The 57,671-nt window shown below is 62.2% G+C and carries 51 protein-coding genes and 4 pseudogenes (1 of these 55 running past the window's edge); 31 read left to right on the top strand and 24 right to left on the bottom strand.

All coding sequences use genetic code 11. From position 1 onward, the window contains the following. Positions 1-262, bottom strand: partial view of a YihY/virulence factor BrkB family protein gene (locus AC1DUB_RS09885; RefSeq protein WP_477717455.1) — the start only. Its footprint begins 638 nt before the window's first position; the window shows 262 of its 900 coding nt (coding positions 1-262); the start codon lies at positions 260-262; its stop codon lies off the left edge, out of view. Between the two features lie 129 nt (positions 263-391). On the opposite strand from AC1DUB_RS09885, the pseudogene AC1DUB_RS09880 reads away from it, so the two are divergent. Further along, positions 392-622: pseudogene (locus AC1DUB_RS09880) on the top strand (CHC2 zinc finger domain-containing protein); the annotation flags it as partial. 190 nt (positions 623-812) lie between these two features. Then, positions 813-2,795 (top strand): DNA primase, encoded by a 1,983-nt coding sequence (gene dnaG, locus AC1DUB_RS09875; RefSeq protein ID WP_477717456.1) that lies wholly within the window; start codon positions 813-815, stop codon positions 2,793-2,795. Positions 2,796-2,904: 109 nt separating this feature from the next. Here the strand turns inward: dnaG and AC1DUB_RS09870 are convergent, their stop codons facing one another. Continuing rightward, a complete protein-coding gene (locus tag AC1DUB_RS09870) occupies positions 2,905-3,432 on the bottom strand; it encodes a hypothetical protein (protein ID WP_477717457.1) in 528 nt (175 codons plus the stop codon). On the opposite strand from AC1DUB_RS09870, the gene rpoD reads away from it, so the two are divergent. Further along, positions 3,344-5,569, top strand: coding sequence for an RNA polymerase sigma factor RpoD (rpoD, locus tag AC1DUB_RS09865; RefSeq protein ID WP_477729478.1), 2,226 nt, complete (start codon positions 3,344-3,346; stop codon positions 5,567-5,569). The genes AC1DUB_RS09870 and rpoD overlap by 89 nt on opposite strands. Before the next feature lie 155 nt (positions 5,570-5,724). Here rpoD and AC1DUB_RS09860 read toward each other — a convergent pair whose 3' ends face one another. The 5 genes from AC1DUB_RS09860 to AC1DUB_RS09840 all read right to left on the bottom strand — a co-directional run bounded on the left by AC1DUB_RS09860 (position 5,725) and on the right by AC1DUB_RS09840 (position 10,148). Further along, entirely contained in the window at positions 5,725-6,633 is a 909-nt protein-coding gene (locus AC1DUB_RS09860) for an amidohydrolase family protein (protein WP_477717459.1), read from the bottom strand. 6 nt (positions 6,634-6,639) lie between these two features. Next, the gene (locus AC1DUB_RS09855; RefSeq protein ID WP_477729393.1) at positions 6,640-7,629 is read right to left on the bottom strand and encodes a tripartite tricarboxylate transporter substrate binding protein; all 990 of its coding nucleotides are present in this window, start codon (positions 7,627-7,629) and stop codon (positions 6,640-6,642) included. Between the two features lie 94 nt (positions 7,630-7,723). Further along, a complete protein-coding gene (gene ligK / locus AC1DUB_RS09850; protein ID WP_477717461.1) occupies positions 7,724-8,407 on the bottom strand; it encodes a 4-carboxy-4-hydroxy-2-oxoadipate aldolase/oxaloacetate decarboxylase in 684 nt (227 codons plus the stop codon). Between the two features lie 8 nt (positions 8,408-8,415). Beyond that, the gene (locus AC1DUB_RS09845; protein WP_477717529.1) at positions 8,416-9,444 is read right to left on the bottom strand and encodes an amidohydrolase family protein; all 1,029 of its coding nucleotides are present in this window, start codon (positions 9,442-9,444) and stop codon (positions 8,416-8,418) included. A 35-nt stretch (positions 9,445-9,479) separates the two neighbouring features. Next, positions 9,480-10,148 carry a substrate-binding domain-containing protein gene (locus AC1DUB_RS09840; RefSeq protein WP_477717462.1) on the bottom strand — a complete coding sequence of 223 codons (669 nt, stop codon included), beginning with the start codon at positions 10,146-10,148 and terminating at the stop codon, positions 9,480-9,482. A 181-nt stretch (positions 10,149-10,329) separates the two neighbouring features. Between AC1DUB_RS09840 and AC1DUB_RS09835 the strand changes: the two genes are divergently transcribed. The 3 genes from AC1DUB_RS09835 (at position 10,330) to AC1DUB_RS09825 (ending at position 13,962) form a co-directional block, all read left to right on the top strand. After that, positions 10,330-11,232 (top strand): LysR substrate-binding domain-containing protein, encoded by a 903-nt coding sequence (locus AC1DUB_RS09835; RefSeq protein ID WP_477717463.1) that lies wholly within the window; start codon positions 10,330-10,332, stop codon positions 11,230-11,232. Between the two features lie 333 nt (positions 11,233-11,565). After that, entirely contained in the window at positions 11,566-12,543 is a 978-nt protein-coding gene (locus AC1DUB_RS09830) for a Bug family tripartite tricarboxylate transporter substrate binding protein (protein WP_477717464.1), read from the top strand. 63 nt (positions 12,544-12,606) lie between these two features. After that, a complete protein-coding gene (locus AC1DUB_RS09825) occupies positions 12,607-13,962 on the top strand; it encodes a gallate dioxygenase (RefSeq protein ID WP_477717465.1) in 1,356 nt (451 codons plus the stop codon). 156 nt (positions 13,963-14,118) lie between these two features. On the opposite strand, the gene AC1DUB_RS09820 is transcribed toward AC1DUB_RS09825, so the two are convergent. Genes AC1DUB_RS09820 through AC1DUB_RS09805 form a run of 4 tightly spaced genes read right to left on the bottom strand, consistent with a single transcriptional unit; the run spans position 14,119 to position 17,956 of the window. After that, entirely contained in the window at positions 14,119-15,285 is a 1,167-nt protein-coding gene (locus tag AC1DUB_RS09820; RefSeq protein ID WP_477717466.1) for a mandelate racemase/muconate lactonizing enzyme family protein, read from the bottom strand. A gap of 12 nt (positions 15,286-15,297) precedes the next feature. Continuing rightward, positions 15,298-16,023, bottom strand: a complete 726-nt coding sequence (locus tag AC1DUB_RS09815) for an SDR family NAD(P)-dependent oxidoreductase (protein WP_477717467.1) — start codon at positions 16,021-16,023, stop codon at positions 15,298-15,300. A gap of 1 nt (position 16,024) precedes the next feature. After that, complete coding sequence (locus tag AC1DUB_RS09810; RefSeq protein WP_477717468.1) at positions 16,025-16,990, bottom strand: Bug family tripartite tricarboxylate transporter substrate binding protein; 966 nt, start codon at positions 16,988-16,990, stop codon at positions 16,025-16,027. 33 nt (positions 16,991-17,023) lie between these two features. Further along, a complete protein-coding gene (locus tag AC1DUB_RS09805) occupies positions 17,024-17,956 on the bottom strand; it encodes a dihydrodipicolinate synthase family protein (protein ID WP_477717469.1) in 933 nt (310 codons plus the stop codon). Between the two features lie 96 nt (positions 17,957-18,052). Between AC1DUB_RS09805 and AC1DUB_RS09800 the strand changes: the two genes are divergently transcribed. Beyond that, positions 18,053-18,973: a LysR family transcriptional regulator gene (locus tag AC1DUB_RS09800; protein ID WP_477717470.1), complete on the top strand. Its 921-nt coding sequence runs from the start codon at positions 18,053-18,055 to the stop codon at positions 18,971-18,973. Positions 18,974-19,053: 80 nt separating this feature from the next. Here AC1DUB_RS09800 and AC1DUB_RS09795 read toward each other — a convergent pair whose 3' ends face one another. The 10 genes from AC1DUB_RS09795 to AC1DUB_RS09750 form a co-directional block, all read right to left on the bottom strand. Then, complete coding sequence (locus tag AC1DUB_RS09795; protein ID WP_477717471.1) at positions 19,054-20,214, bottom strand: aldose epimerase family protein; 1,161 nt, start codon at positions 20,212-20,214, stop codon at positions 19,054-19,056. Between the two features lie 40 nt (positions 20,215-20,254). Next, complete coding sequence (locus tag AC1DUB_RS09790; protein ID WP_477717472.1) at positions 20,255-21,238, bottom strand: Bug family tripartite tricarboxylate transporter substrate binding protein; 984 nt, start codon at positions 21,236-21,238, stop codon at positions 20,255-20,257. Positions 21,239-21,306: 68 nt separating this feature from the next. Beyond that, positions 21,307-22,188: a 2-hydroxy-3-oxopropionate reductase gene (gene glxR / locus AC1DUB_RS09785; protein ID WP_477717473.1), complete on the bottom strand. Its 882-nt coding sequence runs from the start codon at positions 22,186-22,188 to the stop codon at positions 21,307-21,309. A 38-nt stretch (positions 22,189-22,226) separates the two neighbouring features. Beyond that, a complete protein-coding gene (gene garL / locus AC1DUB_RS09780) occupies positions 22,227-23,009 on the bottom strand; it encodes a 2-dehydro-3-deoxyglucarate aldolase (RefSeq protein ID WP_477717474.1) in 783 nt (260 codons plus the stop codon). Positions 23,010-23,066: 57 nt separating this feature from the next. Further along, positions 23,067-24,617, bottom strand: a complete 1,551-nt coding sequence (gene garD, locus AC1DUB_RS09775; RefSeq protein ID WP_477717530.1) for a galactarate dehydratase — start codon at positions 24,615-24,617, stop codon at positions 23,067-23,069. Between the two features lie 141 nt (positions 24,618-24,758). Continuing rightward, a complete protein-coding gene (locus tag AC1DUB_RS09770) occupies positions 24,759-26,048 on the bottom strand; it encodes a TRAP transporter large permease (RefSeq protein ID WP_477717475.1) in 1,290 nt (429 codons plus the stop codon). Further along, complete coding sequence (locus AC1DUB_RS09765) at positions 26,039-26,527, bottom strand: TRAP transporter small permease (RefSeq protein ID WP_477717476.1); 489 nt, start codon at positions 26,525-26,527, stop codon at positions 26,039-26,041. Before AC1DUB_RS09765 ends, AC1DUB_RS09770 begins: the two co-directional genes overlap by 10 nt. Positions 26,528-26,628: 101 nt before the next feature. Next, positions 26,629-27,621 carry a TRAP transporter substrate-binding protein gene (locus tag AC1DUB_RS09760; protein ID WP_477717477.1) on the bottom strand — a complete coding sequence of 331 codons (993 nt, stop codon included), beginning with the start codon at positions 27,619-27,621 and terminating at the stop codon, positions 26,629-26,631. Between the two features lie 45 nt (positions 27,622-27,666). After that, positions 27,667-28,587, bottom strand: coding sequence for an SMP-30/gluconolactonase/LRE family protein (locus tag AC1DUB_RS09755; RefSeq protein ID WP_477729392.1), 921 nt, complete (start codon positions 28,585-28,587; stop codon positions 27,667-27,669). A gap of 4 nt (positions 28,588-28,591) precedes the next feature. Continuing rightward, the gene (locus AC1DUB_RS09750) at positions 28,592-29,401 is read right to left on the bottom strand and encodes an NAD-dependent epimerase/dehydratase family protein (RefSeq protein ID WP_477717479.1); all 810 of its coding nucleotides are present in this window, start codon (positions 29,399-29,401) and stop codon (positions 28,592-28,594) included. Between the two features lie 182 nt (positions 29,402-29,583). Between AC1DUB_RS09750 and AC1DUB_RS09745 the strand changes: the two genes are divergently transcribed. From AC1DUB_RS09745 to AC1DUB_RS09690, 12 genes are all read left to right on the top strand, one after another. Beyond that, positions 29,584-30,354 (top strand): FadR/GntR family transcriptional regulator, encoded by a 771-nt coding sequence (locus AC1DUB_RS09745; RefSeq protein ID WP_477717480.1) that lies wholly within the window; start codon positions 29,584-29,586, stop codon positions 30,352-30,354. Between the two features lie 578 nt (positions 30,355-30,932). Next, positions 30,933-31,727, top strand: coding sequence for a crotonase/enoyl-CoA hydratase family protein (locus AC1DUB_RS09740; RefSeq protein ID WP_477729391.1), 795 nt, complete (start codon positions 30,933-30,935; stop codon positions 31,725-31,727). A gap of 84 nt (positions 31,728-31,811) precedes the next feature. Continuing rightward, positions 31,812-33,668, top strand: a complete 1,857-nt coding sequence (locus AC1DUB_RS09735; protein ID WP_477729390.1) for a feruloyl-CoA synthase — start codon at positions 31,812-31,814, stop codon at positions 33,666-33,668. A gap of 18 nt (positions 33,669-33,686) precedes the next feature. Beyond that, positions 33,687-34,937 (top strand): thiolase family protein, encoded by a 1,251-nt coding sequence (locus AC1DUB_RS09730; RefSeq protein WP_477717483.1) that lies wholly within the window; start codon positions 33,687-33,689, stop codon positions 34,935-34,937. A 94-nt stretch (positions 34,938-35,031) separates the two neighbouring features. Next, positions 35,032-35,817: an SDR family NAD(P)-dependent oxidoreductase gene (locus tag AC1DUB_RS09725; protein WP_477729389.1), complete on the top strand. Its 786-nt coding sequence runs from the start codon at positions 35,032-35,034 to the stop codon at positions 35,815-35,817. A gap of 14 nt (positions 35,818-35,831) precedes the next feature. After that, positions 35,832-36,254: an acyl-CoA thioesterase gene (locus AC1DUB_RS09720; RefSeq protein WP_477729388.1), complete on the top strand. Its 423-nt coding sequence runs from the start codon at positions 35,832-35,834 to the stop codon at positions 36,252-36,254. A 53-nt stretch (positions 36,255-36,307) separates the two neighbouring features. Next, a complete protein-coding gene (locus tag AC1DUB_RS09715) occupies positions 36,308-36,442 on the top strand; it encodes a hypothetical protein (protein WP_477729387.1) in 135 nt (44 codons plus the stop codon). 71 nt (positions 36,443-36,513) lie between these two features. Beyond that, positions 36,514-37,509, top strand: coding sequence for a Bug family tripartite tricarboxylate transporter substrate binding protein (locus tag AC1DUB_RS09710; RefSeq protein WP_477729386.1), 996 nt, complete (start codon positions 36,514-36,516; stop codon positions 37,507-37,509). A 228-nt stretch (positions 37,510-37,737) separates the two neighbouring features. Further along, entirely contained in the window at positions 37,738-38,865 is a 1,128-nt protein-coding gene (locus AC1DUB_RS09705) for a porin (RefSeq protein ID WP_477729385.1), read from the top strand. A gap of 18 nt (positions 38,866-38,883) precedes the next feature. Beyond that, positions 38,884-40,599 (top strand): acyl-CoA dehydrogenase family protein, encoded by a 1,716-nt coding sequence (locus tag AC1DUB_RS09700; protein WP_477729384.1) that lies wholly within the window; start codon positions 38,884-38,886, stop codon positions 40,597-40,599. A 43-nt stretch (positions 40,600-40,642) separates the two neighbouring features. Continuing rightward, entirely contained in the window at positions 40,643-41,098 is a 456-nt protein-coding gene (locus AC1DUB_RS09695) for a MarR family winged helix-turn-helix transcriptional regulator (RefSeq protein ID WP_477729383.1), read from the top strand. A 223-nt stretch (positions 41,099-41,321) separates the two neighbouring features. Continuing rightward, complete coding sequence (locus AC1DUB_RS09690) at positions 41,322-41,645, top strand: winged helix-turn-helix transcriptional regulator (protein WP_477729382.1); 324 nt, start codon at positions 41,322-41,324, stop codon at positions 41,643-41,645. A gap of 98 nt (positions 41,646-41,743) precedes the next feature. Here the strand turns inward: AC1DUB_RS09690 and AC1DUB_RS09685 are convergent, their stop codons facing one another. After that, entirely contained in the window at positions 41,744-42,931 is a 1,188-nt protein-coding gene (locus AC1DUB_RS09685; RefSeq protein ID WP_477729381.1) for a hypothetical protein, read from the bottom strand. 63 nt (positions 42,932-42,994) lie between these two features. Beyond that, entirely contained in the window at positions 42,995-44,014 is a 1,020-nt protein-coding gene (locus AC1DUB_RS09680) for a Bug family tripartite tricarboxylate transporter substrate binding protein (RefSeq protein ID WP_477729380.1), read from the bottom strand. 208 nt (positions 44,015-44,222) lie between these two features. Between AC1DUB_RS09680 and AC1DUB_RS09675 the strand changes: the two genes are divergently transcribed. From AC1DUB_RS09675 to AC1DUB_RS09620, 12 genes and pseudogenes are all read left to right on the top strand, one after another. Next, positions 44,223-44,924, top strand: a complete 702-nt coding sequence (locus AC1DUB_RS09675; protein ID WP_477729379.1) for a GntR family transcriptional regulator — start codon at positions 44,223-44,225, stop codon at positions 44,922-44,924. A gap of 281 nt (positions 44,925-45,205) precedes the next feature. Continuing rightward, positions 45,206-45,766: a nucleotide exchange factor GrpE gene (grpE, locus tag AC1DUB_RS09670; protein ID WP_477717495.1), complete on the top strand. Its 561-nt coding sequence runs from the start codon at positions 45,206-45,208 to the stop codon at positions 45,764-45,766. Positions 45,767-45,900: 134 nt separating this feature from the next. Then, positions 45,901-47,844: a molecular chaperone DnaK gene (gene dnaK, locus AC1DUB_RS09665; protein WP_477729378.1), complete on the top strand. Its 1,944-nt coding sequence runs from the start codon at positions 45,901-45,903 to the stop codon at positions 47,842-47,844. A gap of 249 nt (positions 47,845-48,093) precedes the next feature. Then, on the top strand, positions 48,094-49,233 hold the full coding sequence (gene dnaJ / locus AC1DUB_RS09660; RefSeq protein ID WP_477729377.1) for a molecular chaperone DnaJ: 1,140 nt from the start codon (positions 48,094-48,096) through the stop codon (positions 49,231-49,233). A gap of 208 nt (positions 49,234-49,441) precedes the next feature. Then, positions 49,442-50,662, top strand: a complete 1,221-nt coding sequence (locus AC1DUB_RS09655; protein ID WP_477729376.1) for a glycerophosphodiester phosphodiesterase — start codon at positions 49,442-49,444, stop codon at positions 50,660-50,662. Between the two features lie 226 nt (positions 50,663-50,888). Beyond that, positions 50,889-51,998 carry an S-(hydroxymethyl)glutathione dehydrogenase/class III alcohol dehydrogenase gene (locus AC1DUB_RS09650; protein ID WP_477729375.1) on the top strand — a complete coding sequence of 370 codons (1,110 nt, stop codon included), beginning with the start codon at positions 50,889-50,891 and terminating at the stop codon, positions 51,996-51,998. 171 nt (positions 51,999-52,169) lie between these two features. Beyond that, a complete protein-coding gene (locus tag AC1DUB_RS09645) occupies positions 52,170-52,910 on the top strand; it encodes an alpha/beta fold hydrolase (RefSeq protein WP_477729374.1) in 741 nt (246 codons plus the stop codon). Further along, positions 52,907-53,014 (top strand): annotated as a pseudogene (locus AC1DUB_RS09640) (S-formylglutathione hydrolase); the annotation flags it as partial. The gene AC1DUB_RS09645 and the pseudogene AC1DUB_RS09640, both read left to right, overlap by 4 nt. Positions 53,015-53,019: 5 nt before the next feature. After that, positions 53,020-53,142 (top strand): annotated as a pseudogene (locus AC1DUB_RS09635) (S-formylglutathione hydrolase); the annotation flags it as partial. A gap of 192 nt (positions 53,143-53,334) precedes the next feature. Beyond that, positions 53,335-55,029, top strand: coding sequence for a phosphoethanolamine transferase (locus AC1DUB_RS09630; RefSeq protein ID WP_477729373.1), 1,695 nt, complete (start codon positions 53,335-53,337; stop codon positions 55,027-55,029). A 131-nt stretch (positions 55,030-55,160) separates the two neighbouring features. Next, complete coding sequence (locus tag AC1DUB_RS09625) at positions 55,161-55,961, top strand: transporter substrate-binding domain-containing protein (RefSeq protein WP_477729372.1); 801 nt, start codon at positions 55,161-55,163, stop codon at positions 55,959-55,961. 123 nt (positions 55,962-56,084) lie between these two features. Next, positions 56,085-56,537 (top strand): annotated as a pseudogene (locus AC1DUB_RS09620) (amino acid ABC transporter permease); the annotation flags it as partial. Here the strand turns inward: AC1DUB_RS09620 and AC1DUB_RS09615 are convergent. Then, a complete protein-coding gene (locus tag AC1DUB_RS09615) occupies positions 56,538-57,593 on the bottom strand; it encodes an IS630 family transposase (protein WP_477729371.1) in 1,056 nt (351 codons plus the stop codon). Positions 57,594-57,671 lie beyond the last annotated feature (78 nt).

Below are 57,671 nucleotides of genomic sequence, written 5' to 3'. Positions count from 1 at the left end.
CGCCGACAATGAATTCGGACTGTCCCGGCGCGATCCAGCCGATGTAACGGCCCAGCGCTTCCAGCAGTGCCGACTGCTCAATCACATGCGACAGCGCAATCGCCATGAGGATGAGCAGCGGAACAATCGACAGCAGGGCGTAATAAGCCACGGCGCCGGCCAGCAGCAGACCCTGATTGGCACGAAAACCCTTGAGTGTCCGCAGCGCAAAGGCGCCGGGATGGCTGAGCACATAGGCGGCCTGCGGTCCAAGAGTCATCATGAGATGCCCCACAGTGCGCAGGGCGAATAAGTGGTTGAGTTCATTATGCGCGGCCGGCCTTACCCGCCGGCCTGTCGTGCATCGCATCCCCACACCTATGTTTAAATTGGTGTTCACTTTTTTCGACCCATGGCCATTCCCTCATCATTCATCCAGGAGCTGTTGGCTCGCGCCGACATCGTGTATATTGTTGGCCGCCATGTGCAGCTCAAGAAAGGCGGCGCCAATTTCATGGGGCTGTGCCCCTTTCACGGCGAAAAATCACCTTCGTTTTCAGTCAGCCCGACCAAATAGTTCTACCACTGCTTCGGCTACGGCGCGAGTGGCAATGCCATCAAATTCCTGACGGAACACGGCGGCCAGGCCCATGGCACGCCGGTGTGGCTGGGCGGCGCCGACCCGCGCCGCGAAGGCGTGGTGATGGGGGATTGAGCCTCGGGCGGCCCTGGGATCACTCTTCCGCCGGGCCGCCCCAAGGAAAAGACGGCCCCCTCGGGGGGCAGCGACCCGCGCAGCGGCGGAGCGTGGGGCCATTCCCTACAATCGTCCCATGGCCATTCCCCAATCATTCCTCCAGGAGCTGCTCGCGCGGGCTGACGTGGTGGACATTGTGGGTCGCCACGTCCAGCTGAAAAAGGGCGGCGCCAATTTCATGGGCCTGTGCCCGTTTCACGGGGAAAAGTCGCCCTCCTTCAGCGTCAGCCCGTCCAAGCAGTTCTACCACTGCTTCGGCTGCGGCAAAAACGGCAATGTCATCAGCTTCCTGATGGAGCATGCCGGCATGAGCTTCATCGAAGCCGTGAAGGACCTGGCCCAGCAATACGGCCTGCAGGTGCCCGAAGATGACGTGTCGCCCCAGGACAGGGCCAAGGCGGCACAGATGCGCGAACAGCAGGCCACCCTGACCAGCGTGCTGGAAAAAGCCGCCATGGCCTACATCAAGCACCTGCGCGGCTCCGAGCGGGCCATCGCGTACTTCAAGGGCCGCGGCCTGTCGGGCGAGATCGCCAGGACTTTTGGGCTCGGTTACGCACCGGAGGGCTGGCGCAGCCTGGCCAGCGTATTTCCCGACTACAACGACCCGCTGCTGGTGGAAAGCGGCCTGGTGATCACCGGCGAGGCGGGCGAGGCAAACGCGGGCGGTGAAGCCAAGCGCTATGACCGCTTCCGCGACCGGGTCATGTTTCCCATCCGCAACGTCAAGGGCGAATGCATTGGCTTTGGCGGCCGCGTGCTGGGTGACGAAAAGCCCAAATACCTGAACTCACCCGAAACCCCGGTGTTCAGCAAGGGGCGCGAGCTTTATGGTCTCTTTGAAGCCCGCACGGCCCTGCGCGAGCACGGTTACGCACTGGTCACCGAAGGTTACATGGACGTGGTCGCACTGGCCCAGCTGGGTTTTGCCAATGCCGTGGCCACCCTGGGCACGGCCTGTACCGCCGACCATGTGCAAAAGCTGTTTCGCTTCACCGACTCGGTCGTCTTCAGCTTCGATGGTGACGGCGCCGGTCGCCGCGCCGCGCGCAAGGCGCTGGACGCGGCCCTGCCCTTTGCCACTGACGTACGCACTGTCAAATTCCTGTTCCTGCCAACCGAGCACGACCCGGACAGCTACATCCGCGAACACGGCAAGGAAGGTTTTGCGGCTTACGTCAGCAAGGCCGTCCCGCTGAGCCGCTTCCTGCTCGAAGCCGCTGCCGACGGCTGCGACCTGGACACGGCGGAAGGCCGCGCCCACATGGCCAGCAACGCCCGCCCGCTGTGGAGCCTGTTGCCCGACGGCGCCCTGAAGCGCCAGCTGCTGGCCGAAATCGCCGACCAGGTGATGATTGACAGCCGCGAGTTGCTGCAGCTTTGGCAGCCCGCCTCCGCAGGTTACAAAAACAGCTATAAAAACAATAGCAGCAAGCGCCCGCCCAATAAAGACCATAGACCGGATTTGCCCTCGGATTCCGGCAAAAGCCACGACGTCCCCGACTATGCAGGCTACGTACCGGACCTGCGCGAGGAGGCCGACTATGCCTCTTCCGAGCCGTATTTCCCGCCGCCCGCCATGTCAGCGCAGCGCGCCGGGCGGTCGTCGGGCGGCGCCAGCCGGGCGCCACGCCGCGTAGCGGGCCGCATCCTGCCGGCCAGCCGTGAAGACCGCGTCCTGCGGCTGCTGCTGACCGAGCCGCAGAGCTGGGACCAGCTCAGCACCGAAGAGCATCACCTGCTGCTGGCGTTGCCGGCGCCGCACGGGCCGCTGTTTGTGTGGCTGGAAAGCCAGCTTCACGAGCACGGCCCGCAACCCTGGGCCGCGCTGCGCGAAGGCCTGCGTGACCACCCCCACGAAAAGCACGCCATCGCGCAAATCGCGCAAATACCGGAAGGTATCGAATGCGACTGGGATGAGGTCAGAAGCATCCTGGATCAGCTTGTCAGGCTCGAACGCCAGCGCGAAATGGACGAGCTGGTGCCGCTGGTCACGAAAGATCCTGCAGCCCGACAGCGCTACCAGGAACTGCTGGAAGCCAACCTCAAAAAAAGCTGAAAAAACAGGTTTTTATTGCCCAAAAAACAGGCATCAGGGTATAATCCGACTTTCGACGGCAAGCGCGACAGCAACACCTCCGGCACCGGCCCCCTTCAACCAAGGGAACTCAGACACGAGACGGCCACCTTCCCGCAAGGACTGCACACCAAATGTTCGCCCAAACAACTTGCCTGAAAACGCAACCAGCCGCGTGCTCCGGTCCCCGGCTGGCCTGTTTTTCAATCTTCTTTTTTTGACTCTGAATTTTTGCCACCTGTGCTTTGACTGCGGTCAGGCGCGCGGCGCATTTTTGTTGACTGGTAGCTGATAGATATTTCATAACAATCCCGCCATCTGGAGGTCTCATGCCTAGTGCCACGTCCGGCAAGTCCAAGAAGCCAAAAAAGCCGCAAACCACGCAGTCCAAAGCTGCCGTGATGCCGACAGCCAAAACGACAGCGAAACCCGCTGCCAAACCGGCCGCAAGGCATGCCCCCCAGAGCGTCAAGGTTGAAAAACCCGGAAAACCCGCCATATCTGCTAAAGCCAGTACCCCGAATGCCCCGGTGAGCAAAACGCCCCTGAAATCCGCGAAACCTGATACGTCCCTGAAGAAAGTCCCTGCCGTGCCGACAAAGTCCAGCCCCGAATCCAAGCCTGTTGCAGCCGTTGCCGACGTGCCCGTGAAGAAAAAGCCCGGTCGCCCGCCGAAAAACCCCGCAGCAGCCGATAGCGCACCTGCAAGCACCGGCGCCAAGCGCGGCCGCAAGCCCAAGAACGCGGGCGCAGCCAAGGTGGGAGAAGACCTCGACCTGTCCGACATTGAAGACGATCTGGTCGGCGAGCCCGTCGCGGAGACCACCGAAAAGGTCAAGCCGCTGCGCATGAAAATCAGCAAGGCCAAAGAACGTGCCTTGATGAAGGAATTCGGCCTGGACGAGACGGTGCTGTCGGAAGAAGACATGCTCAAGCGCCGCATGCGCCTGAAAACCCTGATCAAGCTCGGCAAGACCCGCGGCTACCTCACGCACGGCGAAATTTCCGACCACCTGCCTGACAAGCTGGTCGACGCCGAGACGCTGGAAGTCGTCGTCAACATGCTCAATGACATGGGCGTGGCCGTGTACGAGCAGGCGCCGGACGCCGAAACCCTGCTGCTGAACAACACCGGCCCGACCGTGGCCACGGAAGAAGAAGCCGAAGAAGAAGCCGAAGCCGCCCTGTCCACCGTGGACAGCGAATTCGGCCGCACGACCGACCCTGTGCGCATGTACATGCGTGAAATGGGCACGGTCGAGCTGCTGACCCGTGAAGGCGAGATCGAGATTGCCAAGCGCATCGAGGGCGGCCTCATGCGCATGATGGAAGCCATCTCGGAGAGCCCTGCCACCATCGCGGAAATCATGCGGCTGGGCGAGGAAATCCGCGAAGGCAAGATCGTGATCTCGACGGTGGTTGACGGTTTCTCCAACCCCAACGAAGCCGACGACTATGTGGCCGAAGAGGACTTTGACGAGTTCGACGAAGAAGACGACGACGATGGCAAGGGCGGCTCCAAGGCCCTGACCAAGAAACTCGAAGAGCTCAAAAAAGAAGCCCTCAGCCGCTTTGACAAAATCGCCAGCCTGTTCGAGAAGGTGCACAAGACCTACGACAAGGAAGGCTACGGCACGCCGGCTTATGTGAAGGCGCAAAAGGCCCTGAGCGACGAGCTGATGACCGTGCGTTTTACCGCCAAGACCATTGAAAAGCTCTGCGACATGCTGCGCGGCCAGGTGCTGGACGTACGCAAGAAAGAGCGCGAGCTGCGCCGCATCATCGTCGAGAAGTGCGGTATGCCGCAGGAAACCTTTATCAAGGATTTCCCGCCCAACCTGCTCAACCTCAAGTGGGTTGAAAAACAGGTCGCCTCGGGCAAACCTTGGTCTGTCGTGATGGCGCGCAATATTCCGCCGATTCAGGAACTGCAGACCAAGCTGGCCGAATTGCAGGCCCGCGTGGTGGTGCCCCTGGGCCAGCTCAAGGACATCAACAAGCGCATGAACGAAGGCGAGTCCAACTCGCGCGATGCGAAGAAAGAGATGATCGAGGCCAATTTGCGCCTGGTGATCTCGATTGCCAAAAAATACACCAACCGTGGCCTGCAGTTCCTGGATCTGATCCAGGAGGGCAACATCGGTTTGATGAAAGCCGTGGACAAGTTTGAGTACCGCCGCGGCTACAAATTCTCGACCTACGCCACCTGGTGGATTCGCCAGGCCATCACGCGCTCGATCGCGGACCAGGCCCGCACCATCCGCATCCCGGTGCACATGATCGAGACCATCAACAAGATGAACCGCCTGTCGCGCCAGCACCTGCAAGAGTTCGGCTTTGAGCCCGACGCCAGCATCCTGGCCGCGAAGATGGAGATTCCTGAAGACAAGATCCGCAAGATCATGAAGATCGCCAAGGAGCCGATCTCCATGGAAACGCCGATCGGTGACGATGACGATTCGCACCTGGGCGACTTCATCGAAGACAGCGCCAACACCGCACCGCTGGAAGCCGCGATGCAGGCCGGCCTGCGCGATGTGGTGAAAGACATCCTCGACAGCCTGACACCGCGCGAAGCCAAGGTGCTGCGCATGCGTTTCGGCATCGAGATGTCGACCGACCACACGCTGGAAGAAGTCGGCAAGCAATTTGACGTGACGCGCGAGCGCATCCGCCAGATCGAAGCCAAGGCCCTGCGCAAGCTCAAGCACCCGAGCCGCAGCGACAAGCTGCGCAGCTTTATCGACACGCTTTAAAACGCATCGAACGCGCCAAAACAAAAGCCGCACTCCGTTTTAACGGGCTGCGGCTTTTTTCATGGGGAATTACAAGCCTTCAGCCTCCAGCCCTTTCACGATGGGCGCAAGCGGCTATCAAAACCGTAGCAATCGCGGCGCGCCCACTTCCGCTCTCAGGACCAGTACAGCCGGGTCGGGTTGTCCACCAGCAGTTTTTTCTGCAGTTCCGGCGTGGGGGCAATGTGGGGAATGAAATCCACCAACAGGCCGTCGTCGGGCATGTGGTCCTTCAGGTTGGGGTGCGGCCAGTCGGTGCCCCAGAGCACACGGTCGGGGAAGGTCTCAACGATGCGGCGGGCGAACGGCACGACGTCGCTATAGGCGTGCTGCTCGCCGTTCAGCGCGGGCGGGCCGCCAACGCTGAGCCGCTCCGGACAGCTCACCTTGGACCAGACATGAGGGTGGTCGGTCATGAACTTCATGAACAGCCCGAACGCCGGGCCGTCGACTGGCTGGCTCACGTCAGGCCGGCCCATGTGGTCCACCACCACCGTGGTCGGCAGCGCCGTAAAAAAGTCCCACAGTTCGGGCAGATCCACCGCCTCGAAATAAATCACCACGTGCCAGCCCAGCGGCGCAATGCGCGCGGCGATCTCCATCAACTCGTCTTTGGGCGTGAAGTCCACCAGGCGCTTGACGAAATTGAAGCGCACGCCGCGCACGCCGGCCGTGTGCATGTTTAGCAGCTCCTCGTCGCTGATGCTGCGCTTGACCGTGACCACGCCGCGCGCGCGGCCCTCCGAATGCCTGAGCGCATCCAGCAGCGCACGGTTGTCGGCGCCGTGGCAGGTGGCTTGCACGATCACGTTTTTATCGAAGCCCAACTGGTCGCGCAGGGCAAACAGTTGCTGCCTGCCCGCATCACAAGGCGTGTACTTGCGCCCGGCTGCGAACGGAAATTCGCTGCCCGGGCCGAACACATGGCAATGCGCGTCCACACTGCCTGGCGGCAACTGGAAGTGTGGTTTGCTGGGGCCGGCGTACCAGTCCAGCCAGCCCGGCGTTTTGTCAAAAACCATCATCTGGCCTCAATCGGGTTTGATGCCGGCTTCACGCACCAGCTTGTCGTAACGCTGGCGCTCGCTGTGGATCAGGCCGGCAACCATGGCCATGCTGCCGGGAAGGACCTCGCCACCCACGGCCGTCATGCGCTGCTGCACTTCGGGGGTCTTGAGGGCTTTCTGCACCTCGGCGTGCAGCTGGGCCACGACAGCTTTCGGCGTGGCAGCCGGCGCCATCAGCGCATACCAGACGGAGGCTTCGAAACCGGGAAAGCCGGACTCGGCAATTGTTGGAACGTCGGGGAAAATCGACGAACGATTCGGACTGAGCACGGCCAGCACCTTGAGCTTGCCGCTGATCACATGCGGGCGCACTTCCAGCGCATTCATGGCCAGCAGCGGCACCTGGCCACCGATCACGTCGGTGATGGCCTGCGCCCCGCCCCGGTAAGGAATGTGCTGCAGCTGCAGGCCGGCCGCGCGCGCAAACAGCTCCGCCGCCATGTGCGGTGTGGAACCGTTGCCAGGGCTGGCAAACGCAATCGAACCCGGCTTGGCTTTGGCGGCGTCGATCAGCTTGCTGACCGAGGCATAAGCAACGCCGGTGTTGGCCGCAATCACCACAGGCACGCGGCCCACCAGCGAGATCGCCACCAGATCACGCTCGGCGTCAAACGGTGCGGGCTGGTACAAGGCCATGTTGGCCGCCAGCGCATTGGCCGCCAGCATCAGGGTGTAGCCGTCGGCCGGCGCATCGATGACCTGCTTCACCGCGATGTTGGTGCCCGCGCCCGGCTTGTTGTCTACGATGAAGGGCTGGCCCAGGCTGCCGGCCAGACTCTGGCCCAGGGTGCGCGCGACGATGTCCACCGCACCGCCGGCGGAATAACCGACGACGATTTTTACGGGCCGGGACGGAAAGGCTTGTGCCGATACCTGCAGTGGCAGCGCAGCCGTGGCAGCGGCCAGCAGGCCCATCAGGCCAATAAGGCCGGAGCGAAGAAATGTAATTTTCATGATGCTGATTTCCGGGTAAACAAGGAACGAGAGTGAACAACCGTCACGACGGCCAGGCCGCTGCGGCAGGAGAATTTTTGCCATGTCATGGTGTTCAATCGATGTACCGGAGACCGGCCTTTTCCAGCGGCTCGCGCATGTTGTACATGTCCAGACCCAACACGCCAGCGGCGAACTTCTCGCGTTTTTCGCCTTCGAAGCTTTCGCGCTTCTCCGCCGCATCCGCCACTTGCCGGGCCATGGCGGCAGGCACCACCACCACGCCATCGGTGTCGGCGATCACCACGTCACCCGGATTGACCAGGGCACCGGCGCACACCACCGGAATATTGACCGAGCCGAGCGTGGCCTTGATGGTGCCCTTGGCGTGAATGGCGCGGCTGAATACCGGGAAGCGCATTTTTTCGAGTTCGTCAATGTCGCGTACACCGCCATCAATGATCAGCCCCCTGGCACCGCGTGCCTGGAACGAGGTGGCCAGCAGATCGCCAAAAAAACCATCGAGATTGTCGGTGGTGCAGGCGGCCACGGCCACATCGCCGGGCTGCAACTGCTCGGCCGCCACATGCATCATCCAGTTGTCGCCGGGCTGCAGCAAAATCGTCACGGCCGTGCCGCAAAGGCGCGCGCCTGGGTAAACAGGACGCATGTAAGGCTTCATCAAACCGATGCGGCCCATGGCCTCGTGAAGGGTCGCCACACCAAAACGCGAAAGCTTTTCGACGGCAGCCTTGTCGGCGCGAACGATGTTGCGCTTGACAATGCCTAACTGGTACATGCTCATGATCATTTGCCTTTCAGTTTGAGAGCCGTGTCCAGACGCGTGAACACGCGGCGCGCGTTGCCTTCGTAAATCTGGTGACGGTCTTCGTTGCTCAGAATTTTTGACGCTTCAATGTAGCGCCTGGTATCGTCGTAATAGTGGCCGGTTTCGGGGTCGATGCCACGCACGGCGCCGATCATCTCGCTGGCAAACAACACGTTCCTGACCGGAATCACGGTGTTGAGCAGATCAATGCCCGGCTGGTGGTACACGCAGGTGTCAAAGTAGATGTTGCCCAGCAGATGCTCTGTGAGCAAAGGTTTTTTGAGTTCCTGGGCCAAGCCACGGAAACGCCCCCAGTGGTAAGGCACAGCACCGCCGCCATGGGGAATGAGGAACTTCAGCGTGGGGAAGTCCCTGAACAGGTCCGACGTGAGGCACTGCATGAAAGCCGTGGTGTCGGCGTTCAGGTAATGCGCGCCGGTGGTGTGAAAGCAGGCGTTGCAGCTGGTGGACACATGGATCATGGCGGGGATGTCGTATTCCACCATTTTTTCGTAGAGGGGATACCACTGCCTGTCACTCAAAGGCGGTGAGGTCCAGTGGCCGCCAGACGGATCCGGATTCAGGTTGATGCCGACATTGCCGAATTCCCTGACGCATTTTTCCAGCTCGGGAATGCAGGTCGCAGGGTCCACGCCGGGCGACTGGGGCAGCATGGCGGCGGGAATAAAGTGGTCCGGAAAGAGCTGGCTCACGCGAAAGCACAGCTCGTTGCAAATCGCCGCCCAGGTGGCCGACACATTGAAGTCGCCGATGTGGTGGGCCATGAAGCTGGCGCGCGGGCTGAAGATGGTGAGGTCGGAGCCGCGCTCATTCATGAGACGCAGCTGGTTTTGCTCGATGCTCTCGCGCAATTCGTCGTCGCTGATTTTCAGCTCGCTCACCTTGGGGCTAAGGGACGGGTCCTTGATGCCGGCGATTTGCCGGTTACGCCAGTTCTCCAGCGCCTTGGGGGCCGTGGTGTAGTGGCCGTGGCAGTCAATGATCAGGCTCATTTTTTTCCTTGGGGTTCAGTGGGTGTGGATCAGCGGGATTCAGGCGGGGCCATGCCATGGCGGCGTTTCGCCTCTGCCGCCTCCGGCGAAGCCATGAAGGCCAGCATCCGGCGCACGGCGTCGCGCTGCGTGGAGGCAGGCCCCAGGCCTGCCGAGAAGGTGGTGGTGATCTGGACGGCGTCGGGCAGCGGGCCGACCACGGCGATTCCCTCGAGATGCATCAACTCGCTCAATTGCTGGAAACCCAGCTCGACCTCGCCTCGCGCCACCAACCCGCCAACCGGCACACCCGCGGACGGCTGCACGGCCTTTTGCCGGACATCGGCGGCCATGCCCCAGCGCTCGAACAGCTCGATCAGCGCAACGCCGCTGGGCCCGGTGGAGTAGCCTATGCTTCGCGCGGCCAGCACGGCGCGCCGCAACGCATCTTCGGAACTGATGTCAGGCCACGGCGCGCCGGCGCGCACGCAGACGGCCACGCCCGAGTCGGCCAGGTCGACCTTGCTGCCGGCCACCAGGAATCCGCCGGCGGTGAGTTTGTCGATGGCGTCCGATGCAAGGACCACGATATCGAAAGGCTCACCGGCCTGGACGCGGCGCACCGCATCCACACCACCGACCGATTCGATGCTGGTGGCGCAGCCCGAGCTTTGCTCCCAGGCCGCCGTCAACTCGGCCAGCAGCTGGCGGGTGGCCATGGAAGAGATTCCACGGAGAGCGGCGCTCATACGGGTACGCCCCGCGTGGGGGCAACGACAGCTTGAAGTCCAACAACCATGGGGCTGATTTTGTCGCCAGCGCCGCACCAGGGAAAGCCGCCACGCCCGCTAGCAGCTATAACAAACCAGCATAATGTTTGTCTCGCCATCCAAACAACCCATGGACCTCAAACAGCTCGAATACTTTGTCAGGGTGGCCGAACTCGGCAGCTTCACCCGCGCGGCCCTTGCGCTGGACATTGCTCAGCCGGCGCTGAGCCGGCAGGTGCGCCTGCTGGAAGTGGAGTTGCGCCAGAACCTGTTGATACGCAACGGCCGCGGCGCGGCGCCCACCGAAGCCGGCCAGCTACTGCTGGCGCATGCGCGCGGCATTCTGCACCAGGTGGCGCGTGCGAGAGAAGAACTGGGCCGGGTGCGCGGCGCACTCGACGGGCGCGTGGCCATCGGCTTGCCCCCCAGCCTGGCGCGGGCGCTGACGGTGCCGCTGACACGCGCGTTTCGTGCGCAAATGCCGGACGCCACCATTTCGATCAGCGAAGGCTTGTCAGTGGCCCTCCAGGAAGACCTGGTTAACGGTCGACTCGACCTTGCCGTGCTGTACAACGCTCAGCCCACGGGCGACATCGAGATCAGCCCGCTGATGGAGGAGGAGCTGTTGCTGGTGCAGGCCCGTCCACCGGGGCCGCATGAGGACCCGCCCTCCCAGCCCATCACCCTTCCGGCATTGGCGAGCTTGCCGCTGGTGATCCCGAGTCGGCCCAACGCCATCCGGATGCGGGTGGAGTCTGAACTCGCCGGAGCAGCCTTAAGGCCGACCATTGCACTTGAAATTGATGGCGTCTCGGCCATTCTGGACCTGGTGGCTGACGGCGCTGGCCATGCCATTTTGAGCCGTAACGCGGTGGCCAGTTCGCTGCGGCCGTCGGCTTTTACGCTGCGCCAGATTGGCGATGCCCCATTGCGCATCGAGGTGTCGCTTGCCACCAGTGCACGCCGCCCGTCCACCCTGACGCAACAAACCTCGCAGCGACTGCTGCGAGAGGTCGCTGCCAAATACCTCTGAGAGACCTCTGAGCGGCTGGAACGTGCCTGACGCCCTACCCGATGTCATCGGCACGGGCAATTTCATCATGATTTTGATCCTATAGCCCGGCAGTTGCGGGCGTAGACAGCTATCAAAAACATAGCAAAATGGATAGCCAAACAGGACTATCGCATTTAAAAATCAAGGCATCAAACCAGGGCATACCTCTGATTTATTGAATGGCTGAAGTTTGACTATTCCAAATCGCTATAACTGCTAGCGTCCCGTAGCGCTTATCAGCGGAAGGCGGACTTCTCACAATATGGGGCAATGTCAACCCCGCATTCATCTCAATATTTTTGGAGACCCGGCATGAACCGTCGTGTTAAAGCCTGCCTGCTATTGCCATTCCTGGGTTTGCTGGCGGCCAGCCATGTGGGCGCCCAGGACTTCCCGACCAAACCTGTCCGCATCATCACGCCGTTCCCCGTGGGCAGCGGACCTGAAGGGGTGTTGCGCATGGTGGCTGACAAGCTGTCGCGTACCTGGGGCAAGCCCGTCATCGTGGAAAACAAGCCAGGCGGCAACGGTTTCATTGCCATTGATGCCTTCAAGCGGGGAGCGTCCGATGGGCACGACCTGATCCAGCTGGACAACGTCCACCTGTCGGCCTATCCCCATCTGTTCAAGAAACTGCCGTATGACGCGCAGAAGGACTTTGATCCCATCCTGCCGCTGTTCAAGACTTACTTTTTCGCGACGGTTGCCACCAACAGCCCCTACAAAAATGTGGGTGACCTGATCGCCGACGCCAAGGCCCGCCCGGGACAACTCAACTACGGTTCCTGGTCTGTAGGCAATCCGGTCCATCTTGGCTCGGCGCTGTTTACCACCGTGACCGCAACCCAAATGGAGCACATTATTTTCAAGGAAACGTCACAGCTCTACACCGCGGTTGCAACCGGTGATCTGGCGTTTTCGCTAGGCACCAGCGCCACCGCAGGCCCGCTCTACCGGGCCGGCAAACTCCGCTTCCTGGCGGTCGCCGCTCCTCGGCGGATTCCCGCCTACCCCGATGTGCCGACAGTCGCAGAAGCGGGCGGACCTGCCGGATTCGAGGTCAGCGGCTGGACCGCCATTGCAGCGCCACGTGGCCTGCCCAAGGCGGTGACCGAGAAAATCCAGAAAGACATTGAAAAAGCCCTGTCCGAGCCGGACATCAAGGAAAAGTACCTGTCATTCGGCTACGAGTTGTTTCCGCAGACACGCGAGCAGTTTGGCCAATACATCCAGGCCGAGTCCACCCGTTTTGCCGAGGTGATCCGCAAAACCAGGGCATCGCTGGACTGACAGGACACCCCACTCACACCCCCGCTCCCCCCACTCACGCGACGTTTCACAGAGATATTCCCCATGGCCACCCTACTTGGCGCAGTTGCCGCCTCACACACGCCCACCATCGGCTTTGCGCTGGACAGCGGCAAGCAGGCGGATCCGGTGTGGGCGCCCATTTTCGAGGCCTTCGAGCCGCCGCGCCGCTGGCTTGCCGAGCAAAAACCCGATGCCTTGGTGGTGATCTACAACGATCACATCAGCTCCTTCTTTTTGGACCACTACTCGGCGTTTTCACTGGGCGTGGGGGAGCAGTATCCGGTGGCCGACGAAGGGGGCGGCACCCGCGGCCTGCCGCCCATTGCCGGCCACCCGCTGCTTGCCGCGCACATTGGCCAGTCGGTCATGGCCGATGCCTTCGACCTGTCCTTCTTCCAGGGCCGGGCGCTGGACCACGGCTGCTTTTCACCGCTGTCGCTGCTGCTGCCCCACGAACCGGGTCCAGGGGGTGGCTGGCCGCTTCCGATCATCCCGCTGCAGGTGGGCGTGCTGCAGTTTCCCATGCCGACTGCGCGGCGCTGCTTCGAGCTGGGCAAGGCGCTGCGCCGCGCGATCGAAAGTTACCCCGAGCCACTGCGCATCGCCATCGTGGCGACAGGCGGCCTGTCGCACCAGGTGCACGGCGAGCGCGCGGGCTTCAACAACCCGGCCTGGGACCAGACGTTTCTGGATCTCATCGAGCACGACCCCGAGCGCCTGGCCGACCTGACCCAGGCCGAACTGGTCGAGCTGGGGGGCGCGGAAGGGGCCGAAGTCATCATGTGGCTGGTGATGCGCGGAGCCTTGTCCGCATCGGTACGCAAAGTCCACCAAAGCTACTACCTGCCGTCCATGACGGGCATCGCCACCGCCATCTACGAAAACCGCAGCCACCCACCCGTGGCGGGTGAAGTACAGCGCCACTTGCATCAATCGCAATTGCAACTGCAGGGCGCCGAACAACTGGCCGGCACCTACCCCTACGCGCTGGCACGCAGCGTCAAGGCGCTTCGCATCAACCGCTTTTTGCATGCCATGACGCAGCCGGCCCACCGGCAGGCCTTTTTGCAGGATGAAGAAACCGCCTATGCCGCCGCAGGCCTGACCGATGAGGAAAGCGGCCTGCTGCGCGCGCGCGACTGGCGCGGCCTGATCCATTACGGCGTGATTTTTTTCGTGCTGGAAAAGTGGGGCGCGGTTCTGGGCATCAGCAACCTGCATATCTACGCCGCCATGCGCGGTCAGAGCCTGGCCGAATTCCAGCAAACACGCAATGCGCCCGGCGCGCTGTACTCGGTCGGGACACTCAAGGGTGACGATGCTGCAACAGTGCATGCGCAGCCTTCGTCCCCCTCCATTGCCCGGGGGGCGTTCCTCACGCCGAACCTGGGCGAATAGCCCCATAAGCCCCATAAGCCCCATAAGCCCCATGAACCACCTGAATACGACCCGCTGGCCAGGTAACTACTCGGCTCAGTAATACGTGCAATACGCTTTTCTTTCTCCCTCGCCCTTTGGGAGAGGGTTGGGGTGAGGGTGAGCCGGCTTCGCTGTTCAGTTGGATAGCGCGCGCATTTCACGGTACAGATCCGCCTTGCCCTCGAACCCGATGCCAGGCAAGCTGGGCAGTGTCACGTAGCCTTTGTCGACCTTCACGCCATCCGGGAAGCCGCCGTAGGGCTGGAACAGGTCCGGGTAGGACTCGTTGCCGCCCAGGCCCAGGCCGGCGGCAATGGCCAGCGACATCTGGTGGCCGCCATGCGGAATGCAGCGGCTGGGCGACCAGCCATGAGCCTTCAGCATGTCCAGTGTGCGCAGGTACTCGACCAGGCCATAGCTGAGCGCACAGTCGAACTGCAGCCAATCGCGGTCGGGCCGCATCCCGCCGTGCCGGATCAGGTTGCGCGCGTCCTGCATGGAGAACAGGTTTTCCCCGGTGGCCAGGCTGCCCTGGTACACCTCGCCCAGCCGAGCCTGGAGTTCGTAATCCAGCGGGTCGCCCGCTTCCTCGTACCAGAACAGCGGGTAGGCGGAAAGCGCCTTGCCATAGGCGATGGCCGTGGGCAGATCAAAACGGCCGTTGGCATCGACCGCGAGTTGCTGCCCCGGCTGGAGCAGCTTGAGCACGGATTCGATGCGCTCCATGTCTTCCGCAAGAGAGGCTCCGCCAATCTTCATCTTGACGACCGAGTAGCCGCGCTCCAGGTAACTGATCATCTCGCGGCGCAAGCCGTCCAGGCCCTTGCCGGGATGGTAGTAACCGCCCGCCGCATAAACGAAGACGCGCGGATTGGCCTGGCCGTTGCCGTAGCGCTGCGCCAGCAGTTCATGCAGCGGCTTTTGTTCAATCTTGGCCACAGCGTCCCACACCGCCATGTCGATGGTGCCCACGGCCACGGAACGCTCACCATGGCCGCCAGGCTTTTCGTTGGACATCATGCAGGCCCAGACCTTGTGCGGATCGATGTTGCCACCACTTTCATCCAGCAGCGTGGCCGGCGCCGCCTCCAGCACGCGAGGGCGAAACCGTTCACGGATCAGGCTGCCCTGGCCATAACGGCCGTTGGAATTAAAGCCATAGCCAATCACGGGCTTGCCGTCCCGCACCACGTCCGTCACCACCGCCACCAGGCTGAGTGTCATCTTGGAGAAGTCGATGTAGGCGTTGCGGATGTCCGACTTGATGGGTCGGGTCGATTCGATGATGTCAATAATTTTCATGAAATAAGTTCCTTAGCGCGGCAGCGAAGCGCCGCCGCAAATTTGAAGGTCTTGCCCGGTGATGGCCGCAGCCTGGGAAGACAGCAGAAAAGACACCAGGGCGGCCACTTCGGCCGGGTCGATGTAGCGGCCTATGGGCGGTAGCTGGGGCGCGCTGCCGGCGCGCGCCGGGTCGCTCAGCATGGCGGTCTGCGTGGCAGCCGGAGAAACCACGTTCACCGTCACGCCGCTGGCCGCCACCTCGGCGGCCCAACTGCGCGCCATCGCAATCAACGCGGCTTTTACCGCCGCATACTGGCTGCGCCCGGCCATGCCCTGAGCCACACGGCTGCCGATCAGCACCACCCGACCCAGGCCACGGCTGGCCATGGCGGGCACCAGTGCCTGCGCCAGCTGTGCAGCAGCCTGCACGTGCAGGCGCCACATGGCTTCGCCGGCCTGCAAGTCGAGCCCGCCCAGTGGGGCCGTGCGCATCCAGCCCGCCGCATGTACCAGTGCCGTCACCGGCGGCTGGGTTGGCAAGGCCTGGAGCGCTTGGAGAGCCTGGTCAATGCTGTCGGCGCTCGCCAGGTCCACAGTGACAGGTGTGAAGTTCGCATGCACCAGCGCAGGCGCCGCCAGGTCCCAGCCACTGACCCGCCACCCCTGCTCCAGCAAGTGCCGTGCAATCGCCAGCCCAATGCCCGAGCTGCTGCCGGTGACCAGCACGTGGGACCCGGTAGCGGCTTGAGCCGGCATGTCACTCGGCACGGATGCCCCCTTCGGCAATGATCTTGGCGGACCTGGCCATGTCGTCACGCTGGAAGCGCGCAAAGTCGTCCATCGAGCCGCCGCCCACCAGCAGGCCCTGCTGCACCAGCTTCTCGCGCATCTCGCCGTTCAGCGCCTTGTTGACCTCGGCGTTCAGACGCTGTGCAATGTCAGCCGGCAGCTTGGCCGGACCCCACACGCCGTACCAGCTGTAAAACTCGTAACCGGGGATGGTTTCGCCCACCGTGGGCACCTCGGGCAGGGTGGACACCCGCGCCGCCGAGGTCACGGCAATGACCTTGAGCATGCCAGTCTTGTAGAAGCTGAACGAGCCCAGGATGGGGTCCACAAAACCGCTGATCTGGCCACCAATCAGGTCCTGGAATGCGGGCGCCGTGCCTTTGTAAGGCACGATCAGCAAGTCCAGGTTGCCCGAGCGGCGCAGCAGTTCGGTGGACAAGTGCCCGGCCGAACCGGTCGAGCCGATGGCAAACGACAGCTTGCCGGGGTTCGCCTTGCCGTAGGCGATCAGACCCTTGAGGTCTTGCACCGGCAGGTTCTTGTTGATGGCGATCGACAGCGGCGCCTTGGCGACCAGCGCCACCGGCACAAAGTCGCGCGTCACGTCGTAGGGCGCCGACTTGACCGTCATCGGGGCGGTGGTGAAAGTGGACGCGTTAAACAGCAGGGTGTAGCCGTCGGCCGGCGCCTTGGCCACCGCATCGCCGCCAATCATGCCCTGGCCACCTGGCTTGTTCTCCACAAAAAAACTCTGGCCTGTCTGCTCTGTCAGCTTTTGGGCCAGCATGCGGCCCACGGTGTCCAGCGTGCCGCCCGGCGGAAACGGAATGATCAGCTTGACCGACTTGGCCGGCCAGGCTTGTGCCATGGAGGCGGCGCTGACACCGAGCAAGGCGGTGGCGATCAGGGTGCGAAGGAATTGTTGGCGTTTCATGGTGTGTGTCTCCTCGAATGGCGGGGCTGAAACTTACCTGAGAAGACCCGCGTTGGCGACGGCCAGGCGGATCATCTCGTTTTCTGCGGCAGACGGTGCATGGGTTGGTGGGCGCACATGCGCGCTCTCCAGCACACCGGCAAATTTCATGGCGGCTTTCATGCGGGCATGGGCTTCGCCGGTAGGCTCACCCGCGCCGTAGACGGCCTCCTTGATCGGGGTGATGAGCCCCTGGATCTTCATGGCCTTGTGCAGGTCGCCTTCCTTGACGGCTTCAAACAGGTCGATGATGAGCTGGGGAATGCAGCTGGCGAAACCCACCAGCGCGCCGTCCACGCCCTGCACCATGGAGGCCAGCAGGTACTCGTCGTGGCAGGTCAGAATCGCCTTGGAGGCGTCGGCATCGCGGATCGCCTTGATGTCGCGCGCATATTTGCTCATCTCGCGCTGGCCTACCTTGAAGGCCTGCACGTAGGGCAGGCGCGCCAGATCGGCCAGCAACTCCGACGAATACGAGGCCTGAGTCCGGGCGGGATAAACGTGGCACACCAGGTCAAGCTTCGAGGCTTGCCAGATGGCATCGAAGTACTGCAGCGCGTGATCCGAATGAAAACCAAAACGCAACCAGTGGTGGGGCGGCATCACATCCAGTGCCTGGGCGCCTGCTTCCTTGGCCAGCCGCGCATGCTCTGCGGCTTCTGTCAGGCCTTCGCAGACAATCGAGGAAATGACGGGCATGCGTCCCTTGAGCTCGTCGGCCACGATGCGCGTGACCTGGGCGCGTTCAATCGGTGTGAGCGAAAACACTTCACCGGTGTGGCCATTGGTCATCACGGCCACCACACCTTTGTGGCTGGCGAGCCAGGAGGCGAGGCGGCGCAAAGCGGGTTCGTCAATCCGGTTGTCGGGGGTAAACGGGCAGGCGATGGCGGGAATAATCCCCCGATAATTGGCGATGGTTGGCATGGAAGCTCCTGAGTTGTAGATTGATGAAAAGATGCCGAATGATCAGCCAGCCCGTGCAACACGTCCAATACTCGAAACGCATAGAACTATTCATTTATGGGCCCCGGCAACCGACCGCTTGATCTTGAATGGCTGGAAGACTTCCTGGCGCTGGCCGACAGCGGCAATTTCTCCCGCGCGGCGCAGGTGCGCGCCATCGCGCAGCCCGCGTTCAGCCGTCACATCAAATCACTCGAAGAATGGGTCGGCGTTGATCTGTTTGACCGCAGTGCCCACCCGGTATCGCTGACCGAAGCGGGCAAACGCTTCCACCCTTCCGTGGACGACCTGCTGCAACGGCTGGAGGTATCGCGACTCAAGGCCCGTGCGGCCCATGAGCAGGCCGCCATCAGCCTGCGTTTTGCCGCCACGCACGTCCTGTCGTTGACGTTTTTCCCCAGCTGGCTCAGCGGCATCGAGGCGCAGTTGCGGCTGGGGCCCATCCAGATGATTTCAGACAACCTGGTTGCCTGCGAGGAACTGATGCTGCAGCGGCGCGTTCAGTTTTTGCTCTGCCACGGCCATTCGTCGGTACCCTGCCGTCTCGACGACATCCAGTTTGCGTTTGCGCGCGTCAGCGACGACGTCCTGCTTCCTGTGGCGGCACCTCTTGCCAGCGGGAAACCGCAGTACTGGATCGACGATTCATTGAAAAAAACTCAACCCATCCTGACTTACAGCCAGGAATCCGGGCTGGGGCGCATCATGCGCGCCCTGATGCCTTCGGCCCTTGAAGAAGAACCGTTTACCACCGTGTTCACCGCCCACCACGCGGTGCTGCTGAAAACCATGGTGATGGAAGGACGAGGCATTGCGTGGCTGCCCCAGAGTCTGATCAAGGACGAACTCAGTACCGGGAAACTGCTGGCGGCCGGCAGCTCCCAATGGCATATTCCCGTCGACATCCGCCTTTACCGCCAGCGCGCCGCCCTGGCCGCGCCGGCGGAAGCATTGTGGCAAGTCGTTGCCGGGAGATGAAGCAACAAAGTCATCTCACGCCCGGGTTCATCGGCTTCCAGGCCTTGTAGGCCTTGGTATTGCAGGTGTCTACGGTGGCCCTAGTCCGTGCTGAAACGGTAAACCGTACGGCCCGCACGGCGTTGACCGGGCTCATACACCGCCGAAGGAAATGCCGGCCTGTTGGGTGCGTTGGGATAAGCCTGCGGCTCAAAGCACAGTCCTTGCTGCTGAAAGTAAGTCCGGCCGCCCTTGCCCGGGCCTCCCGCCAATGGCTCTTGCGGCTGCAAGCCGCTGTAGAACTGCAGGGCCGGCTCGGTTGACCAGACTTCCATCACGCGGCCGCTTTCCGGTGCGCGAACGCGGGCGCACAGGGCCAGCGTGCCGTCGGCGGGGTGGTCCAGCAAAAAACAGCTGTCGTAGCCATCGACCGCATCGATTGCCGGCATTCTGGCGCCAGCCTGCAGCGGCGCGCCGTGCACCCGCGTACTGAGCACGGTGGCCTGGCGAAAATCAAAGGACGTACCGGCCACCGGCAGGATGTCCCCCGTTGCGATGAGGTCCGCCGTCATCCCGAAGTAACGCTCCGCACAAATCATCACCTCATGGCCCAGAGCACTGCCGCTGGCCTCGCCATTCAGGTTGAAAAAAGCATGTGTGGTGAAACTGGCTACCGTGGGTTTGTCCAGGGCCAGGGCTTCGTAGTCCAGTTGCAGCTCATTGGCTTCGGTGAGGCTGTACACGAGACGCAGCGCCATCGCACCGGGGAAGCCCTCTTCGCCATCGGCGAATAGATAGCGCATTTCAACGCTGGCGTCGTCGTGCTGCACGGCATCGAAGACGCGAAAGCGCGACCCCTTCAGCCCGCCGTGCAGGCAATGTCTGCCGTTGTTGGCCGTCAGCACATGCGCGGTTCCGGCGAGTGTGAAGCGGGCATTCTCAATGCGCCCGGCATAACGCCCCACAAATGCACCCATGGAGGGAGCGCCCTTCACCACGGCATCCAGGCAGTCGTAGCCCAGCACCACGTCGTCCAGCCGGCCAGCGCGGTCCGGGACCAGCAACTGCTCAATCTTGGCGCCATAACTGGTGATGCCCGCCACCATGCCCCGCCGATTGCGCAGCGTGAACAAACGGACGGGTTTGCCAACGACTTCACCGTCAAAGCGTGCCGGATCCAGCAATGCTGCGGCGAGCGGCGGTGATGATGAGACGCTGTTGTTGTGCTGAGAAATGGCAACTCTCCTTCGGCGCAATGTCAATCGACGGTCACTGCAACCCGGCCAGTAGCGAGTCCAGCAACTAGTCCAGCTTGATGCCCGCGTCCGTGACGACCTTGGCCCAACGGCTTTTCTCTCGGTTGAAAAAGTCATCCTGTTGGGCCGACGTCATGGTCACCACCTCAGCGCCCTGGCCCGCCAGTTTGGCACGGATGTCCGGGCTGCGGATGATCTTGATGAGCTCAGTATTGAGCCGGCTCACGATGGCGGCTGGTGTGCCATTGGCAAGCAGCAGTCCCTGCCAGGTTCCGGATTCAAAATTGGTGATCCCCTGCTCGGACAAGGTCGGGACGTTGCCGATCAGCGGCATGCGCGTGCTCTTGGAAACACCCAGTATCTTGAGCTTGCCGCTTTGCACGTGCGGCAAGGTAGCCAGCATGCCATTCATCAGGACCTGCGTCTGGCCGGCGATGGTGTCGGTGATCGCTTGCGAGCCACCCTTGTAGGGGATGTATTGCCACTTGGCGCCGCTGGCGCGCTCCACCGCAACCCCCGCCAGGTGCGGCGCGCTGCCCATGGCGGTCACCGCAAAATTGATATTCGACCGCTTCGACAACTCCACCAGCTCCTTGAGGTTGTTGGCCGGCACGGAGGGGTGCACCACCAGCAAATGAGGTGAATACGCCAGCATGGTCACGCCGCGCAGATCCTTGGAGGGATCAAACCCCAGCTTGGTGTAGACCGACGGGCTGATGGCCAGCGCGCCGGTGTCGCAGAGCAGCAGCGTATAGCCGTCGGGTGCAGACTTCGCCACAAAATCCGCGCCCAGATTGCCATTGGCGCCGGCCTTGTTGTCAACGATGACGCTTTGCTTGAGGGCGTCGGACAAGGGCTGGGCAATCGCACGCGCAATGATGTCCGACGATCCGCCCGGCGGGTAGGGAACCACCAGCCTGATGGGCTTGAGTGGCCAGTTCGGCGTTTGCGCGCTGGCCGCGCCGAGCCCCAGCGCACCACAACCCAGGGCCAGGGAAGCACCGACAAGTTCTCTTCGATTAATGGACATGACGTCTCCTGCTCGTTGTTTGAAAAAACCGCTCCCGGCCTCAGCCTGCGGTCATGAAATCCTTGAACTCAGGCGACCTGGTGATTGGCCATGAGTTCCAGTGCGCGTACCAGCGCGGAGTGGTCGAGGTCCTGCATGCCGTTGGCACTGCAGGCCTGCATCAGTTGCGCCGCCCCTGCGGTTTGCGGCAAGGCTACACCCAGGGTTCTCGCGCCGGCCAGCGCCAGGTTCAAATCCTTCTGGTGCAGGCCAATCCGGAAGCCAGGCGCAAAAGTCCGCTTGATCATGCGCTCGCCGTGCACCTCCAGAATGCGGGAAGAAGCAAAACCGCCCATCAGCGCCTGGCGCACTTTGGCAGGGTCGGCCCCGGCCTTGCTGGCAAACAGCAACGCTTCGCCGACAGCCGCGATGTTCAGCGCCACAATGATCTGGTTGGCCACCTTGCAGGTTTGCCCGTCGCCATTGCCACCCACCAGCGTGATGTTCTTGCCCATCAACTCAAACAGCGGCCGCACGCGTTCAAATACCGCGTCGGGACCACCCACCATGATGGTGAGGCTGGCGGCTTTGGCGCCCACTTCACCGCCCGATACCGGCGCATCGAGGTAGTCGCAATCCAGTGCATTGATTTTCTTGGCAAATTCCTTGGTCTCCATCGGCGAGATGGAACTCATGTCGACGACCGTCTTGCCTTTGGTCAAACCGGAGGCCACGCCGTTTTCACCAAACAGCACTTTGGCCACATCGGGTGTGTCCGGCAGCATCAGAAAAATGATGTCGGCCTGCTCGGCCACTTCGCGGATGGAACCGCAGGCTTTCGCCTTGCCCGTGAGCAGGTCGGCAGGTACCTTGCTGCGCGTGTGCAGAAAAACTTCATGCCCTGCATTGATCAGGTGGGACGCCATCGGCGCTCCCATGATGCCCAGGCCGATAAAACCAAGCTTGCTCATTGAATGACTCCAGTCAAAGTGATTTAAAAAAGTGTCCGTCAGGCGCGGTAACGGTCGCGCAGGGCCTGCGTGGCCGAGCGGAAGGTGCCCAGGTCGCTTCCGACACCCACAAACGTGGCGCCCATCTCCATGTAGCGGCGCGCATCGGCTTCAACGGGGGCCAGGATGCCGATGGGCTTGCCGCTGGCTTTGGCATCGGCAAACACGGCGGCAATGGCGGCTTGCACGTCGGGGTGGCCCGCGTTGCCCAGGTGGCCCAGGCCGGCCGCCAGATCCGAGGGGCCGACGAAGATGCAGTCCACCCCGTCCAGCGCGGCAATTTCGCGCGTGGCGGCGATGCCGGCACGGCTCTCGATCTGCACCATCACGCAGATCTGCTCGTTGACCAGCTTGAAGTAATCGACCACCGTGCCATAACGATTGCTGCGCTGGGACACCGACACGCCCCGGATGCCCTGCGGCGGGTAACGCGTGGCAGAAACAGCGCGGCGCGCTTCATCGGCGCTCTCCACGAAGGGGATGAGAAAGTTGTAGAAACCAGCGTCCAGCAGCCGCTTGATTTCGACCACGTTGTTGGACGAAGGCCGCACCACTGGCGCGGTCACGCTGTCCTTGAGCGCCATCAGCTGCGGAATGAAGGTGGCCACGTCGTTTGGCGAATGCTCGCCGTCCAGCAGCACCCAGTCGAAGCCGGCCACGCCGAGGACCTCGGTGGTGATGGCGTTGGACAGCGACGACCAGCAGCCAATCAGCCGCTTGCCGGCCAGCAGGTCGCGTTTGAAACTGTTGGGAAAGGATTGGTAAGGTGTGGTTTGGGTCATGTGAATTCTTCCTGTGAAGCGTCAGATTCAGATTCAGATTCAGGTTGAGGTTCAGGTTCAGGTAATGGGCGCCGGATTGAAAAGAACCAGCGCGTTGTGCAGTTTCCAGTGCTCCGCCCAGGTTTTCTTGCGGCCACTGGCAACTTCCAGCATGAGGTGAAACAGCTCCCAGCCAAGCTCTTCGATGGTGGCCTCGCCGTCGGCAATACGGCCGGCGTTCACGTCCATCAGGTCATGCCAGCGCCGGGCCAGGTCGCTGCGCGTGGCCACCTTGATCACCGGTACCTCCGCCAGCCCGTACGGCGTGCCGCGTCCCGTTGTGAAAATGTGCAGGTTGATGCCAGCCGCCAGCTGCAGCGTGCCGCAAATGAAGTCACTGGCCGGCGTGGCCGCATAAATCAGGCCTTTCTGCCTGACTTTTTCACCCGGCGACAGCACGCCGCTAATCGGCGCCGTGCCCGACTTCACGATGGAGCCCATGGCTTTTTCGACGATGTTGGACAGGCCGCCCTTTTTGTTGCCGGGCGTGGTGTTGGCGCTGCGGTCAACCCGTCCCTTTTGCAGGTAAGCGTCGTACCAGGCCATCTCCCGGATCATCGCTTCGGCGACTTCGGGCGTGGCGGCACGCGAGGTGAGCTGGTCGATGCCGTCCCGGACCTCGGTGGTCTCGGAAAACATCACCGTGGCACCGGCGCGCACCAGCAAATCGGTGGCAAAACCAACTGCCGGATTGGCCGTCACGCCAGAAAAGGCATCGCTGCCGCCGCACTGCACACCCACCACCAGTTCACTGGCGGGGACGGTTTCGCGCCGGCGGGCATCGAGCCGCTCCAGGTGCAGCAAGGCCGTGTCCATGATGGAGTCGATCATCGACATGAAGCCCACGTGATGCTCGGCTTGCAGGCAGACCACATCCAGCTCGGCCTCGGCGCTGACGCCGACATCGGCCACATTGCGTTCGTCGACGATCTGGATGGTGCCGGGCGGCAGCAGGCGCTCGGGCTGGAGCTTTTCGCAGCCCAGGCTCACCACCATCACCTCGCCACCGAAATTCGGGTTGAGCGTGATGTTGCGCAAGGTGCGGATCGGGATGATCGCGTCCGGCGCGTCGATGGCCACGCCGCATCCGTAGGTGTGCTCCAGGCCCACCACGTCGTCCACGTTCGGGAAGCGCGGCAGCAATTCATCCTTGATGCGCTTGACGGCAAATTCCACCACGCCCGCCACACACTGCACGGTCGTGGTGATGGCAAGGATGTTGCGGCTGCCGACCGATCCGTCCGGGTTGCGGTAGCCCTCAAAGGTATAGCCCTCCAGCGGTGGCAGCACCGGCGGCCGCACGGTGGCGATGGGCAAATTGTCGAGCTCGCGTGCCGAGGGCATCTCAAGCAGCCGCTCATGCACCCAGCTCCCGGCCGGGATGTCCTTGAGCGCATAGCCGATCGGCACGTTGTAACGCAGCACCGCGGTGCCCTTGGGCAGGTCGACCAGCGCGACCTTGTGCCCCTGCGGCACCTGCTCGCACAGCCGCAAGCCGCTGGCGAAGACGCTGCCGGCCGGCAACCCGCCGTCGTTGGCCACGATCGCGACGTTGTCGTGATCGTGCATGGTGATGTACAGCGGGACCTTCTTTGTCGCGGTGCCCGGGACAGCCTGCGGCTCGGCCCGCGACGCAGCCTGAGATGTGGCCTGCGATGCGGCCTGTGCAGGAGGATTGGTCATGGTGAGACTATCTTCAAACGAAAACGCTTACTTGTACAGCGCCGGCAACCACAACGAGAAAGCCGGCACATAAGTCACGAGCAGCAGGCAGAGACCGAGCGCGCCGTAGAAGGGGGCGATCGAACGCATCACCTGGCCGACCGAGATGCCGCCGATGGCGCAGCCGACGAATTGCACCGTCCCGACCGGCGGCGTGTTCAGCCCGAGCGCGCAGTTGATCAGCATCACGATGCCGAACTGCACCGGGTCCATGCCGAACTGCATCGCAATCGGCATGAAGATCGGCGTGCAGATCAGGATGGTCGCCGCCATGTCGAGAAAGGTGCCGAGCACGAACAGCAGCACATTGATCATCAGGAAGATGACCCAGGGCTCGCTGCTCACCGACTTCATCAGCTCGCCGGTCAGCTGCGGCACCTCGTACAGCGCCATGAAGTAGCCAAAGGCGGCCGAGATGCCAATCAGCAGCAGGACCACACCGGTCGTCTTGCAAGCCTTGGTGCAGGCCTTGAGGAAGTTCTCCCACGTCAGCGTCTTGTAGACAAACACCGTGATCGCCAGCGCCCAGGCCACGGCGATCGATGCCGACTCGGTGGCCGTGAATGCGCCCGACAAAATACCGGCGAGGATGATCACCACCACCAGCAGGCCCGGCAGCGAAGCACCGAAGGCACGCAACACCTCACCCCAGCCGGGGAAAGCGCCGCGTGTGGGGTAGCCGCGCTTGACGGCCACGTAGTAAGCCGCGCCGAGGTTGCACAGGGTCAGGATCACCGCAGGAACCAGGCCCGCGAGGATCAGGCTCAGCACGCTGACCGAGGCGATCCCGGAGGTGGCCAGCGTGAAGATGATCATGTTGTGCGAGGTCGGCATGATGGCGCCGACCAGCGCGGCGTGCGTGGTGACGTTGACCGCATAGTCGGCGTCATAGCCTTCCTTCTTCATCAGCGGGATCATCACCGAGCCCATCGCCGACACGTCAGCCAGTGGCGAGCCAGCGACACCACCGAACAGCGTGCAACCGATCACGTTGCTCATGCCCAGGCCCCCGCGCACGTGGCCGACCAGGCTGTTGGCGAAGCGCACGATGCGCTCGGCAATGCCGCCGTAGAGCATCAGCTCGCCGGCGAAGACAAAAAACGGAATGGCCAGGAACGAGAACACCTGCATGCCGCCAACCATTTTCTGGAACACCACCGCAACCGGAAGACCCGCGGCAATGATGGTGGCCACGGATGACAGACCGATCGCAAACGCGACCGGCACACCAATCACGAGGAAGAGCGTGAAGCTCAGGGCGAGTACGGTCAGTTCCATGCGGGCTCCACTACTTGGCCGCGCAGCAGCGCGATCACATGTTCAATTGAAAACAGGACGATCAGCACGCCGGCAATCACCATCGGCAAATAGTCGATTCCGTCCGGGACGGGCAACATGGGTTTCTTTTCGTCCCATTTCGCGGCCATCCATAACCAGCCGCCGTAGACCATCAGCGCACCAAAGCTGCCAACAAGAAAATGAATCAGTATTTCGATGCGGTGCTGCCATTTCTCGGGCAGCAGCACGACGAGGGACTCCAGGCCAATGTGGCCGGCGTCGCGCACGCCGACCGCCAGGCCGAATGCGGTGACGAACAGCACCAGCAACAGGGCCAGTGCCTCGGCCCAGGTCGGCGTGTCATTGAGAATGTAGCGTCCGATCACCTGCCATTGGACGCACAGGACAACCGCGAGCAGTCCGATCACAGCCAGAGCCAGGCTGACTTTGGACAGCGTCGCGCAAAATTTTGTGTACATGGATTAATCTTTTTCTGACCTGACCGTCCCACCTCCCCGCAAAGGAAGGGAAGACAGGAGCCCCCCGCCTTGCGGCAGGAGGCGTGGCCTGCCCCGCAGGTTTACTTGGTGTCCTGAACCGCCTTGACGAGGCGCTTCATGTCTGGCGTGGTCATGAACTTGTCGTAGACCGGGCCCATCACGGCCTGGAACGACTTCTTGTCCACTTCCACGATCTCGGCGCCAGCAGCCTTGACATTGGCCAATGACTTCGCTTCCTGCTCATCCCACTTCTGGCGCTCAAATGCCACCGACTCCTTGGCCGCCGCGCGGATCATGTCCTGCTCGGCCTTGGGCAGCTTGTCATAGATCACCTTCGACATCACCAGGATCTCGGGCGCCATCGAATGCTCGGTCTTGGAATAGACCTTCACGGCTTCCACGTGCTTGGCCGTATCGAACGACGGAATGTTGTTCTCGGCGGCGTCAATCAGGCCGGTCTTCAGGCCGGTATAGACCTCGCCATAAGGCATGGGCGTGGCGTTGGCGCCCATCGCGCTGACCAGCGCGACCCACAGGTCCGACTGCTGGACGCGGATCTTCAGGCCCTTGGCATCAGCGACGGTCTTGATCGGCTTTTTGGCGTAGATCGAGCGCGCACCGCTGTCATAAAACGCCAGGCCGATGAAACCGGCGGACTCACAGCTCTTCAGGATCTCGTCACCGACCGGGCCGTCGAGCGACTTGCGCATGTGCGCAATGGAGCTGAACAAAAACGGCATCGTCGGCACCTGGGTCAACGGGCAGATGGCGTTCATCGGGCCGACATTGACGCGCGTGAAGTCGAGCGCGCCAATCTTGACCTGGTCGATGGTTTCCTTCTCGCTGCCGAGGGCCTGCTTGTTAAAGACCTTGATCTTGTGCTTGCCGCCGCTCTTTTTCTCGAGCAGTTCACCCATGTACTTGACAGCGGCCACGGTGGGGTAGTCATCGGCGTTGTGCGTATCGGCCGAGCGGAACTCGACGGCCTGGGCAGCACCCATGCCGAGGCCCGCCAGCAAAGCGGCAAGGGCGGCCGAGCGAATAGCCGAAATGCGGGGAGTTCTGTTTGTCATGATGCGATGTCTCCTGAGTTATGGTTGCGCGTTGAAATGGGAAAGCTACTGCGAAAACGGCGTTTCGGCAATGCCGCGAACGCCGGGATGAGCCACGAACACCGCGCCCGCCAGTGCCGGGTCATAGCCCGCCACGGGTTGCGCAGGGGTGATCGTGGTGATGAAAAGCTGGTCTATGCGAGGGCCGCCAAAGCAACACATCGCAGGCTTGGCGGCCGGAACTGCAATGGAGCGGTCCAGCTTGCCGGCGGGCGTGAAGCGGTGAACCAGACCGGCGTCATTGCCGCAAATCCAGTAACAGCCATCCTCGTCGACAGCGGCGCCGTCGGGCCGCCCCGGCAGCGGGTTCATGTCAACAAACACCCGCTGATTAGACGGTGTGCCGCTATCAGTGTCGTAATCAAATGCCCAGATGGTCTGCACTGATGGATGGGAATCCGACAGGTACATGGTGCGCCCGTCCGGGYTGAAAGCCAAGCCATTGGGCGTGATGAAGCCACCCAGGAGTTTTTTTGGTCCGCTGTTCTCGCTGTTCTTTTCAAGGCTGTAGAGGCACCCTGCCGCAGCCCCCAATGCCATGTCGAGCACCATGGTGCCAGCCAGAAAGCGCCCCTGGCGGTCGCAGCGGCCATCGTTGAAGCGCATGCCGGCCTGCGCATGCCGCACCCCGGCCAGCAGCCGGACATCCAGACGGCCGTCTTCATGCGGCTGCAGTTCAAACACACCGGTTTCCATGCCTGCCACCCAGCCGGCCTGCGGACCCCGCGAGGCGATGCAGGCCAGCATTTCGGGCGCCAGCCAGTGGCTGGTACGCCCTGTGTCGGCCTGCCAGCGGCACAGCTTGCGCGCAGGAATATCGACCCAATACAGCGCCTGCTCGTCTGCATGCCATACGGGGCTTTCGCCCGTGGCATTGCGCGCATCGAGCAGTAGCTCGGCCTGCGTCGCACTCGTGATGATGCTCATGCCTTCAATCGCCAAAAGGACCGGCCACGACAAAACCACCGCCCTGGTACTGGGCAACCGGATCGTTCAGATCCGGCTGGGGAGTGCGCGCGTAAACCGCATCGCGGAAAACATCCGAGCTGTCTTTCGGCACATAGCCGATATGGCGTGCGCGGCTGTTGTCCCACCAGGTGACCGCGTTATCCGACATGCCGAAGATGATGCTGTGGCCCAGCACCGGCGTTGTCAGGCAGGCCGTGATGAGGCGGTGCAGGTCGTCATAGCTCAGCCAGGTGGCCAGCATGCGGCGGTCCCTCGGCTCGGGAAATGAAGAGCCGATGCGCACGCAGGCGGTTTCAATGCCGTAGCGGTCAAAGTAGAGGCGTGCCAGGTCTTCCCCAAAAGCCTTGCTCAGCCCATAAAAGCCGTCGGGCCGCGGCGGATGATCCGCAGTGATCGTCTGGTCCTGGCGGTAAAAGCCGGTGACGTGGTTGGAGCTGGCAAACACCACGCGTTTGACGCCGTGTTTGCGCGCAGCCTCGTAGAGGTTGTAGGCGCCCAGGATATTGGCCTGCAGAATGGGCCCGAACGGCCCTTCGACGGACACGCCGCCCAGGTGAACGATGGCATCCACCCCCTTCACCATCTCATTGACGGCCGCCGCATCGGCCAGATCGGCCAGCACCACTTCTTCGCCCGCAGCGGCATCGCCGAAAGGCTGGACATCGGACAGCCGGAGCACCGAACAATTGGCCTTGAGACGCTCGCGCAGGGCTTTGCCCAAACCGCCCGCGGCGCCGGTCAACAGCAGTTTTTCATGAACTTTGATGGTCATTTTTGGCATTCCGGATCCAATTGCCAATTGCAACTGGACTTTTTTTTGAAGTTTGTTAAAGTCAACCCAACATCTCATCAGTCATAGGTTGTCTGACGACTGGAATTCTCCAATCCCTTCTTTAGCTTGTCAACGGTTTTTTAATGAATTCAAGGAAAACCCTTAGCCAACCCGAGCCCGATATGCCGCCCCCTCACGAGGCGCCGCTTCGCATGCGCCGCCCGCGCGGGCTGGTCGGCGAAATCGTTGAAAGCCTGGCCGCCAGCATCCGGGACGGGCAGTTGAAGCCCGGCGCCAAGCTCCCCACCGAGGCGGAAATCATGGCCCGGTTCGATGTCAGCCGCACCGTGGTTCGGGAGTCGCTGTCCAGGCTCCAGGCGTCTGGCCTGGTCGAAACCCGGCATGGCATAGGCACCTTTGTGCTACCGCCGCAAGAGACCGGCAACTTCAAGATCATGGCGGAAGACTTCGCCACGGTGGCCGATGTGATTTCGGTGCTGGAGTTGCGCATCAGCCTTGAAACCGAGGCTGCAGGCCTGGCTGCACAGAGGAGAACGCCTGAAAACCTGCTGGCCATGAAAAATGCACTGCGCGCCTTTCAGGACTCCATCAACGATGACTCCGACGCGGTGCCGCCCGACTTCCAGTTTCATATGGAAGTCGCCCGCTCCACAGGCAACCGGCACTTTGCCGATCTGATGACCTACCTGGGCACCATGATCATTCCGCGCACGCGCGTGAGCATCGTGCACCAGGCGCCAGAGGGCCGCCTGAATTACCTGGAGCGCGTCCACAGCGAGCATGAAAGCATTTACAGCGCGATCAGCAATCAGGATGCCGAGGCCGCACGCGCCGCCATGCGGACACACCTGTCCAACAGCCGCGAACGCCTGCGCCGAGGCAACAACGTGCTCGCGATGCAGACCCCGGAGGGGCGCACGACCCAGGGCTGACTCGTCGCGGCGGTACCGTCACGGCGGCACTTATGAGGGCATAACGGTTGGTGGGTGTGCGAAGTCTATACGTTGTACGACAACATACAACTAAGTGACTTCATCCGCCGACCACCATCGGCCCTGCCCCCGCCTCCAAACACTGCCGCAGTTCCGCGGGCCCCAACGTCCCGATTTCATCAAATACGGCGAATCACCCGCTGGCCCCGCTGTGTCCGCGGCGTTTGATTTCAGGGCTGCTTCATCGGTCAGGTAGCGGCGCCAGCGAACAAGTGGCAGGCAAAAATCAACTGCCCCATTTCTGCATTTCCGTACCGGGGGTGTGATGGAGATGAACACCGGCGTTTCGCTCCCGTCTCCTGCGTAAGCACGCCCCCCCCTCCCCCCGATTCATCCCAAGGGCATTTGCGCCCGGCTCATACGAGCCGCCCCGCCCCTGGTCGCCGCGCTTCCCTCCGATGACCGGGTCCGGATCTTTACTCGATCTGCGGGTAAACACCGAGAAAACAAGCAAGAAAGACAATTGAATTAGTTATGTTTTATAACCACAATTCATTCACTTCGAAAAAAATCTGACCATGACGTCCAACACCTCTTCCACCGACATCCAGCTTGACATTCGCGGCGACCACCAGGAGATCGCGGTGATCCACCTGAGCCGCGCTGCCAAACGCAACGCCGTCAACGACAGCCTGATCCTGGCCTTGCGTGACATCTTCGAAAAACTGCCCACGACCATCCGTGCTGCCGTGATCCACGGCGAAGGCGCGCACTTCTGCGCCGGCCTGGACCTGGGCGAACTGCAGGAGCGCGACGCGGGCCAGGGCATGCACCATTCGCGCATGTGGCACGCCGCGCTCGAACGGGTGCAGTTCGGCCCGGTTCCGGTGATTGCCGCGCTGCAAGGCGCCGTGGTCGGCGGCGGGCTGGAGTTGGCCAGCGCCTGCCACATCCGCGTCGCCGACGAGTCCACCTTCTATGCGCTGCCGGAAGGTTCCCGTGGCATTTTTGTCGGCGGCGGCGGATCGGTCCGTATCCCCAAACTGATCGGCGTCGCACGCATGACCGACATGATGCTGACCGGCCGGGTCTACACCGCGCAAGACGGCGAACGCGCCGGCTTCGCGCAGTACCTGGTGCCCGAAGGCCAGGCCTTTGACAAGGCCATGGAACTGGCCGCGCGTGTGGCGCAAAACGCCCCTCTGACGAATTACGCACTGATGCATGCCCTGCCCCGGATTGCCGAGCAGCCGGCCGAGCAGGGCTACCTGACGGAAGCCTTGATGGCGGCGATTGCCCAAAGCGCGCCGGAGGCCAAGGACCGTGTTCGCGCCTTCCTCGAGGGCCGGGCCGACAAGGTGCAAAAAACCTGACACAGCGCGGCACAACGCGACCACACAACCCAACCCAACCCAACAGCAAAAAAATAAAACGCAACGCCCCCGGAAGAGACAAGCATGACGAGCCCGAAATTTCGCCCCCTGACTTTTGGCGTCACCCGCGTCAATCTGCGCGACGGTGCGCCTGGCGTGCACTACCTGCGCGCCGAGCAACCCCTGCTGGACTACCCCATCCGCATGACGGACCGCATGCAGTACTGGGCGCAGGTGGCGCCCGGCCGCATCTTCATGGCGCGTCGCGAAAAGCTTGCCGATGGCAGCACGGGTAACTGGCGGCATGTGAGCTACGCACAAGCCTGGGCCAGCGCACGCAGTATCGCCCAGGCGCTGGTCAACCGCGGCCTGAGCGCGGAACGCCCGGTGGTCATCCTGTCCGAGAACGACCTCGAACACGCGCTACTGGCGCTGGGCTGCATGGTGGCCGGCGTGCCTTTCGTGCCGACCTCGCCCCCCTACTCCCTCGTCAGCCAGGACTACGACAAACTGCGCCATGTGCTGAAGACGGTCACGCCTGGACTGGTCTTTGCTGCGGACGCCTCACGCTATGGCAAGGCCATCACGGCCACAGTCGGCGCCGACGTGGAGGTCGTGCTGACGGCCGGCGAGATCACCGGGCGTGAGACAACGCCGTTTTCTGACCTGGTTGAAACAATGGCCACGCCGGCCGTGGATGAGGCCATACAGGCTACCGGTCCGGACACCATTGTGAAGTTCCTCTTCACCAGCGGTTCAACCAAACTACCCAAGGCCGTGATCAACACGCAGCGCATGTGGTGCGCCAACCAGCAGCAGATGGCCCAGTCCATGCCAGTGCTGACCGAGGCGCCGCCCGTGCTGGTGGACTGGCTGCCCTGGAACCACACCTTTGGCGGCAACCACAATTTCGGCATGGTCGTGTTCCATGGCGGCACGATGTACATCGACGACGGCAAGCCCACGCCAGCGCTGATGCATGAGACGCTGCGCAATCTGCGCGAAATTGCGCCCACGATCTATTTCAACGTGCCGACCGGCTTCGAGGCCATTGCCGACGCGATGAAGACGGACGACGCCTTGCGTGGCAAGCTGCTGTCGCGCGTCCGCATGTTCTTCTACGCAGGCGCCGCGCTGGCCCAGGCGGTGTGGGACAGCCTGTATGAATCCCAGGAAAAGGAAATCGGCGAGCGCATCGTGATGGCCACGGGCCTTGGCATGACCGAGTCCGGGCCGTTCGCGATTTTCGTGACCAACTCCAGCGTGAAAGCCGGCGACATCGGGGTGCCGGCACCCGGCATGGAACTCAAGCTGGTAGACGTGCAAGGCAAGATCGAGGTGCGCTACAAGGGCCCCAACATCACGCCGGGCTTCTGGCGCGACGCCACGGAGACCGCCAAGGCCTTTGATGAAGAAGGATTTCTCTGCACTGGCGACGCGGTCAAATGGATTGACGAGACCGACATCCACCTGGGCCTCAGGTTCGATGGCCGCATCGCCGAGGACTTCAAGCTCGCCACCGGCACCTTCGTCAGCGTGGGGCCGCTGCGCGGAAAAATCATTGCGGCCGGTGCGCCCTACATTCAGGACGCGGTACTGACTGGGCTCAATATGAAGGAGGTGGGCGCCATGGTGTTTCCTACCCAGGCCGTGAGGGCCTTGAGTGGCCTGGACGCCAACGCGCCCATGGCCGATGTACTGAACAGCCCCGGCGTGCTGGCGCAATTCCAGAAGGTGGTGGATGAGCTCGCACGATCGGCTACCGGTAGCGCCAACCGCATCGCACGCCTGTGTCTGCTGCCAGACCCTCCCACCATTGACCGCGGCGAGATCACCGACAAGGGTTCCATCAACCAGCGCGCCGTGCTGACGCATCGGGCCGAAACCGTGGTGGCCCTGCATGCCGATGAACTGCGCTACATCGTCAAGCCCTCCCTCTGAAAACATCGAAAGCCGCTCATGACCTCCAAAGGATTTTTCAACGCGTTCGACGATGTCTGGATGCTCGATGGCGTTCGCACCCCCCTGGTCGATTACTGCGGTGCCCTGGGCCACGTATCGCCGACCGATCTGGGTATCAAGGCAGCACGCGCCGTGCTGCACCGCGCGGGCGTCAGCGCTGAGCACATCGATTCGGTGATTGCCGGCAACATGGCACCCGGTGACTTTGACCAGTTTGTTCTCCCGCGTCACATCGGCCTGTATGCCGGCGTGCCCATGGAAGTGCCGGCCATCATGGTGCAGCGCATTTGCGGAACGGGTTTTGAGCTGTTTCGCCAGGCGGGGGAACAAATCCAGAGCGGCACTGCCGAGGCCGCGCTGCTGGTCGGCACCGAGAGCATGACACGCAACCCGATTGCAGCGTTTGACCACCGCAACGGCTTCAAGCTCGGCGCGCCAGTGGGCTTCAAGGACTTCATGTGGGAGGCGCTCAAAGACCCGGCGGCCGGCATCAACATGATCCAGACCGCCGAGAACCTGGCGAAGAAATACGGCATCACGCGCGAGCAGGTGGACGAATTCGCCTCGCAGTCATTTGCCAAGGCTGTCGCCGCGCAGCAGGCGGGCTTTCATGCCGGCGAAATTGCACCCGTGGTCACCGAAAAATTTGAACTCGAAGGCTACAAGCCGCGCGGCATCACGCTGCAGGGCAAGATCACCGAGGTGGCGCAGGACACCCACGCCCGCATCTCCCCGCCCGAAGTGCTGGCCAAACTCCGCCCCGTGTATGAAGGCGGCGTGCAGACCGGCGGCAACAGCGCGGCGCTGGTCGATGCCGCTGCCGCGGCCATCGTGGCGTCTGGCAACTATGCCAGGGCCCATGACAAAAAGCCACTCGCACGCGTGGTCGCCGCAGCCGCCGTGGGCGTGCCGCCCGAGATCATGGGCATAGGCCCGGCACCCGCGATCCGCCTGCTGCTGGCGCGCTGCGGACTCACATTGGACCAGATTGGCCGTTTCGAGATCAACGAAGCCCAGGGTGCGCAGACGCTGGCCGTGGGCCGCGAACTGGGGCTGGACATGACCAGGCTCAACGTCAACGGCGGCGCCATCGCACTGGGCCACCCGCTGGCCGCTACCGGTGTGCGCCTGACCATCACGCTGGCGCGCGAGATGCAGCGTGCCGGCGTGCGTTACGGCATCTCGTCGGCCTGCGTCGGTGGTGGACAAGGCATTGCGCTGCTTCTGGAAAACCCGGGCGCGGCCTGACGAGCATTGGACGCATTGGACATCTCCTCCTGTAAATGCCCTTGCGTCACTAAATAGCAAACCAGTAGCAAACCAGAATTTTTGAAAGCCTGACATGAATATTCAAGGACAAGCCGCCCTTGTCACGGGCGGCGGCTCCGGGCTCGGCGAAGCCACTGCGCGCGAACTCGCCGGCCTGGGCGCAAAAGTCGCAGTGCTTGACGTCAACCTCGCCAACGCTGACAAGGTGGCCGCCGAGATCAACGCGGCGCATGGGGATGGCAGCGCCGTCGCCTGCCAATGCGACATCACCAACACCGAGAGCCTGCAGGCAGCCATGGCCAAAGCCACTGCCGCGCATGGCCCGGCCCGCATCCTGATGAGCATTGCCGGCATTGGCAGTGCCAGGCGCGTGGTCAGCCGCGACGGCTCACCCGCTCCGCTGGAGGACTTTGTGCGCGTGGTGAGCGTCAACCTGGTCGGCACCTACAACGCAGCCCGCCTGTTTGCGGCAGAGTGCGCCAAGCTGGCACCGCTGGAAGACGGCGAGCGCGGCGTGATGGTATTCACCGCCTCGGTGGCCGCCTTTGATGGCCAGGTCGGCCAGCAAGCCTACAGCGCGTCCAAGAGTGGGGTCGTCGGCATGACCTTGCCCATGGCCCGCGATCTGGCGCTGCACGGCATTCGGGTTTGCACCATCGCCCCCGGCCTGTTTGCGACACCGCTGATGAGAGCCCTGCCCGAGCCGGTGCAGCAGTCGCTGGCCGAGAGCATCCCGTTTCCTCCGCGCTTGGGCAAACCGGAAGAGTTCGCCCAACTGGCCAGCCACATCGTCACCAACATGCACCTGAACGGCGAAGTGATTCGTCTCGACGGCGCTCTGCGCATGGCGCCACGCTGACCCGGGAGCCCCTCATGAGCAAAACCACCGTCTACGACATCAAAGTGCAGTTCGGCGACTGCGACCCTGCCGGCATCGTGTTCTTTCCCAACTTTTCGAAATGGATGGACGCCGCCTCGCTGCACTTTTTCATGGAGTGCGGCGTGCCCCCCTGGCGTGAACTCGTCAAGACCACCGGCATCGTCGGCACGCCCCTGCTGGAGATCCACACCAGGTTCATGCGCCCCGCCACCTACGGCCAGACGCTGCACATCCACACCAGCATCGAGGAGTGGCGCGACAAGGTGTTCATCCAGAAACACATCGTCAAGCGCGGCGAAGAAGTGCTGTGCGAAGGCCGCGAAACCCGCGCCTTCGTGGTCCGCCCAGCGGGCGAACCCGACCGCATCAAGGCCATCCCGATTCCGGAAGACATCAAGGCCAGGTGCTGTGAGTAGCTGAGCCCATTGATCTTCAAGAACCTGCTTTTTTAAATCAACGAGACCAGCCCGTGACGACACACCGCGCCGCCTGCCTGCAACCAGACGTGGCGCGCAGCATGGCGCAATCGGCCGATCTGCTCGGGACGGACGCCGAGGAATGGCGCCGCCTGATCAAGACCCTGGGCCTTTTCGCCGAGTCTTGATGCGCTTGCGTTCCACGAGTCCATTCACTTCCCTCGCTTCCCCTGCCTACCTAACTACAAGGAGACATTTCATGCAAACACGTCGCAATTTCATTCAGACCTCGGCGGCGCTCGCAGCAGCGACCGCCGGCCTCGCGCCTTTTTCCGCCTTCGCGCAGGCGCTGGAGCAGGTCAAGATTCTTTATGGCTTTCCGGCCGGCAGCTCAGGCGACATTTGCGCGCGCCGCGTGGGCGACAGGCTCGGTGGTACCGCTTACGCCAAAAACAACGCAATCGTGGACACCAAGGCCGGAGCCGGTGGCCGCATTGCGCTGGAAGGGCTCAAGATGGCCGCGGCGGACGGGTCCGTCCTGGCGATGACACCGTTCTCATGCATGTCGCTGTATCCGCACATCTACAAAAAACTGGCGTATGACCCGTTCAAGGACTTTGTACCTGTAGGGACCGCCTCCGTGATGCATCATGGCCTGGCTGTCGGGCCCCTTGTGCCAGGCTCGGTCAAGAACGTCCAGGACTTTCTCGCATGGGCCAGGGCCAACCCGAAAGACGCCAGCTATGGCTCACCCGCGGCCGGCTCAACCCCTCACTTCATTGGTGCCTTGCTGGGCATGAACAACAACGTTGAGCTCAAGCACGTGCCCTACCGTGGGTCAGTGCCTGGCGTGACCGATGTTGTTGGCGGACAGCTCGCCGCGATGGTCACACCGCACGGCGATTTCATTCCCAACCACAAGGCCGGCAAGCTGCGCCTCCTGGCAACATCCGGAAAACAGCGTTCACCGTTCGTACCCGAAGTCGCTACCTTCGCCGAGCAGGGCTTTGCCGACCTGACAGTCGAAGAGTGGTTCGGTTTTTACGCGCCTGCGAAAACCCCCGCAGCCGTTATTGCGGCAGCCAACGCGGCGATCAACCTCGCGATCAAGGACAAATCCGTCATTGATTCGTTGACGGTGGTGGGACTGATCCCGTTTGGCGGCAGCCCTGAAGACATGGCACGCAGCCAAAAACTGGAGTTTGACCGCTGGGGTCCGCTGATCAAAAAAATCGGCTTCACTGCCGAATCCTGATGCCTGACTCATGTCTGGCTGATGTCTGACTGACTGACGAGTCGCGACGGCGATCCATGCACTACCAGCCCACTGTTGCGATGCTGCAGGGGGTTCAAATTTCAGCTGCTAGAGGCCAATGACATTCCGGGAACTTGTGAATCCGCTGAAAGATTCAGTTGCCAATGAGCAACGACATTCCAGGAATGGCCTGGTCGAAAAATCAACCACTACCACCACGAGACAAGCATGAAAATTTCCTCCCTCATCACCCTGACCGGACTGGCCGGACTGGCCACTGCAGGTGCTGTTCAAGCGCAAAGTGTCAGCCTTTACGGCATCTTCGATGCTGGCGTCGAGTCTGTCAGCAACGTCGCGCCGGCTGGCGGCCGCATCACGCGCATGCCCTCCAATACCGGCATCCTTCCTTCCCGGGTGGGCATGCGTGGCACAGAAGATCTTGGCGCTGGCTTGAGCGCCATCTACACGCTTGAAATGGGTTTTGCCCCGGACACCGGCGCTTCGGGCCAAGGTGGCCGTCTATTCGGACGCCAGTCGACGGTGGGACTCAGTGGTGATTGGGGCGCTGTCACGCTGGGCCGTCAATGGACCATGCTGTTCTGGTCCCTGCTGGATTCGGATATTGTGGGGCCCAGCATCTATGGACTCGGCTCTCTGGACAGCTACATCCCCAATTCACGCATCGATAATTCAATAGCGTACAAAGGCAAATTCAGCGACTTCACCGTAGGCGCTACCTACAGCCTGGGCCGTGACACCGTCAATGCCGGCCCCTCGCCCGCTGGAACCAATTGCCCCGGCGAGAGCGGGACCGACTCCCAGGCCTGCCGCGAGTGGTCGGCCATGGTGAAATACGACACCAAGACCTGGGGCGCAGCATTGGCTTATGACACACTGAACGGCCGCACGCCTGCCAGCGCCACGGATGTGGTGCTGCCTGCCGGCCTGACCAGCAGTTCCAAATCCGACTCCCGGCTGACGGTGAACGGATACGTGAATCTGGCCAGCGTCAAGGTCGGCGGTGGTGTCATTCGCCGCAACAACGACGGCAGCGCGACGCGACCCAAAAGCGACCTTTGGTACGTCGCAGCCGCTTACCCAGTCTCTCCGGCCTGGACGATTGACGGAACTCTCGCCAAGCTGAACTACAAGAACGTCGACAACTTTGACTCCACCCTGCTGGCGGTGCGATCGCTGTACAAGCTGTCCAAACGCACGACCTTGTACGCTCAAATCGGCACGATTCGCAACGATAGCCAGACCAACGTTTCTGTCAGTGGCGGTGCACCTGGCAGCAACCCCGCTTTGGGTGGATCGCAGACCGGGACGATGGTGGGCATCAACCACAGGTTCTAAGCGCAGAGACCTTTGCGCATGAACTACCAGCCCCATCTGCACGATATCTGCTTCATTCTTCACGATGTGCTCAAGGCCCCTGCGCAGCTGCAGGCGCTTGAGCCCCATGCGGACTGCGATATCGAGCTGATGCGGCAGGTGCTGGACGAGGCGGGGAAATTCGTCACGCAAGAGGTCGCGCCCCTGCAAGGCGTCGGTGATGCCATCGGCTGCAAGTTTGTCGACGGGACGGTCATCGCACCGCCAGGGTTCAAGGACGCTTACCAGGCTTTCTGGCAAGCGGGTTGGCCCGCGCTGGCGTGCGCGCCCGAAGATGGCGGCCAGGGCCTGCCCGCCCTGCTTGAAGCCGTGCTCTATGAAATGCTCAGCGCCGCCAACCACGGCTGGACCATGGCGCCGGGCCTGCTGCACGGCGCCTACGAGTGCCTGAAGCACCATGGCAGCGACGACCTGAAGGCGCGTTACCTGACCAAAATCGCCACCGGCGAATGGCTGGCGACCATGTGCCTGACGGAACCCCACGCGGGCAGCGACCTCGGCCTGCTGCGCACCAAGGCCATGCCGCAGCCCGATGGCAGTTTCATGCTCAGCGGCACCAAAATCTTCATCTCCGGCGGAGAGCATGACCTGACCGACAATATCGTGCACTTGGTGCTGGCCCGTTTGCCCGATGCGCCACCCGGCCCGAAAGGCCTGTCGCTGTTCGTGGTGCCGAAATTCATGCCGGATGGCACGCCCAGCCCGGTGCATTGCGAACGCATCGAGGAAAAGATGGGTTTGCACGGCAGCCCCACCTGCGTCATGCGCTTTGATGACGCCACAGGCTGGATCGTCGGCGAGCCCGGCCGTGGCCTGAACGCCATGTTCGTGATGATGAACGCCGCCCGGCTGCATGTGGCGCTGCAGGGCATCGGCCTGCTCGACGCCGCATGGCAGAAAGCCGACGCCTACACCCGTGAGCGCCGGCAGATGCGCGTACCCGGCCCGCGCAAAAGTGCCGAGGCTGCTGATTTGATTGCCGGGCATCCCGCCATCCGCCGCATCCTGGACACCCAACGCGCCTGGATCGACGGCGGCCGCCTGCTGGCCTACAAGACCGGCATCGAACTCGACATCGCCAGGCACCATCCCGATGCCGCGCGCCGGGGCAGCGCCCAGCGCTGGTGCAGCCTGGTCACGCCAGTGCTCAAAGCCGCACTCACCAGCCAGGCCTTCCACGGCGCCAGCGAATGCCTGCAGGTATTCGGCGGCCATGGCTACGTGAAGGAATGGGGGATCGAGCAGATCGTGCGCGACTCGCGCGTGACCATGATCTACGAAGGCACGAACGAGGTCCAGGCCATTGACCTGCTGGTGCGCAAAGTGTTGCCGGATGGTGGCGCGGCCCTGTTAGCGCTGCTGCAGGAGCTGGGTGACGAACTGGATGCCGGTAACGCCGCGCACGCCGAGCTGTTGGGCCGCTTCGCCGGGCTGCGCCTGCTCGCTTCTGAACTGGCGCAGGCCGCTCCCGGCAGCCCCGAACTGCCCTACTGGGTTGCAGACGACTACCTGCGCGCGCTCACACTGGCACTGCTGGGCTGGGCCTGGAGCCAGATCGAATCAGCCGTGACGCCTCCGGCCTCCGGCGACGATGCCGGGCGCTGGACGGCGCCCGCAACTGCCCTGCGCCGCTGGGTGCTCCCGGAATTCGACATGCGCATGCGTATCATCAGGGACAGGCTGGACACCACGTAAATCTGAAACTGAACCGGCCGGAACCTTCTTCACCTTCAAGCTCATGCCCGAAAAATCTCCCGCCCCCGCCGTCGAAAAGGTCAAGACCACCTACCTGGAAGGCCTGATCGGTTACAACGCACGGCGCGCGGCGCTGGTCATCATCGACGCATTCCTGAAACAAATGGCCGTCTATGGGTTGCGACCCGTGGACTTTTCGGTCCTTTCCCTCATTCATCACAACCCCGGCATCACGTCACGCCAGCTTTGCGCGACGCTCAACATCCAGCCGCCCAATCTGGTGGGCATGATCAAGTCGTTCGAAAACCGCTCACTGCTGACCCGCCAGCCCCATCCCAACGATGGCCGGGCGGTGGGCCTGCACCTGACCGCCAGCGGACAGGAACTGATGCACGACGCGGAACGCACGGCGCAGGAGCTGGAGTCCGACGCCGCCGCCCGCCTGACGGCGGCAGAGCGCAAAACCCTGCTCCGCCTGCTGCAGAAAATCTATCTGTGATGCCTGGAAGCCGGCCGCCTGGCATGCCGTGCCGGAAAACACAAACGCAAGCGCATTCGCCGCAACTTTTCAAGTCTTTTCGGCTGCAAGGCTAAACTGTACGGGCATAGGTAGCTATAAAACTAGTAGCAGCGCAGAAATTGCGTTATATTTGGCGCAAGCTTTTTGCTTGCCAGGCTGCCGCAGCCTGACCGTGACCCGATTGTGACCAGAGGAGATAACAATGAGCGCCAAAGAAAATGCAGCTGTCAGCCAGTTGCTTGAACTGCTGGAAGCACGCTATGCACTGCGCGTGCTGTGGGCCCTGAAAGACGGCCACCCCCAGACGTTCCGCCTTCTGCAAGACAGCATTGGCAGCATCACTCCCAACACCCTCAACACCCGGATCAAGGAATTGCGTGCCGCCGGCCTGCTCGGCCACGGCAGCGATGGCTACACGGTGACCACGCTGGGCGCCGACCTGCTCAAGCGCCTGAACGACCTGCAGGCGTTTGCCGGCAAGTGGGTCGTCAACCAGACCAAAGTCAGCGTCATCAAGAAGAAATAACAGGCCTTGCAACAGGCCTTGCGCGCGGCGCGTCCACGGCGCCTCAACGAGCCTTGACGAGGCAGGCCGTGCGCCTTCCCCCGTGTTGACCCCGCAATTCAGACGGCGGTTTCCAGCAGCTCGACAGGGTTGCCAAATTTTTCAGCCGCCGCCCTGACGGCCGGGTCACGCAGCCCACATAAAAAACCGCCGTCGATCAGCGGCTCGTCCCCCACCGTCACCGTGCTGTCCAGCGCGACCAGATCCATGTGAACGGGCGGCTCCTCCCACTGGGGCATGGTGCGCAATATGTAGTCGCTTGGGCGCGCCAGATCAATGCCAAAGTGAAGCGCTCCCGGGGCGTTGGAGCCGGCGGGGTAGATCGTGTGGCGCGGCGCCTTCGGATTGAAACCGCAACCCAGCTCGATCAACCGGCCGCCCACCAGCATTTCGCGCAGGATGCCGGCCTCGCGGCATTCGCCCGTGACTTCCACAATGGTGTCACTTTCAAACCGGCAGCCTATGCGTCCCTCGAACGGTTTTTCAAATCCAACCGCCCACTGGGGGTAAAACGTGCCCGACATTGCAACCGGCGCCTGTGCGTCATTGCGATGCGCCGTGCGGTCCCACAGGTTGGGGCCATGGGTGGGCAGGTAATGCACATAGCAACCCGGCTCGTCGGCAAACATTTTGCCGCGCCAGCGGTTGTGGGCGAGCAGCAACTCGCGCATCTCGGGCGTGTATTGAATGGAAAAATCGCTGCCCCGCACATCTGAAAACTTTACCGTGAAATCCTGGCCGGCCGGATAACGCCTGGCTGTGGCGCGAATGATTTCGCCGATCAACTCCGCCGGAAAACGCGCCTGCGGTGTATGCAGCAGATCGAGATCGCGGAAATACGTGATCTTGACCCAGCGCTGGCCCGCCGCGCGCCGGGCAATAAAAAACGGATCGAAAATCGAACAGAACCAGGTCGACACCACAAAGTCGGCCTCGGCCACCAGCACCTTGACCGACTCGGGCACCTCGGTCACCTGGCTGGTGGTTTCCATGTACTGCCGTACCGTCGCGCCACGCGCGCGCGCCAGGCCCATGACAGCATCGGCCACCCGCGTATCGAGCAGTGGGTCGGTCAGCAACAGCACTTTGTCGCCCTGCCTGAAGGCAAAGGTGCGCTGAAAATTCTCCAGCGCGGCAAAATAATTTTTTGTCTGCGTGATGGCGGGATTCAGGGGCTGCGGCAATCCAGCCAACAGGTCGCCCGCAGCGCGGCCGGAAGATGCGATTTCGGAGTAAGAAGGTTTCATGGAGAAGGTTTCCTGGCAATCAGGTCCGAACGGAATACAGGGAATCAATCAAGGAATAAAGGCTCAGTCAAGCGCAGCACCCGAACGTCTGACGGCATCGCCCCAGAGCATCCGGCTGCTGGCCATGTGCCGGGCCAGCTCTTCGGGTGTGCCAGGCGCCACTTCGGCCCCGCGTGACTGCAGCTGGTTGCGCAGTTCAGGGTCGGCCAGCGCTTTATGAATAGCCAGGTTGAGGCGATCAACCACAGGCCGCGGTGTGCCGGCCGGTACAAAGATCGCGTCCCAGGCGCTGACGTCCAGGCCCGGGAGACCCGACTCGGCAACGGTGGGCAGATCGGGCCAGCCGGCAACGCGCGTGCCAGTGGTCACGGCCAGGGGCTTGACGCGCCCGCTTTTGGCCTGTGGCGCCGCATTGGGCATCACTTCAATCATCAGGTCCACCTGTCCGCCGATCAGGTCGGTCATGGCCTGCGCACCGCCGCGGTAGGGAATGTGGACGACAGCCAGCCCCGCACGGGATTTGTAGATTTCACCCGCGAGGTGTGACGTGGTGCCATTGCCCGCGGAACCGAACGTGTATTTGCCGGGGTGGGCTTTGAGCAGTTGGGTGAGTTCGGCCATCGAGTTGACCTGCAGCGTGGGCCTGACCACCACCATGGCGGCAATGCGTGTGAGCTGGCTCACCGGTTCAAAATCGCGCACCGRATCAAACCCCGGCGACTTGTAGATGGCATGGTTGATGGCATGCGTACCGTTGGTGCCGTACAGCAGGGTATAGCCATCAGCAGGGGCTTTCGCAGCGGTGGCGCTGCCTACATTACCGCCCGCACCCCCGAGGTTTTCCACCACGATGGCCTGGCCAAGTTCTTTGGCGGCGCGCAGCATGACCAGGCGCGCCAGGGTGTCGCCACCACCACCGGCAGGAAACGGAACAATCAGCCTGATGGGCTTGTTGGGATAAGCGGCGACCGGCTGGCCCTGCACGGCAGGCACGAGCGTGGCCAGCGCCACACCACAAACCCAGGCCAGGCGGATGATGGATTTGAACGGGAGTTGCAGCAGTTTGACAGGGGGCGGGGTCATGGCGTCTTCCGGAAGGACTGGTAATCACTGGGCTGGGCCCAGGCGAGCATCAAATATTCTTAGATGACTTATATTTTTGCATGCAATAACAGCGATATTATCGGGTTAAACCCTTATTTTTCGATTTATTGCATGCAATAATGCCTTGGTTTCCTTTTCTCAGTAGGGCGACTTCCGCCCCACACCGCACTTTCATGAAGGCCCGCCGATGTCATCCCAGATTGACTACACCACCCGTGAACTGAGGCGAAAAATCCTCAGTGGCGAGGTGGCCCCCGGGAATCGCATGGTTGAGCTGGAGCTGTCGGCGCAGCTGGCGGTGTCGCGCACCCCGATCCGCATCGCGCTCGGCGAACTGGAAAAGGAAGGCTTGCTCGAGCGCCTGCCCACCCGCGGCTTTCGGGTTCGCCAGTTCACGGTCGACGAAATCGCCAACGCCGTCGATGTGCGTGGCGTGCTCGAAGGAATGGCCGCCAGAACGGTGGCCGAGCGCGGCCTGAAGGCCAGCGTCCGGGACGAATTGCAGGCCTGCGTGGACGAAGGCCGGCTGCTGCTGCAACACGCCCAAGCCGCCGGCCATGTCATTGACGCGGCCCGCTGGGTGCCCATGAATGCGCGGTTTCACAATGCACTGGTGCGGGCCGCCGGCAACAGCACCCTCACCTCTGCGCTGGCCCATGTGAGCAAGACACCCATGGCCGGCGCCGGCGCCCTGAGCCTCAACGGCATGCTGCCGCTGCTTGAATTCGGGTTCATCGCGCGGGCGCAAAGCGACCATGAAGACGTACTGGCTGCGCTGCTCGCGGGTGAAGGCGGACGTGCCGAAGCCCTGATGCGCGAGCATGCCCACCGCAGCCGCGACAACAAGCGTGAACTGATCATGCGAATGCAAAAACCTTCATCCGGCTGAGCCCTGCGGCATCGACCCGTTTTTCAGGTGAAGGGGCTTTGTTCGCATGGCGCGCACACGTCCAAACCGGGCACAAACCGGAACTTTGCCGCTGCCGCCCGCCTGGCAATTACAATTCCCGGCAGCCCCGCTGAAGCAGCGGATCAAGGATGGGCCACCCGGAACGGGGCCGCGCCCGCCACATCGCCAAAATTTCGGCCCTAAAACTGAATCCCTTGTCTTGAAAAGGGCTTTGTAACCCCCAGCTAACCCGCTTGTTAGCTTAAACCTTGTCTTCGAGCATGTCTGAAAATACCCAACCCGAGCAAAATCAACCACTTACCGGAGCTCCGAGTCCCGAAGAGCTGGAAGCCGCCCAAGCCGCCAACGAGTTTGATGCACTGACCCAAGCCCAGGCTGAACTGGCCACCCTGCAGGCCAAAAACACCGACCTGGCCGACAGCTACCTGCGCGCCAAGGCCGAGACGGAAAATGCCCGCCGCCGCGCTGAAGACGAAATTGCCAAGGCGCGCAAATTCGCCCTCGAAAGCTTTGCGGAAAGCCTGCTTCCCGTCATCGACAGCCTGGAGGCCGGCCTGGCGCACAAGGACGCCACGCCCGAACAGATCCACGAGGGTGCGAACGCCACGCTCAAGCAGCTCAAAACCGCCCTCGAGCGCAACAAGGTCGTGGAAATCAACCCCACCAGCGGCAGCCGGTTCGACCCGCACCAGCATCAGGCGATCAGCATGGTGCCGGCCGAGCAGGAAGCCAACACCGTGGTCAGTGTGCTGCAAAAAGGCTACCTGATTTCCGACCGGGTGCTGCGCCCTGCCCTGGTCACGGTAACCGCGCCGAAATAAACGCATAAATCAGACTGAGGCACTTGAAGTCGTACAAGTTATCCACAAGTCATCAACATGGTCATTCACAGCGACTGAGCCATCAGCCACACCACTATCCAATCGTCAACGAATCAAAAAAGCAGGAGTAAATCATGGGAAGAATCATCGGCATCGACCTGGGCACCACCAACAGCTGCGTGTCCATCATGGAAGGCAACACGCCCCGCGTCATTGAAAACTCGGAAGGTGCCCGCACCACGCCATCCATCGTCGCTTACCAGGAAGACGGTGAAGTACTGGTCGGTGCTTCGGCCAAGCGCCAGGCAGTCACCAACGCCAAGAACACGCTGTACGCCATCAAGCGCCTGATCGGCCGCAAGTTCACCGAAAAAGAGGTCCAGAAAGACATCAACCTGATGCCCTACAAGATCGCGGCGGCCGACAACGGCGATGCCTGGGTCGAAGTGCGCGGCAAGAAGATTTCAGCCCAGCAGGTCAGCGCGGACATTCTTCGCAAAATGAAAAAGACCGCTGAGGACTACCTTGGCGAGCCTGTCACCGAAGCCGTGATCACCGTGCCGGCCTATTTCAACGACAGCCAGCGTCAGGCCACCAAAGACGCCGGGCGCATTGCCGGCCTGGACGTCAAACGCATCATCAACGAGCCCACGGCAGCGGCCCTGGCCTTCGGCCTGGACAAGCAGGAAAAGGGCGACCGCAAGATTGCTGTCTATGACCTGGGCGGCGGCACCTTCGACATCTCCATCATCGAGATCGCCGATGTCGACGGCGAGAAGCAGTTTGAAGTGCTGTCCACCAATGGCGACACCTTCCTGGGCGGCGAAGACTTCGACCAGCGCATCATTGACCACATCATCGGCGAGTTCAAGAAAGAGCAAGGCGTTGACCTGTCGAAAGACGTGCTGGCGCTGCAGCGCCTGAAAGAAGCCGCCGAAAAAGCCAAGATCGAGCTCTCGAACAGCGCGCAGACCGACATCAACCTGCCCTACATCACCGCCGACGCTTCGGGCCCCAAGCACCTGAACATCAAGATGACCCGCGCCAAGCTGGAAAGCCTGGTCGACGAACTTATCGAGCGCACGATCGCCCCTTGCCGCGTCGCCATCAAGGACGCCGGCGTGTCGATTTCCGACATCCATGACGTGATCCTGGTGGGTGGCCAGACCCGTATGCCCAAGGTCCAGGAAAAGGTCAAGGAACTGTTCGGCCGGGAGCCCCGCAAGGACGTGAACCCCGACGAAGCGGTGGCGGTAGGTGCTGCCATCCAGGGCCAGGTGCTGTCGGGCGACCGCACCGACGTGTTGCTGCTCGACGTCACCCCGCTCTCCCTCGGTATCGAAACCATGGGCGGCGTGATGACCAAGATGATCAAGAAAAACACGACCATCCCGACGAAGTTTGCACAGACTTTCTCGACGGCTGAAGACAACCAGCCGGCCGTGACCATCAAGGTGTTCCAGGGCGAACGTGAAATCGCCTCGGGCAACAAGGCCCTGGGCGAATTCAACCTCGAAGGCATCCCGCCGGCAGCGCGCGGCACGCCGCAGATTGAAGTGTCCTTCGACATCGACGCCAACGGCATCCTGCACGTCGGCGCCAAGGACAAGGGCACCGGCAAGGAAAACAAGATCACCATCAAGGCCAACTCCGGTTTGTCTGAAGCCGAAATCCAGCAGATGGTGAAGGATGCCGAACTGAACGCCGAAGAAGACAAGAAAAAAGTCGAGTTCGTGCAGGCCAAGAACAATGCCGAAGCCATGGTGCACAGCGTGCGGAAATCGCTGGGCGAGTACGGCGACAAGCTGGAAGCCGGCGAGAAGGAAAAAATCGAGGCCGCCATCAAGGACATGGAAGAAGCACTCAAGGGCGACGACAAGGCCGCCATTGAAGCGAAGAACACGGCCCTGATGGAAGCCAGCCAGAAGCTGGGCGAAAAAATGTACGCCGACATGCAGTCATCCCAGGCAGCTGGCGCTGACGCAGCGGCAGGCGGGGCAGGTGCCGAGCAGGCCCATGCCAAACCGGCCGACGACAACGTGGTGGACGCCGAAGTCAAGGAAGTCAAAAAGGGCTGACAAGAAACAAGACCTGACGACAGGCGGCCCTGAATTGGCGCGATAACTGCATGCTGCAAGGCGGAAACCAGGAGCAATCCGGGATTTCCGCTTTTGCGTTTTCGGCCCGTTCATGCAGCGCCAACCGATTCCGGCGTTTGCCTCGTCCGCCCCGTTTGTGCACCGTTGTTTTGTGCCCTGTTGTTTTGTGCACTGTTGTGATTGACAGCCCAAGAACCCTGTTAACGAAGATTTCCTGACCCACCTGCCATGGCCAAAAAAGACTATTACGACACGCTAGGCGTCCCCAAGAACGCCAGCGACGACGACATCAAGAAAGCGTATCGCAAGCTCGCGATGAAGCACCATCCTGACCGCAACCAGGGTGACACCAAGATTTCCGAAGAAAAATTCAAGGAAGCCAAAGAGGCCTACGAGGTGCTTTCCGACGAAAACAAACGCATGGCCTACGACCAGTACGGCCATGCGGGTGTGGACCCCAATATGCGGGGCGGCGGCCCTGGGGCGGAAGGCTTTGGCGGGTTCGCCGAGGCGTTCGGCGACATCTTCGGCGATGTGTTCGGTGGCCAGCGCGGCGGGCATCAACGCGGCGGCCGCCAGGTGTACCGTGGCGGCGACCTGAGCTACGCGATGGAAATCACGCTGGAAGAAGCAGCCCATGGCAAGGAAGCCCAGATCCGCATTCCCAGCTGGGACGACTGCAGCACCTGCCACGGTTCGGGCGCCAAGCCCGGCACCAAAGTGGTGACCTGCACGACCTGTCATGGCCACGGTGTGGTGCAGATGCGCCAGGGCTTTTTCAGCGTGCAGCAGACCTGCCCGCAATGCAAGGGCACGGGCAAATTGATTCCCGAACCCTGCGTGGCCTGCCACGGCGTTGGCAAGACCAAGAACAACAAAACGCTGGAAGTCAAGATCCCGGCGGGCATCGATGACGGCATGCGCATCCGTTCCACCGGCAACGGCGAACCGGGCACCAATGGCGGCCCGCCCGGTGACCTGTACATCGAAATCCGGATCAAGAAGCACGAGATTTTTGAGCGCGATGGCGACGACCTGCACTGCGCGGTACCAATCAGCTTCACCACCGCGGCGCTGGGCGGAGAGATCGAAGTGCCCACATTGGCTGGCAAGGCCGCGATCGACATTCCGGAAGGCACCCAGGCCGCCAAGCAGTTCCGGCTGCGCGGCAAGGGGATCAAGGGCGTGCGCTCCAGCTATCCCGGGGACCTGTACTGCCACATCACGGTGGAAACGCCGGTGAAGCTGACAGAGCACCAGCGCAAGCTGCTCAAGGAACTCGACGAATCGCTGAAAAAAGGCGGCGCCAGGCATTCGCCCAGCGAAGAGGGCTGGGCCGACAAACTGAAGAACTTCTTCAGCGCCTAATCCATCGCCCATCGCCGGCGCGACCCAGGCGTCGGCTGCAGCGGCTGACTTCAGATCCCGCCCCCGCCCTGCCGCGCCCACATGCCGGACTTGTTCCGGCATTTTTCATGGGGTCTCCTGCGAATGCGTATCTGCAACGCCTCGTGACTGTCACACCGCTGTCGTCATACCGCGCCTACGATCACCCTTTTAACCAGGGAAGGACGTCATGGCGATATCGACAAAAACTCTCACACGGCAATACATCGGCTGGCTCACACTGGCAGGCGCCAGCGTCATGCTGGGCGCCTGCAGCATGCCGGGCACACACCCCAGCGCCGGCCCGCCCACACTCGATGGCAGGGCGCCTCTGGTGATTGCCCACCGCGGCGCTTCGGGCTATGTACCGGAAGAAACGCTGGAAGCCTACGTGCGCGCCATTGAACTCGGCGCCGATGTGATCGAGATGGACCTGGTCTCGACCAAAGACGGTGTACTGATCACCCGCCATGACCCCAACCTGGCCATCAGCACCGACGTGGCCAGACACCCCGAATTTTCCTCACGCAAAAAGACTATCCAGGTAGACGGCGAGACGCAGACCGGCTGGTTCAGCAACGACTTCACGCTGGCCGAAATCCGGACGCTGGGCGCCATCTCGACCGATGCCGAGCGCCCCCAGCAGTTCAACGGCCAGTACAAGGTGCCGACCTTCCAGGACGTGGTGGATCTGGCCAAAGCCCAATCCATCAAGACCGGCCGCACGATTGCGATCTACCCGGAAACCAAAAACCCGACCTATTTCCGCGAATTGGGCCTGCCGCTGGAAGACAAGCTGATCGCGATCATCAACGCCGCCGGCTGGAACAGAAAGACCGCGCCCATCTACGTGCAGTCGTTCGAGCCCGGCAGCCTGAAGTACATGAAAAGCAAGGGCCTGAACACGCGCCTGATCCAGCTGATCGACGGCGATGGCGTTGACATGAAAACCGGCACTGTCACCTTTGCCGTACCGAGCGACCGCCCTTATGACTGGACCAAGGCGGGCGACAAACGCTTTTTTGACGCCATGGTCACGCCTGCGGGCCTGGCCGAGATCAAGACCTATGCCGATGGCATCGGCCCCTGGAAGCGTTTCATCATCGGCATCAAGGGCACGATGGGCGCGAACGGCAAGGCAATGGACATCAATGGCGACGGCAAGGTCAACGATGCCGATGCCACCTCAACCCAGGCCACCAGCCTCATTGCAGACGCCCACAAGGCCGGCCTGTTTGTCCATCCCTTCACCTTCCGCAACGAGTCGCGCCGCCTGGCAGCCGACTACAAGGGCGATGGCGCCAATGAGTACCTGGCGTTCTACCGCGCCGGCGTGGACGGCGTGTTCACCGACTTCACCGACACCGCCATCGCCGCGCGTACGCAGTACCTGAAAGAAGCCGGCCGGTAAGGCCCGCCCCGACCGGCAAGCCTTTGCTTGCCGGCTCTCTCATTCATCGATGGCCGCTTGCGCTCCCTTTCTGGGAGCCAGGCGGCATTTTCTTTTTTGAGGGCCGGCGCCGCCCCGGGTTTTCTCAAAATGCAACACCTTTCAGGCCCCGGGCCGGGGGACTGGCTTATAGTGCCTTACGCACTGCAACGCCCCTCCGCTCACCCCCAACGCAAGCCCCATCACCATGAAAACCAAAGCCGCCGTCGCCTGGAAATCAGGCCAGCCCCTCACCATTGAAACCGTCGACCTCGAAGGCCCGAAGTTCGGCGAGGTGCTGGTCGAGATCAAGGCCACCGGCATTTGCCACACCGACTACTACACGCTGTCGGGCGCCGACCCGGAAGGCATCTTCCCGGCCATCCTGGGCCACGAAGGCGCGGGCATCGTGGTGGATGTCGGCCCGGGCGTGACCACGCTCAAGAAGGGCGACCACGTCATTCCGCTCTACACGCCAGAATGCCGCCAGTGCAAGTTCTGCCTCTCGCGAAAAACCAATCTCTGCCAGCTGATCCGCGGCACGCAGGGCAAGGGCCTGATGCCCGACGCCACCAGCCGCTTCAGCCTGGACGGCCAACCCATCTTCCACTACATGGGCACCTCCACCTTCAGCAACTACACCGTCGCGCCCGAGATCTCGCTGGCCAAAATCCGCGAGGACGCGCCGTTTGACAAGGTCTGCTACATCGGCTGCGGCGTGACCACCGGCATAGGCGCGGTGATCTTCACGGCCAAGGTGGAAGCCGGCGCCAACGTGGTGGTGTTCGGCCTGGGCGGTATCGGCCTGAACGTGGTCCAGGGCGCGAAGATGGTGGGCGCCGACAAGATCATTGGCATTGACCTGAACCCGGCGCGGGAAGCCATGGCCCGCAAGTTTGGCATGACCCACTTCCTGAACCCGAAAGACCATGAGAATATTGTCGATGCCATCGTGCAACTGACCGACGGCGGCGCCGACTACAGCTTTGAATGCATTGGCAACACGAAAGTCATGCGCCAGGCGCTGGAGTGCACCCACAAGGGCTGGGGCCGCAGCATCATCATCGGCGTGGCCGAGGCCGGTGCGGAAATCAGCACGCGCCCCTTCCAGCTGGTCACCGGCCGCAAATGGGAGGGCTCGGCCTTCGGCGGCGCGCGTGGGCGCACCGACGTGCCGAAGATCGTCGACTGGTACATGGAGGGCAAGATCAACATCGACGACCTGATCACCCACACCATGCCGCTGGAAGACATCAACAAGGGCTTCGACCTGATGAAGCGCGGCGAGTCGATCCGGGGAGTGGTGCTCTATGAATGAAAACGCTCTGGGCAGCCTGCGCCGCGTGCAGGCCGGCGTACTCAAGGTCGCCTTCCATGAAAGCGGGCCGTCCGACGGGCCGCCGGTGCTGCTGCTGCACGGCTTTCCCTATGACGTGCAGTCCTACGTCGAGGTGGCGCCGCAGCTCGCGGCCGAGGCTGCCGCGTCGTCGTGCCCTACCTGCGCGGCTTCGGCCCGACCCAGTTCGTCGATGCAAACACGCCGCGCTCGGGCGAGCAGGCCGCGATCGGCGCCGACGTGCGGGACTTGCTCGATGCGCTGGCCATCCCGCGCGCGGTGCTCGCAGGCTACGATTGGGGCGGAACCGCAGCTTGCGTGGCCGCGGCGCTGTGGCCCGAGCGCTGCGCCGGCCTGATCTCGGTCAACAGCTACAAGATCCAGAACATCGCCGCGGCGAAACAGCCCGTTGCGCCAGAAAACGAGGCGCGGTACTGGTACCAGTACTACTTCCATGCCGAACGCGGCCGCGCCGGGCTGGCGCAGAACCGGCGCGCGCTGTGCAAGCTGCTGTGGCGCATGTGGTCGCCGATCTGGCCCTTCGACGACGCGACCTACGAGCGCAGCGCAGCCGCCTTCGACAACCCCGACTTCGTCGACATCGTGATCCACTCCTACCGCCATCGCCATGGGCTGGTGGCCGGCGATCCGGCGTACGCGGCTTTGCAAGCCCGCCTCGCTGAGCTGCCGGACATCAGCGTGCCGAGCATCACCTTCGACGGCACCGATGACGGCGTGATGCCGGTCGGCGGCACCACCGACCTCGGCCACCATTTCATCGGCCGGCACGAGCACCGCGTCGTGCAGGGCGCCGGCCACAACCTGCCGCAGGAAAAACCGCAGGCCTTCGTCGATGCCGTCCGCGACCTCGTGCATGGCAACATCGGCCGATGACCGACAGCCTGAAGACCCTCTCCGAACACCGCTGCTTCGACGGCACGCAAAGCTTTCACGAGCACGCCTCGCGCGAGATCGGCCTGCCGATGCGCTTCTCGGTGTTGGCGGCATCCTGATGGACCAGAGCCTGGCCGACAAAATCCTGGCCGAGCAGTTGCACCCCAGCTGTTTGAAGCCGAGCCGCCAGCGCCTCTGCGGGCAGCCGCTGACCCTGCGCCGGCACCCGGGGCCCTTTCCAGGCACCTTCGACCCTGTCTGATAGCTCTTGGCGTCCCCCTGAGAGTCCCCCAAGAGCCCCTTGGCATCCCTTATTAGCATCCCTTAAGCGTCTCTTAAGTCGCCCCAAATACACTGCGGCGCTATGCCGCTGCTCCCTCTTCCTTCAGGCCCTGCGTCCGCGTTCAGTCCGGTGTTCAGGTCAATGCCTGCAAACACCACGCGCGCGCGCGCGGGTATTCGGCCGCTGTGGATCGTCATCCTGTCCAGTCTCTGGATCGCCACCGTTTGCAACATCGCACTGTGGCGTGAGCTCGCGCGCCTGCCCGACCTGAGCAGGGGCGAGGTCCTCACCATCAGCCTGGCCCTGGCGCTGGTGATCACGCTGTCGACGGCCGCATTGCTCAGCCTGCTGGCCTGGCGCTGGACCCTCAAGCCGGCCATCACGCTCTTTCTGGTGTTTGCCGCCCTGGGCGCCTATTTCATGCTGGCCTATGGCGTGGTCATCGACAAGACCATGATGGTCAACCTACTACAAACCGACGCGCGCGAAACCCGCGACCTGCTGAACTGGCACCTGCCGGCGACTGTGCTGGCACTGGCGGGTTTGCCCGGCTATTTCCTGTGGCGGCAAAAAATCCGGACGCAAAGTCCTGTGCGCCAGCTGCTCTCCAACGCGATGACCCTGGTCACCGCATGCGCCGTGCTGGTGCTCGTGGTGATGCTGTTCTTCCAGAGCATCGCTTCGGTCATGCGCAACTACACGCATGTGCGCTACCTGATCAATCCACTCAACTCCTTTTACGCATTGGGAAGGGTTGCGGCCCAGCCTTTCCAGCGCAACGAATCCATCGTCTTGCCCCTGGGCGAGGACGCAAGGCTCGCTGCCAGCGGCGCGGCCGCCGCCAAACCGCCTCTGTTGCTGCTGGTGCTGGGTGAAACCGCGCGCAGCGGCAATTTCGCGATCAATGGCTATCGGCGGGCCACCACACCGGAGCTGGCCCGGGAAAACATTGCCAGCCAGCGCAATGCCTGGTCCTGCGGCACCAGCACGGCGGTGTCGGTGCCCTGTATGTTTTCCAATTTTGGCCGTGAAGCGTATGACTCACGGCCTGCCAATTATGAAGGCCTGCTCGACGTCCTGCAGCATGCCGGCTTGGCCGTGGTCTGGATAGACAATCAGTCGGGCTGCAAAGGGGTATGCGACAGGGTCGCCAGTGTGGACACCGCCAACCTGAAAGTGCCCGGCCTGTGCGACAGCGGGGAATGCTTTGATGAAGTGATGCTGCAAAACATGGAGGAGCGCATCGCTGCCCTGCCCGCAGAACGCAGGGCCAGGGGTGTGGTCGTGGTGATGCACCAGATCGGCGGCCACGGCCCGGCCTACTACCAGCGTTCACCACCGGCCTTCAAGAAGTTCTTGCCCGAATGCATCAACAACGCCCTGCAAAGCTGCGGGCGCGATGAACTGATGAATGCCTATGACAACAGCATTGTCTACGCCGACCATTTGCTGGGGTCCGCCATTCGGTGGCTTAAAACGCAGGAGGTGCACAGCTCGCCCGCCATGCTGTATGTGGCCGACCACGGCGAGTCCCTGGGCGAAAACAACCTTTACCTGCATGGCATGCCCTACGGGATGGCGCCCGACGTGCAAAAGCGCGTGCCCTGGATCACCTGGCTGTCGCCGCAATTCGAGCAACTCAGCAGTATCAGCACGGCCTGCCTCAAGCAGCAGCTCGATGCACCGGTGAGCCATGACAATTACTTTCACTCGGTGCTGGGCCTGATGAAGGTGCAGACCAGCGTCTACCAGCCCGCACTCGATATCTATGCCGGCTGCGCCAACCATGGTCCCGTCAGTGTGCACGCGCAGACGTTGCGCACTGAATCGTCCTGATTCATTGATTCATCCTGATTCGTCCAGACGAATCATCCCAGCGCCGCATAGGGTTTTTAGGCTAACAGCCGCCACTTGCTGCGCATCTGTTTAATATTCATTTTCATCTCAACTAAAAATACATTATTCAAATGAAGAATATGAATATCCGCAAAGCGCTCGCCTCCACACTTCTTGTCACCCTGGCCCTGGGCGCCGGCATTGCGCATGCCGCCGATTTGCTGGACACCGTGAAGCAGCGCGGCACGCTGAAAGTGGCGCTGGAAGGCACTTACCCGCCGTTCAACTACAAAGAGAACGACAAGCTCGCGGGTTTTGAAGTGGAGCTCGCCAATGCGCTGGCGCAAAAGCTCGGCGTCAAGGCCGAATTCACCACCAGCGAGTGGAGCGCCATCCTCGCAGGCTTGCAGGCCGGCAAATACGATGTGGTGATCAACCAGGTCGGGATCACCGACAAGCGCAAGGAAACCTTTGATTTCTCCGAGCCCTACACCATTTCCAGCCCGCAGCTGATCATCCGCAAGGACGAAAAGCGCGAGTTCAAGACGCTGGCTGACCTCAAGGGCAAAAAGCTCGGCCTGGGCCAGGGCACGAACTTTGCCGACATGGCCAGGAAGGTAGGCGACATCGAGATCAAAACCTATCCGGGCGCGCAGGAATACCTGCAGGACCTGGCTTTGGGCCGCATTGACGCGGCGCTGAACGACAGCCTGCTGATTCCCTATATCGTCAAGCAGACCAAGCTGCCCCTCAAGCCCGGTGCGCCCGTGGGTGAACTGGAGAAATCCGGCATTCCGTTCGTCAAGAACAACCCCAAGTTCAAGGCCGCCATCGACAAGGCGCTGGCTGATCTGCAGGCCGACGGCAGCTTCGCCAAAATTTCCAACAAATGGTTTGACCGCGACGTGAGCAAACCACCCGTGGCCAAGTAAGCTCGTAAGCTCCTGCAAGATCCCGTGAGAACCCGGTAACATTCATTCCGCGTGCGCTCCGAGCGCACCCAATGTCTGAAGCGCCCCGGCATAAAGCCGGGGTTTTTATTTGCGGAGATTGCCATGGACATGACTGCTGTGACCCAGTTGCTGGGAGACGCTTTACCACTGATGCTCAAGGGCGCGGCATGGACACTGCTGCTGGCCGTGGCGTCGGTCTTTTTTGGCGCCATCATCGGCACCTTTGTCGCCATCACGCGACTGGCCAAGCTGCCCGGCCTTGCGCAGTTTGCAGCGCTGTACGTCAGCTGTATGCGCGGCACGCCGCTGCTGGTGCAGCTGTTTGTGATTTACTTCGGCCTGCCCAGCATTGGCATCCAGTTCGACCCCATCACGGCGGGCATTCTGGGGCTTAGCCTCAACGTCGGCGCTTACCTGTCCGAAACCATTCGTGGTGCGATCAACGGCGTGGAACACGGGCAGTGGAACGCCGCCCGCAGCCTGGGGCTGACGCAGGCACAAACGCTGCGCCATGTCATCGGCCCGCAAGCCCTGCGCCTGGCCGTTCCCAGCCTGCTAGTGGACTGTAACGATTGAATCGGGAGTGATGCGTCGTGAAAGATCACAGTACTTCCACTTCACTGGCTTTGGCTGTTCGTTGTACTGGCGGATGTAGCGCATGAGTTTTCGCTTCAGATCAGGCAAAGACGTGAACACGCCACGGGCGATGACATCGCGCTCGATCTTGGCAAACCACAACTCCACCTGGTTGAGCCAGGACGAGTACGTCGGGGTGAAGTGCATATGAACGTTGCTGTGCGTGGCCAGGAACTGCTCGACGTGCTTGGTCTTGTGGGCCGAGAGGTTGTCGGCGATGACGTGAATCTCTTTGCCCTTGGGCTGGTTGGCCACGATATCGGTGAGAAACGCGACGAACTCGGCCGAGGTATGGCGAGTAGCCGTCTTGCCCAGCACCTCACCCGTCTTGGTATTGAAGGCCGCGTACAAGGAGAGCGTGCCGTGCCGGAAATACTCAAAGCCGTGACGCTCGGCCCGTCCCGGCGACAGCGGCAGCACCGGGTCCAGCCGATCCAGCGCCTGAATCGCGGTCTTCTCATCGACACTGAACACCACGGCGTTCTGAGGCGGGTTCAGGTACAGCCCGATGACATCGGCAGCCTTGGTCTCAAAGTCCGGATCGTTGGAGGTGAGATAGCCTTCCAGCAAATGCGGCTTGATGCCGTGCTTGGCCCAGATTCGGGCCACCGTCATGTGCGAGATATCGCCGCCCAGTTCAGCGGCCAGTTTGCGCGACGACCAGTGCGTGGAGCCGTCAGCCGGCTTGTGTTTGGTGGTTCGTGCCAGCACACGCGCCTCCAGGCGATCAGTCACCTTGTAGCGTTCGCGCCCGGCGTGCCGAGCGAACAGGCCGGCCAGGCGATCACTCTCAAAGCGCTTGCTCCACCGGTCAATGTAGCTGTCGCTGCAGTCCAGCTTGGCGCGAATCTCCGCCCAGGTGAGCCCATCGGCCAGCAGCAGAATCAACCGGGCATGGCGCGCCGAATCGGCTCGGGCGTTCCTCGCTGCAGCTTGCTGTTGAAGTTCCATGCGTTCGCTTTTGGTCAGTTTCATCGCAACCTCCATGGCTACAATGATACTTCCGTTTTAAACGTTACAGTCCACTAGGTTTTAAACGTTACAGTCCACTAG

The organism is Polaromonas sp. P4_F9 (assembly GCF_056401235.1).
The sequence above is the reverse complement of the archived record's forward strand: the minus strand, read 5'-3'. Positions and strand labels throughout refer to the sequence as shown.

What these genes read in the sequence shown, in the direction of transcription:
- AC1DUB_RS09770 (WP_477717475.1), bottom strand. Translation starts at nt 26,048, where the DNA reads ATGGAACTGACCGTACTCGCCCTGAGCTTCACGCTCTTCCTCGTGATT.
- AC1DUB_RS09855 (WP_477729393.1), bottom strand. Translation starts at nt 7,629, where the DNA reads ATGAAAATTACATTTCTTCGCTCCGGCCTTATTGGCCTGATGGGCCTG.
- AC1DUB_RS09690 (WP_477729382.1), top strand. Translation starts at nt 41,322, where the DNA reads ATGAGCGCCAAAGAAAATGCAGCTGTCAGCCAGTTGCTTGAACTGCTG.
- garL (WP_477717474.1), bottom strand. Translation starts at nt 23,009, where the DNA reads ATGACCCAAACCACACCTTACCAATCCTTTCCCAACAGTTTCAAACGC.
- grpE (WP_477717495.1), top strand. Translation starts at nt 45,206, where the DNA reads ATGTCTGAAAATACCCAACCCGAGCAAAATCAACCACTTACCGGAGCT.
- AC1DUB_RS09740 (WP_477729391.1), top strand. Translation starts at nt 30,933, where the DNA reads ATGACGTCCAACACCTCTTCCACCGACATCCAGCTTGACATTCGCGGC.
- AC1DUB_RS09700 (WP_477729384.1), top strand. Translation starts at nt 38,884, where the DNA reads ATGAACTACCAGCCCCATCTGCACGATATCTGCTTCATTCTTCACGAT.
- AC1DUB_RS09860 (WP_477717459.1), bottom strand. Translation starts at nt 6,633, where the DNA reads ATGATGGTTTTTGACAAAACGCCGGGCTGGCTGGACTGGTACGCCGGC.
- AC1DUB_RS09840 (WP_477717462.1), bottom strand. Translation starts at nt 10,148, where the DNA reads ATGGCCACCCGCCAGCTGCTGGCCGAGTTGACGGCGGCCTGGGAGCAA.
- dnaG (WP_477717456.1), top strand. Translation starts at nt 813, where the DNA reads ATGGCCATTCCCCAATCATTCCTCCAGGAGCTGCTCGCGCGGGCTGAC.
- AC1DUB_RS09810 (WP_477717468.1), bottom strand. Translation starts at nt 16,990, where the DNA reads ATGAAACGCCAACAATTCCTTCGCACCCTGATCGCCACCGCCTTGCTC.
- AC1DUB_RS09735 (WP_477729390.1), top strand. Translation starts at nt 31,812, where the DNA reads ATGACGAGCCCGAAATTTCGCCCCCTGACTTTTGGCGTCACCCGCGTC.
- AC1DUB_RS09655 (WP_477729376.1), top strand. Translation starts at nt 49,442, where the DNA reads ATGGCGATATCGACAAAAACTCTCACACGGCAATACATCGGCTGGCTC.
- glxR (WP_477717473.1), bottom strand. Translation starts at nt 22,188, where the DNA reads ATGAGCAAGCTTGGTTTTATCGGCCTGGGCATCATGGGAGCGCCGATG.
- dnaK (WP_477729378.1), top strand. Translation starts at nt 45,901, where the DNA reads ATGGGAAGAATCATCGGCATCGACCTGGGCACCACCAACAGCTGCGTG.
- ligK (WP_477717461.1), bottom strand. Translation starts at nt 8,407, where the DNA reads ATGTACCAGTTAGGCATTGTCAAGCGCAACATCGTTCGCGCCGACAAG.
- AC1DUB_RS09705 (WP_477729385.1), top strand. Translation starts at nt 37,738, where the DNA reads ATGAAAATTTCCTCCCTCATCACCCTGACCGGACTGGCCGGACTGGCC.
- AC1DUB_RS09615 (WP_477729371.1), bottom strand. Translation starts at nt 57,593, where the DNA reads ATGAAACTGACCAAAAGCGAACGCATGGAACTTCAACAGCAAGCTGCA.
- AC1DUB_RS09725 (WP_477729389.1), top strand. Translation starts at nt 35,032, where the DNA reads ATGAATATTCAAGGACAAGCCGCCCTTGTCACGGGCGGCGGCTCCGGG.
- AC1DUB_RS09720 (WP_477729388.1), top strand. Translation starts at nt 35,832, where the DNA reads ATGAGCAAAACCACCGTCTACGACATCAAAGTGCAGTTCGGCGACTGC.
- AC1DUB_RS09750 (WP_477717479.1), bottom strand. Translation starts at nt 29,401, where the DNA reads ATGACCATCAAAGTTCATGAAAAACTGCTGTTGACCGGCGCCGCGGGC.
- AC1DUB_RS09675 (WP_477729379.1), top strand. Translation starts at nt 44,223, where the DNA reads ATGTCATCCCAGATTGACTACACCACCCGTGAACTGAGGCGAAAAATC.
- AC1DUB_RS09730 (WP_477717483.1), top strand. Translation starts at nt 33,687, where the DNA reads ATGACCTCCAAAGGATTTTTCAACGCGTTCGACGATGTCTGGATGCTC.
- AC1DUB_RS09630 (WP_477729373.1), top strand. Translation starts at nt 53,335, where the DNA reads ATGCCTGCAAACACCACGCGCGCGCGCGCGGGTATTCGGCCGCTGTGG.
- AC1DUB_RS09710 (WP_477729386.1), top strand. Translation starts at nt 36,514, where the DNA reads ATGCAAACACGTCGCAATTTCATTCAGACCTCGGCGGCGCTCGCAGCA.
- garD (WP_477717530.1), bottom strand. Translation starts at nt 24,617, where the DNA reads ATGCACGATCACGACAACGTCGCGATCGTGGCCAACGACGGCGGGTTG.
- dnaJ (WP_477729377.1), top strand. Translation starts at nt 48,094, where the DNA reads ATGGCCAAAAAAGACTATTACGACACGCTAGGCGTCCCCAAGAACGCC.
- AC1DUB_RS09790 (WP_477717472.1), bottom strand. Translation starts at nt 21,238, where the DNA reads ATGTCCATTAATCGAAGAGAACTTGTCGGTGCTTCCCTGGCCCTGGGT.
- AC1DUB_RS09825 (WP_477717465.1), top strand. Translation starts at nt 12,607, where the DNA reads ATGGCCACCCTACTTGGCGCAGTTGCCGCCTCACACACGCCCACCATC.
- AC1DUB_RS09835 (WP_477717463.1), top strand. Translation starts at nt 10,330, where the DNA reads ATGGACCTCAAACAGCTCGAATACTTTGTCAGGGTGGCCGAACTCGGC.
- AC1DUB_RS09695 (WP_477729383.1), top strand. Translation starts at nt 40,643, where the DNA reads ATGCCCGAAAAATCTCCCGCCCCCGCCGTCGAAAAGGTCAAGACCACC.
- AC1DUB_RS09650 (WP_477729375.1), top strand. Translation starts at nt 50,889, where the DNA reads ATGAAAACCAAAGCCGCCGTCGCCTGGAAATCAGGCCAGCCCCTCACC.
- AC1DUB_RS09625 (WP_477729372.1), top strand. Translation starts at nt 55,161, where the DNA reads ATGAAGAATATGAATATCCGCAAAGCGCTCGCCTCCACACTTCTTGTC.
- AC1DUB_RS09760 (WP_477717477.1), bottom strand. Translation starts at nt 27,621, where the DNA reads ATGACAAACAGAACTCCCCGCATTTCGGCTATTCGCTCGGCCGCCCTT.
- AC1DUB_RS09800 (WP_477717470.1), top strand. Translation starts at nt 18,053, where the DNA reads ATGGGCCCCGGCAACCGACCGCTTGATCTTGAATGGCTGGAAGACTTC.
- AC1DUB_RS09685 (WP_477729381.1), bottom strand. Translation starts at nt 42,931, where the DNA reads ATGAAACCTTCTTACTCCGAAATCGCATCTTCCGGCCGCGCTGCGGGC.
- AC1DUB_RS09815 (WP_477717467.1), bottom strand. Translation starts at nt 16,023, where the DNA reads ATGCCGGCTCAAGCCGCTACCGGGTCCCACGTGCTGGTCACCGGCAGC.
- AC1DUB_RS09745 (WP_477717480.1), top strand. Translation starts at nt 29,584, where the DNA reads ATGCCGCCCCCTCACGAGGCGCCGCTTCGCATGCGCCGCCCGCGCGGG.
- AC1DUB_RS09765 (WP_477717476.1), bottom strand. Translation starts at nt 26,527, where the DNA reads ATGTACACAAAATTTTGCGCGACGCTGTCCAAAGTCAGCCTGGCTCTG.
- AC1DUB_RS09830 (WP_477717464.1), top strand. Translation starts at nt 11,566, where the DNA reads ATGAACCGTCGTGTTAAAGCCTGCCTGCTATTGCCATTCCTGGGTTTG.
- AC1DUB_RS09805 (WP_477717469.1), bottom strand. Translation starts at nt 17,956, where the DNA reads ATGCCAACCATCGCCAATTATCGGGGGATTATTCCCGCCATCGCCTGC.
- AC1DUB_RS09820 (WP_477717466.1), bottom strand. Translation starts at nt 15,285, where the DNA reads ATGAAAATTATTGACATCATCGAATCGACCCGACCCATCAAGTCGGAC.